The organism is Stenotrophomonas sp. GSD10 (assembly GCF_056172695.1).
Genome location: NZ_JAOCMC010000002.1, coordinates 1031530 through 1088810 on the forward strand (window position 1 = coordinate 1031530; position 57281 = coordinate 1088810).

Annotated in this window: 41 protein-coding genes, 3 tRNA genes and 7 pseudogenes (2 of these 51 only partly in view); 20 read left to right on the plus strand and 31 right to left on the minus strand. The window is 68.0% G+C overall.

The genetic code is table 11. The annotated features are described in order from the left end of the window. The 13 genes and pseudogenes from N4G47_RS04935 to N4G47_RS04995 form a co-directional block, all read right to left on the minus strand. On the minus strand, positions 1 to 164 hold the beginning of the coding sequence (locus N4G47_RS04935; RefSeq protein WP_107230330.1) for a phosphatidate cytidylyltransferase. Its footprint begins 673 nt before the window's first position; only the first 164 of its 837 coding nucleotides appear in the window; the start codon lies at positions 162 to 164; the stop codon falls past the left edge of the window. Beyond that, complete coding sequence (uppS, locus tag N4G47_RS04940) at positions 161 to 928, minus strand: polyprenyl diphosphate synthase (protein ID WP_249844585.1); 768 nt, start codon at positions 926 to 928, stop codon at positions 161 to 163. Before uppS ends, N4G47_RS04935 begins: the two co-directional genes overlap by 4 nt. A gap of 5 nt (positions 929 to 933) precedes the next feature. Next, entirely contained in the window at positions 934 to 1488 is a 555-nt protein-coding gene (frr, locus tag N4G47_RS04945) for a ribosome recycling factor (protein WP_049427358.1), read from the minus strand. A 96-nt stretch (positions 1489 to 1584) separates the two neighbouring features. Next, entirely contained in the window at positions 1585 to 2313 is a 729-nt protein-coding gene (gene pyrH, locus N4G47_RS04950; RefSeq protein WP_010486325.1) for a UMP kinase, read from the minus strand. Between the two features lie 183 nt (positions 2314 to 2496). Continuing rightward, positions 2497 to 3972, minus strand: a pseudogene (locus N4G47_RS04955) (HDOD domain-containing protein); the annotation flags it as partial. 213 nt (positions 3973 to 4185) lie between these two features. After that, on the minus strand, positions 4186 to 5061 hold the full coding sequence (gene tsf / locus N4G47_RS04960; RefSeq protein ID WP_107230333.1) for a translation elongation factor Ts: 876 nt from the start codon (positions 5059 to 5061) through the stop codon (positions 4186 to 4188). 126 nt (positions 5062 to 5187) lie between these two features. Beyond that, positions 5188 to 5994: a 30S ribosomal protein S2 gene (gene rpsB / locus N4G47_RS04965; protein WP_057497695.1), complete on the minus strand. Its 807-nt coding sequence runs from the start codon at positions 5992 to 5994 to the stop codon at positions 5188 to 5190. Positions 5995 to 6214: 220 nt separating this feature from the next. Continuing rightward, positions 6215 to 6913 (minus strand): fimbrial biogenesis chaperone, encoded by a 699-nt coding sequence (locus tag N4G47_RS04970; protein WP_475285594.1) that lies wholly within the window; start codon positions 6911 to 6913, stop codon positions 6215 to 6217. Beyond that, complete coding sequence (locus tag N4G47_RS04975) at positions 6913 to 7257, minus strand: hypothetical protein (RefSeq protein WP_475285596.1); 345 nt, start codon at positions 7255 to 7257, stop codon at positions 6913 to 6915. Before N4G47_RS04975 ends, N4G47_RS04970 begins: the two co-directional genes overlap by 1 nt. A gap of 61 nt (positions 7258 to 7318) precedes the next feature. Further along, positions 7319 to 8353, minus strand: coding sequence for a Csu type fimbrial protein (locus N4G47_RS04980; RefSeq protein ID WP_475285598.1), 1035 nt, complete (start codon positions 8351 to 8353; stop codon positions 7319 to 7321). Continuing rightward, positions 8350 to 10727 (minus strand): annotated as a pseudogene (locus N4G47_RS04985) (fimbria/pilus outer membrane usher protein). Before N4G47_RS04985 ends, N4G47_RS04980 begins: the two are co-directional and overlap by 4 nt. A 7-nt stretch (positions 10728 to 10734) precedes the next feature. Next, on the minus strand, positions 10735 to 11484 hold the full coding sequence (locus tag N4G47_RS04990) for a fimbrial biogenesis chaperone (protein WP_107230338.1): 750 nt from the start codon (positions 11482 to 11484) through the stop codon (positions 10735 to 10737). Then, a complete protein-coding gene (locus N4G47_RS04995) occupies positions 11484 to 12014 on the minus strand; it encodes a Csu type fimbrial protein (RefSeq protein WP_107230339.1) in 531 nt (176 codons plus the stop codon). The genes N4G47_RS04990 and N4G47_RS04995 overlap by 1 nt, the downstream gene beginning before the upstream one ends. Positions 12015 to 12253: 239 nt before the next feature. On the opposite strand from N4G47_RS04995, the pseudogene map reads away from it, so the two are divergent. From map to dapE, 6 genes and pseudogenes are all read left to right on the plus strand, one after another. Beyond that, positions 12254 to 13029: pseudogene (map, locus tag N4G47_RS05000) on the plus strand (type I methionyl aminopeptidase). Between the two features lie 2 nt (positions 13030 to 13031). Then, a pseudogene (locus tag N4G47_RS05005) lies at positions 13032 to 15658 on the plus strand ([protein-PII] uridylyltransferase). After that, entirely contained in the window at positions 15658 to 16719 is a 1062-nt protein-coding gene (dapD, locus tag N4G47_RS05010; protein WP_475285601.1) for a 2,3,4,5-tetrahydropyridine-2,6-dicarboxylate N-succinyltransferase, read from the plus strand. Before N4G47_RS05005 ends, dapD begins: the two are co-directional and overlap by 1 nt. 2 nt (positions 16720 to 16721) lie before the next feature. Next, the gene (locus N4G47_RS05015; protein ID WP_475285603.1) at positions 16722 to 17588 is read left to right on the plus strand and encodes a hypothetical protein; all 867 of its coding nucleotides are present in this window, start codon (positions 16722 to 16724) and stop codon (positions 17586 to 17588) included. A gap of 31 nt (positions 17589 to 17619) precedes the next feature. Further along, positions 17620 to 17991: an arsenate reductase gene (locus tag N4G47_RS05020; RefSeq protein WP_475285605.1), complete on the plus strand. Its 372-nt coding sequence runs from the start codon at positions 17620 to 17622 to the stop codon at positions 17989 to 17991. Then, positions 17988 to 19115, plus strand: a complete 1128-nt coding sequence (gene dapE, locus N4G47_RS05025; protein WP_475285607.1) for a succinyl-diaminopimelate desuccinylase — start codon at positions 17988 to 17990, stop codon at positions 19113 to 19115. The genes N4G47_RS05020 and dapE overlap by 4 nt, the downstream gene beginning before the upstream one ends. A 102-nt stretch (positions 19116 to 19217) precedes the next feature. Here the strand turns inward: dapE and N4G47_RS05030 are convergent, their stop codons facing one another. Further along, the gene (locus N4G47_RS05030) at positions 19218 to 20096 is read right to left on the minus strand and encodes a tetratricopeptide repeat protein (protein ID WP_475285609.1); all 879 of its coding nucleotides are present in this window, start codon (positions 20094 to 20096) and stop codon (positions 19218 to 19220) included. Between the two features lie 343 nt (positions 20097 to 20439). Here N4G47_RS05030 and asnB point away from each other — a divergent pair, with 343 nt between their 5' ends. Both asnB and N4G47_RS05040 read left to right on the plus strand, forming a co-directional pair. Further along, positions 20440 to 22131, plus strand: coding sequence for an asparagine synthase B (gene asnB, locus N4G47_RS05035; protein ID WP_475285610.1), 1692 nt, complete (start codon positions 20440 to 20442; stop codon positions 22129 to 22131). A 131-nt stretch (positions 22132 to 22262) separates the two neighbouring features. After that, positions 22263 to 23654: a cation:proton antiporter domain-containing protein gene (locus N4G47_RS05040; protein WP_475285612.1), complete on the plus strand. Its 1392-nt coding sequence runs from the start codon at positions 22263 to 22265 to the stop codon at positions 23652 to 23654. Between the two features lie 93 nt (positions 23655 to 23747). On the opposite strand, the gene N4G47_RS05045 is transcribed toward N4G47_RS05040, so the two are convergent. Then, positions 23748 to 26075, minus strand: coding sequence for a penicillin acylase family protein (locus tag N4G47_RS05045; RefSeq protein WP_475285614.1), 2328 nt, complete (start codon positions 26073 to 26075; stop codon positions 23748 to 23750). A gap of 123 nt (positions 26076 to 26198) precedes the next feature. Here N4G47_RS05045 and bfr point away from each other — a divergent pair, with 123 nt between their 5' ends. Further along, entirely contained in the window at positions 26199 to 26687 is a 489-nt protein-coding gene (bfr, locus tag N4G47_RS05050) for a bacterioferritin (RefSeq protein ID WP_107230348.1), read from the plus strand. Positions 26688 to 27041: 354 nt separating this feature from the next. Here bfr and parC read toward each other — a convergent pair whose 3' ends face one another. Together parC and N4G47_RS05060 are read right to left on the minus strand one after the other, a co-directional pair. Continuing rightward, entirely contained in the window at positions 27042 to 29285 is a 2244-nt protein-coding gene (gene parC, locus N4G47_RS05055) for a DNA topoisomerase IV subunit A (protein WP_475285616.1), read from the minus strand. Between the two features lie 60 nt (positions 29286 to 29345). Beyond that, positions 29346 to 30226, minus strand: a pseudogene (locus N4G47_RS05060) (helix-turn-helix domain-containing protein). A gap of 170 nt (positions 30227 to 30396) precedes the next feature. Here N4G47_RS05060 and emrR point away from each other — a divergent pair. Genes emrR through emrB form a run of 4 tightly spaced genes read left to right on the plus strand, consistent with a single transcriptional unit; the run spans position 30397 to position 35108 of the window. Further along, entirely contained in the window at positions 30397 to 30840 is a 444-nt protein-coding gene (gene emrR / locus N4G47_RS05065) for a multidrug efflux system transcriptional regulator EmrR (protein ID WP_005408766.1), read from the plus strand. After that, the gene (emrC, locus tag N4G47_RS05070; RefSeq protein ID WP_249844567.1) at positions 30837 to 32330 is read left to right on the plus strand and encodes a multidrug efflux transporter outer membrane subunit EmrC; all 1494 of its coding nucleotides are present in this window, start codon (positions 30837 to 30839) and stop codon (positions 32328 to 32330) included. Before emrR ends, emrC begins: the two co-directional genes overlap by 4 nt. 11 nt (positions 32331 to 32341) lie before the next feature. Continuing rightward, positions 32342 to 33523 (plus strand): multidrug efflux MFS transporter periplasmic adaptor subunit EmrA, encoded by a 1182-nt coding sequence (gene emrA, locus N4G47_RS05075; RefSeq protein ID WP_475285619.1) that lies wholly within the window; start codon positions 32342 to 32344, stop codon positions 33521 to 33523. A 7-nt stretch (positions 33524 to 33530) separates the two neighbouring features. Next, positions 33531 to 35108, plus strand: a complete 1578-nt coding sequence (gene emrB / locus N4G47_RS05080) for a multidrug efflux MFS transporter permease subunit EmrB (protein ID WP_475285621.1) — start codon at positions 33531 to 33533, stop codon at positions 35106 to 35108. A gap of 152 nt (positions 35109 to 35260) precedes the next feature. Here the strand turns inward: emrB and N4G47_RS05085 are convergent. Next, positions 35261 to 35345: transfer RNA gene (locus N4G47_RS05085), tRNA-Leu, on the minus strand. Then, the gene (locus N4G47_RS05090) at positions 35302 to 36294 is read right to left on the minus strand and encodes a LysR family transcriptional regulator (protein ID WP_475289892.1); all 993 of its coding nucleotides are present in this window, start codon (positions 36292 to 36294) and stop codon (positions 35302 to 35304) included. The genes N4G47_RS05085 and N4G47_RS05090 overlap by 44 nt, the downstream gene beginning before the upstream one ends. 99 nt (positions 36295 to 36393) lie before the next feature. Here N4G47_RS05090 and N4G47_RS05095 point away from each other — a divergent pair, with 99 nt between their 5' ends. Beyond that, entirely contained in the window at positions 36394 to 37140 is a 747-nt protein-coding gene (locus N4G47_RS05095; protein WP_475289893.1) for a sulfite exporter TauE/SafE family protein, read from the plus strand. A 167-nt stretch (positions 37141 to 37307) separates the two neighbouring features. Here the strand turns inward: N4G47_RS05095 and N4G47_RS05100 are convergent. Further along, positions 37308 to 37392: transfer RNA gene (locus N4G47_RS05100), tRNA-Leu, on the minus strand. A 203-nt stretch (positions 37393 to 37595) separates the two neighbouring features. Then, a tRNA-Leu gene (locus tag N4G47_RS05105) sits at positions 37596 to 37680 on the minus strand. 128 nt (positions 37681 to 37808) lie between these two features. On the opposite strand from N4G47_RS05105, the pseudogene rnr reads away from it, so the two are divergent. From rnr to rlmB, 3 genes and pseudogenes are all read left to right on the plus strand, one after another. Next, positions 37809 to 40273, plus strand: a pseudogene (gene rnr, locus N4G47_RS05110) (ribonuclease R). Positions 40274 to 40391: 118 nt separating this feature from the next. Next, positions 40392 to 40874: a GFA family protein gene (locus N4G47_RS05115; RefSeq protein ID WP_475285623.1), complete on the plus strand. Its 483-nt coding sequence runs from the start codon at positions 40392 to 40394 to the stop codon at positions 40872 to 40874. Positions 40875 to 41027: 153 nt separating this feature from the next. Next, positions 41028 to 41771, plus strand: coding sequence for a 23S rRNA (guanosine(2251)-2'-O)-methyltransferase RlmB (gene rlmB / locus N4G47_RS05120; RefSeq protein WP_107230358.1), 744 nt, complete (start codon positions 41028 to 41030; stop codon positions 41769 to 41771). 120 nt (positions 41772 to 41891) lie between these two features. Here the strand turns inward: rlmB and N4G47_RS05125 are convergent, their stop codons facing one another. From N4G47_RS05125 to N4G47_RS05135, 3 genes are read right to left on the minus strand one after another with little or no spacing between them, the layout of a single operon-like run. Continuing rightward, positions 41892 to 43331, minus strand: coding sequence for an efflux transporter outer membrane subunit (locus N4G47_RS05125; protein WP_475285625.1), 1440 nt, complete (start codon positions 43329 to 43331; stop codon positions 41892 to 41894). Then, the gene (locus N4G47_RS05130; RefSeq protein ID WP_475285627.1) at positions 43328 to 45286 is read right to left on the minus strand and encodes a MacB family efflux pump subunit; all 1959 of its coding nucleotides are present in this window, start codon (positions 45284 to 45286) and stop codon (positions 43328 to 43330) included. Before N4G47_RS05130 ends, N4G47_RS05125 begins: the two co-directional genes overlap by 4 nt. Next, on the minus strand, positions 45283 to 46527 hold the full coding sequence (locus N4G47_RS05135; protein WP_475285629.1) for an efflux RND transporter periplasmic adaptor subunit: 1245 nt from the start codon (positions 46525 to 46527) through the stop codon (positions 45283 to 45285). The genes N4G47_RS05130 and N4G47_RS05135 overlap by 4 nt, the downstream gene beginning before the upstream one ends. Before the next feature lie 204 nt (positions 46528 to 46731). Here N4G47_RS05135 and N4G47_RS05140 point away from each other — a divergent pair, with 204 nt between their 5' ends. The 3 genes and pseudogenes from N4G47_RS05140 (at position 46732) to N4G47_RS05150 (ending at position 52084) form a co-directional block, all read left to right on the plus strand. Continuing rightward, a complete protein-coding gene (locus N4G47_RS05140; protein ID WP_057498358.1) occupies positions 46732 to 47460 on the plus strand; it encodes a response regulator in 729 nt (242 codons plus the stop codon). Between the two features lie 6 nt (positions 47461 to 47466). Then, positions 47467 to 48875 (plus strand): annotated as a pseudogene (locus tag N4G47_RS05145) (ATP-binding protein). Positions 48876 to 49051: 176 nt separating this feature from the next. Then, complete coding sequence (locus tag N4G47_RS05150; protein ID WP_475285632.1) at positions 49052 to 52084, plus strand: two-component regulator propeller domain-containing protein; 3033 nt, start codon at positions 49052 to 49054, stop codon at positions 52082 to 52084. Between the two features lie 335 nt (positions 52085 to 52419). On the opposite strand, the gene rnt is transcribed toward N4G47_RS05150, so the two are convergent. The 7 genes from rnt to pstB all read right to left on the minus strand — a co-directional run. Continuing rightward, a complete protein-coding gene (gene rnt, locus N4G47_RS05155) occupies positions 52420 to 53004 on the minus strand; it encodes a ribonuclease T (protein WP_107230365.1) in 585 nt (194 codons plus the stop codon). A 252-nt stretch (positions 53005 to 53256) separates the two neighbouring features. Further along, entirely contained in the window at positions 53257 to 53751 is a 495-nt protein-coding gene (locus N4G47_RS05160; protein WP_475285633.1) for an HvfX family Cu-binding RiPP maturation protein, read from the minus strand. A gap of 24 nt (positions 53752 to 53775) precedes the next feature. Next, positions 53776 to 54531: an HvfC family RiPP maturation protein gene (locus N4G47_RS05165; RefSeq protein WP_475285635.1), complete on the minus strand. Its 756-nt coding sequence runs from the start codon at positions 54529 to 54531 to the stop codon at positions 53776 to 53778. Then, a complete protein-coding gene (locus N4G47_RS05170) occupies positions 54524 to 55399 on the minus strand; it encodes an HvfB family MNIO-type RiPP peptide maturase (protein ID WP_475285637.1) in 876 nt (291 codons plus the stop codon). The genes N4G47_RS05165 and N4G47_RS05170 overlap by 8 nt, the downstream gene beginning before the upstream one ends. After that, positions 55386 to 55742 (minus strand): hypothetical protein, encoded by a 357-nt coding sequence (locus tag N4G47_RS05175; protein ID WP_107230369.1) that lies wholly within the window; start codon positions 55740 to 55742, stop codon positions 55386 to 55388. Before N4G47_RS05175 ends, N4G47_RS05170 begins: the two co-directional genes overlap by 14 nt. Positions 55743 to 55998: 256 nt before the next feature. After that, entirely contained in the window at positions 55999 to 56706 is a 708-nt protein-coding gene (phoU, locus tag N4G47_RS05180) for a phosphate signaling complex protein PhoU (protein ID WP_006428132.1), read from the minus strand. A 76-nt stretch (positions 56707 to 56782) separates the two neighbouring features. Continuing rightward, positions 56783 to 57281, minus strand: the 3' portion of a protein-coding gene (gene pstB / locus N4G47_RS05185) for a phosphate ABC transporter ATP-binding protein PstB (RefSeq protein WP_049411272.1). 332 nt of this gene lie beyond the right edge of the window; 499 of the gene's 831 nt are visible here — the last part of the coding sequence; its start codon lies off the right edge, out of view — the gene reads right to left on this strand; it ends in the stop codon at positions 56783 to 56785.

Here is a 57281-nt window from a genome sequence, read left to right on the forward strand (position 1 = left end):
CGCGCCAGGGTGTCTTCAATGCCGGACAGCTTCAGCCATTCCCACAGGCCGATCAGCAGCACGGCGGCGGCGGCGGCGGCCAGCCACTGCGTCGGCAGCAGCAGGATCGCGGCGATGGCCAGCGGCGCCATGATCAGCGCGGCGAGGACTCGGGTCTTGGTCATGGGCTGGAGGTCTCGGTGGCCAGGGCGGCGATCTGGGCGCTGGTCAGGCCGAATCGACGCTCGCGGCCGGCATAGGCATCAAGCGCCTGCTGCAGCTGGTCGGCATCGAAATCGGGCCACAGCGCCTCGGTGAACCACAGCTCGGTATAGGCCAGTTGCCACAGCAGGAAGTTGCTGATGCGGGTGTCGCCGCCGGTGCGGATGAACAGGTCTGGCGGCGGCAGGTCGGCCAGAGCGACCTGGCGGCCCAGCAGCGACTCGTCGATCTGCTCGGGCAGCAGGCGGCCGGCGGCGACTTCGGCGGCCAGGGCGCGCGCGGCACGGGCGATATCCTGGCGGCCGCCGTAGCTGGCAGCGATCGACAGGGTGAGCGCGGTGTTGTCGGCGGTGCGTTGCTCGGCCAGCTGCATGCGGCTGACCAGCCCGGCGCCGAAGCGCTCGCGTTCGCCGATGAAGCGCACGCGCACGCCGCGCCGATGCAGCTCGTCCACTTCGCGGTCGAGCGCACCGAGGAACAGCTTCATCAACGCATCGACTTCTTCCTGCGGCCGGCCCCAGTTCTCGCTGGAGAAGGCGAACAGGGTCAGCGCCGGGATGCCCAGTTCAAGGCAGCGCTCGATGGTGCGGTTGACGGCACGCGCGCCGGCACGGTGGCCGATCACGCGCGGGCGGCGACGCTGCTGCGCCCAGCGACCGTTGCCATCCATGATGATGGCAACGTGGCGGGGCAGGGCAGCCGGCAACGGGGGCGGGACTGAAGGCATCGACTTCAGACCGACAGCAGTTCTTTTTCCTTGTCGGCAACGACCTTGTCGACGTCCTTGATGTTGGCGTCGGTCAACTTCTGGATGTCGTCTTCGCCGCGCTTCTTCTCGTCTTCGCTGATCGCCTTGTCCTTGACCAGCTTGGCGATTTCCTTGTTCGCGTCCTGACGGATGTTGCGGATCGCGATCTTGGCGCCTTCGCCTTCCTTCTGCACCTGCTTGGCCAGCTCCTTGCGGCGCTCTTCGGTCGGCGGCGGCATGTTGATGCGGATCGCCGTACCCAGGGTGTTCGGGGTGAATTCGGCGTTGTACAGGCCCTTCTCGATCTCCTTGATCATGCCCTTGTCGAACGGGGTGACCAGCAGCGAGTGGGCGTCGGCGTTGGAGATCGAGGCAACCTGGTTCAGCGGGGTGCTGGCATTGCCGTAGGCATTGACCGTCACGCGGTCCAGCAGGGCCGGCGTGGCACGTCCGGTCCGGATGGAGGTAAGGGTGTGCTTCAGAGCGTCGATGCTCTTGGCCATGCGCGTCTGCGCGTTGTTCTTGATGTCGTTGAGCATCGCCCGGTCCTGGATGTATCTGGAATCGGGCGATTATAGGCGAATACGGGACGCTGCCGGGCCTGGATCGACCCGGCTGTCGCCGCCCGCTCAGGCTCAGGCCGGATCGCGGCCCTGGACCAGGGTGCCGATGTTCTCGCCGCTGAGGATCTTCAGCAGTTCGCCCGGCTGGCCCATGTCGAACACGCGCATCGGCAGATCGCTGTCGCGCGCCAGCGCGAAGGCGGCGGTATCCATCACTTCCAGGCCACGGCGGATCACTTCGTCGTAGCTCAGGCTGTCGAAACGGACCGCATCGCTGTGCTTGTTCGGGTCCTTGTCGTACACGCCATCGACCTTGGTGGCCTTCAGCAGCAGGTCGGCACCGATCTCGATCGCACGCAGGGCGGCGCCGGAGTCAGTGGTGAAGAACGGGCTGCCGACGCCGGCGGCGAAGATCACCAGGCGGCCCTTTTCCAGGTGGCGGATGGCGCGGCGGCGGATGTAGTCCTCGCACACGTCGTTGATCTTGATCGCGCTCATCACACGGGCCTTGGCGCCGAGCTTCTCCAGCGCGTCCTGCATGGCCAGGGCGTTGATGACGGTGGCCAGCATGCCCATCTGGTCGCCGGTGACGCGGTCCATGCCGCCGGCGGCCAGGCCGGCGCCGCGGAAGATATTGCCGCCGCCGATCACCAGCGCCACTTCGGCACCGGCCTGCTGGGCTTCGATGACCTCGCGGGCCAGGCGGTTGATGATCTTCGGGTCGATGCCGTAGTCCTCATCTCCCATCAGCGCCTCCCCGGACAGTTTCAGAAGGATGCGGCGATAGGCGAGCTTGGACATGGGGACCTCGGGTGCGTGGAAATCGCGGGCGATTCTACGCGCATGCGGCGTCGGGCCATAGTGTTTTGTGCACTGCGGCGCAAAATCCGGCGGTTCGCCCCGGCAATGCGGGGCTTCCCGTTCAGCCCAGTTCGGCGCCGGCCGTCGCCGACAGCTCGTCGTGGCCCAGTGCACCGGGGAGCGCGCGATCACCCGGTTGCGGCCCAGGTTCTTGGAGCGGTACAGCACGTCGTCGGCGGCGCGCAGCAGGTCCTGCACATCGGCGAAGCGCTCGTAACCGCCCTGGGTGGCCACGCCGGCGGAGAAGGTGACGAACAGCGGGCCACCTTCCAGCTCGGCCATTGGCGTGGCGACGATGTTGGCCAGGACCCGGCGGATCACGTCCAGGGCCACGGTTTCGCTGGTGTTGGGCAGCAGCGCGACGAACTCCTCACCGCCGAAACGGGCCACGGTGTCGCTGTTGCGCAGCTGGCCCTGCAGCTTGCCGGCGAAGGCGCGCAGCACTTCGTCGCCGGTCAGGTGACCGTGGGCATCGTTGATCTTCTTGAAATCGTCCAGGTCGATGAAGGCCACCGACAGCGGCCAGCCCTGGCGCCCGGCGCGCAGGAATTCCTGTTCCAGCACCGCCTCCAGCTGGCGGCGGTTGAGCACCCCGGTCAGGGCGTCGCGATGGGCCTGGTCGGCCAGGCGCTTGGCGCGGGCCTCGAATTCGTCGGCGCGGCGGCGCGCCTGGTCGGCATCCTGCAGTTCCCGCAGGTTGCGCAGGGTGGCCAGCTCCTGGGCGTGGTCGATCAGTTCGCGCACCCGCATCGGCGAGCTCAGGCCGGCCTCGAACAGGCTGGCGATGTCCGGCAGGGCGTCGCTGATGCGCACCAGCACCTGGTCGAAACGCGCGCTGTCCAGTTCCAGGCGATCGTGCACCTGCTGCAGGGCGCGCTCGCGCGCGGCATCGGCATCGTCATCGAGCCAGATGTCGGCCACGGCGCCAGACAGCTGTACGCAGGCCTGGAACGCCGAACCTGCGGCATCCTGGTCTTCGCTGTGGCTGATGCTCTCCACCAGATAGCGCGGCAGGCCCCACTGCTCGGCCACCCAGGCGCCCACGTCGGCATGGCTGCAGCCCAGCGCGTCACGCTCACGGGAGACCAGATCGATGTTGTCGCGCGCATCCCGCAGCAGGGGCAGATAGCGCTCCGATTCGGCCTGGGCCAGGCACAGCACGCCCAGGTCCTGCAGCAACCCCGCCAGCATCAGCTCCTCCAGCCGGCGCAGCCCACGCGCCTGGCCCAGCTGGCTGGCCGCCAGTGCACTGAGGATGCTGCGCTTCCACGCGCGCTGGCGCAGGTCGTGGTCGGCACCACTGCCGCCGGTCAGCCCCTGGGTGACGGTGAAGCCGAGGGCGAGGCTGATCGTGGCATTCAGGCCGAGCATGGTCAGCGCCTGGCCGAGGTTCTCGATCCGGCGGCGGCTGGCGTACAGCGGCGAATTGGCGATGCGCAGCATGCGAGCGCTCAGCGCCATGTCGATGGCGATGATGTCGGCGGCGGTGGCGATGTCCGCTTCCGGGTCCTGCGCCAGTTCGATGATGCGCAGGGCAATACCGGGCGGCGAAGGCAGGTTGCGGCAGAGCGCCAGGGCAGCTGTCAGCTCGGGAGGCATGTCGGGTCGTTCAATTCCATTAGGACAAGAATACCTAGGAATGCATCACAGTCCGCGATTTTCGTTCCTGCTAGGTGACTGTCGATTCCCTGCGCCGAGTATCGGCTTGATTGGTGCGTAACGCAAAGGTGCTGGTGGGGTGCAGCCACAGGTACAAAAAGAGCCGCGGTTTCCGCGGCTCCTTCTGGTTGCTTCACAGCCGGAGGGCTGGAATCAGACCTGCATCGCCTTGGCAACTTCGGCGGCGTAGTCTTCCACCACCTTCTCGATGCCTTCGCCGACGACCAGCAGCTTGAAGCCGGCCACGTCGGCGCCAGCGGCCTTGACCACCTGCTCGACGGTGGTGTCGCCCAGCACGTAGGTCTGGCCGTACAGGGTCACGTCGCTGACGATCTTGTTGATCTTGCCGCTGATGATCTTTTCCAGGATGTCGGCCGGCTTGGCCTTGTCCTTCTCGGACATCTTGGCCAGCTCGATTTCCTTTTCCTTCTCGACGAAGTCGGCCGGAACGTCCGCAGCCTTGTTGTGCGGCGGCTTCAGCGCGGCCACATGCATGGCCAGGCCACGGGCCAGCTCGACGTCGCCGCCGACCAGGTCGACCAGCACGCCGACCTTGCCGTTGGTGTGCACGTAGGCGCCGACGGTGTTGTTGCCGTCCACCTTCACCAGGCGACGGATCTGGATGTTCTCACCCAGGGTCTGCACGGCGGTGGCGCGGGCTTCTTCAACGGTGCGGCCATCGGCCAGCTTGGCGGCCTTCACGGCTTCGACGTCGTTGGCGTCCGTGGCCAGGGCAGCAGCGGCGACAGCGTTGACGAAGGACTTGAAGTTGTCATCGTTGGCGACGAAGTCGGTTTCCGAGTTGACTTCGACCAGCACGGCCTTGCCGCCGTCCTGGGCCAGGCCCAGACGGCCTTCGGCGGCCACGCGGTCAGCCTTCTTGTCGGCCTTGGCGGCGCCGGACTTGCGCATGGCTTCAGCAGCAGCGTTGATGTCGCCGTTGGCTTCAGTGAGCGCCTTCTTGCATTCCATCATGCCGGCGCCGGTGCGCTCGCGCAGTTCCTTGACCAGGGAAGCAGTGATTTCCACGGGATTACCTCACGAAAGAAAGGGGTTGGGCCGGCATGGTGGCCGGCCCGTGTGACACAGTCCTGTCACGCGCCAAGGGCGGCATGCAGGGAGGGTGGACGCCGGGCGTCCACCCCGGGGCCTGGATCAGGCCTGGGCGTCGTCGCCCTTCTTGGCAGCCTTCTTGGCCGGCGCGCGGCGGGCCGGCTTGTCTTCGCCTTCGGCGGCGGCTTCAGCGAACTCTTCTTCGCGCACCGAAGCGGCGTGCGGTGCAGCAGCCTTGCCTTCCAGCACGGCGTCGGCAGCGGCGCGGGCGTACAGCTGCACAGCGCGGATGGCGTCGTCGTTGCCCGGGATGGCGTAATCAACCAGTTCCGGGTTGTAGTTGGTGTCGACCACGGCGATGACCGGGATGCCCAGCTTCTTGGCTTCCTTGATCGCGATGTCTTCGTGGCCGATGTCGATCACGAAGATGGCGTCCGGCAGACGGTTCATGTCCTTGATGCCGCCCAGCGAGGCTTCCAGCTTGTCGCGCTCGCGACGCAGGCCCAGCACTTCGTGCTTGACCAGCTTCTCGAAGGTGCCGTCGGTTTCACCGGCTTCCAGTTCCTTCAGGCGGGCAACCGACTGCTTGACGGTACGGAAGTTGGTCAGGGTGCCGCCCAGCCAACGCTGGTTCATGAACGGCATGCCGCAACGCTCGGCTTCTTCACGGATGGTTTCGCGGGCGCTGCGCTTGGTGCCCAGGAACAGGACGGTGCCGCGCTTCTGGGCCACCGACGAGATGAAGTTCATCGCGTCGTTGAACAGCGGGACGGTCTTTTCCAGGTTGATGATGTGGATCTTGCCGCGGGCGCCGAAGATGTACGGAGCCATCTTGGGGTTCCAGTAGCGGGTCTGGTGGCCGAAGTGGACGCCGGCTTCCAGCATCTGACGCATGGTGACCTGGGGCATTGCAATACTCCTGATGGGGAACCTGCGCTTCCGCCCGCGGTAATAGGTATGCGGGACGCGTGGAAACGCGATGGGTTCCGGGGTTGGGCTTCCCTGTTGCCTCCGTGGCCGAACTCCTTGCGGAGCACCCCGGCACGGATGGGGGCAGCAGGTGTGGATTCACCGGTGACGTCCGGTGTGGACGGGGTCCCGCGCACGCTGGCGGCAGGAATCCGGTCGATTATAGCCCGCTTGGCGCGCCTGCTGCAATTGCGGGGTCCGGCGCGGTCAGCTCGACCTGGCGGCCATCCTGCAGATGGGCCTGGAAACGCCCGCCATGGTAGCCGTTCGCCCGGGGCGGCAGCGCCCAGCGGCGCTCGTGCCCGGCCAGCAGGTAGCCGGCCAGCCCCGGTAGCAGCAGGGTGCGCTGGCCGTCATCGGCAACGAACACCAGGTCATGCAGGCGGGCGTGCAGCGGCCCGGCATTGTTCAATCGCAGATAGGGCTGCGACGCGTCGGCGTCGAGCCGGGCCTGTACGCGGGGTTGCGCCTGCGGTGCGGCCTGGCCGCGGAACAGCGGGAGTGAGTAGCGGGGCAGGCCGGCCCGGCTGGGCTCCAGCACGATGCGATAGGCCTGTTCACCGGCCACGGGCTCGGGGCGGCCGGGCAGCAGCCAGACGCGCTGGCGGACGCCCGGGGCGAGATCGAGCTGGATCGGGCTGGCCAGGATCTGCCCGGTCGGGCGCAGCCGTTCGGCATCCACCTGTTGTTCCCAGGCCAGCACCCGCACCTGGCCCTGCCAGTGGCCGGGGCCGGGGTTGTACAGCCACAGCTCGGTGCGGCCACCTTCGACGGGCAGCTGCAGGGTAGTGGGGGACAGGTCCAGTGCAGCGGCGGGCATGGCCAGCAGCGACGCCAGCAGGATCAGTGCCGCACGCATCAGTAGATGACGGTCACGGCAGGCACCGGGTCTTCGTTGGCGGGCGGTGGTGCCAGATCGCGGACCTGGGTGGGCAGCTGCGGTGCGTCACTGCGTTGCTGCGGAACCGGGCAAAGGCGGTTGCCGGCCTCGCCGCTGCAGGCTTCCACCACGGTGAGCCGGATCTGCAGCGGCGTGGTGCCGGGTTCAGCCCATGCGGGTGTGCTGGCGAACAGTATCGCCCCGATCAGAAATACACGAACCACCCGCCAACCACCCTGCGTCAGGACTCGCTGCGCGGTATCGGCGGGATTGGCCGGAACTGTAGAGTCGAGCTTGCTCGACTGCGCCAGGCCAGCATCCATGCATGGCGTGGATCTACCAGGACCCGCCCCGGTAGGTGCCGACCGTTGGTCGGCACGCCCATCAATAGGTGATCGTCACCTGCACCAGGTCGTTGTAGGTGCCCGCCGGTGGCTGGCCGGTGACCGGCGGCACCCGGCCATAGATGGTCAACTGCTGCGCGCTGCCGGTTCCGGTGCCGCTGGCGGTATCGACGGTCAGCGTGTTGCCCCAGCGCTGGGTGCGGGTGGAATCGCGGTACAGCTCGTAGGTGAGGTAGTAGGTGCTGCCGCCGATGGTGGTGGCCATGCGCCGGGTGCCGGTGGCTGCGGGATTGTTCTGCCCGTTGTTGAGGCTGACCTGGTAGGCGGTGTTCTTCAGGCAGGTCAGGGTCAGCGTCGCGGTCTGGTCGATGTTGGCGGGAATGCCGCCGGTGACATTGCCGAAGTTCATGTTGGTGGTGACGTAGCTGCCGCACTGCGGCAGCACATTGGCGGTGGCGGTGAAGCTGAAGGCCGCGCTGGCACTGTTGGTGCCGGTGGCGCCGCCGTTGCAGGTGGCGGGCACGGTGGCGGTGCCGAGCAGTACCTCGTTCCAGGCCCAGGTCAGCACCACGTTCGCCCCGCTGAAGGTGCTGCTGTAGGCACCGGAAGCCAGCACCTGGTTGGCCGGGATCTGCGCGAACAGCTGGGTGGCCTGCGCGCCACTGCCGCCGGTCAGCAACGGCACGTTGTAGGTCATGGTCAGTTCCTGCGCCGGCGGCGTGCCGCGCGGGGCCAGCCCGGTCACCTGGCTGAAATTGGAGGTGTTGTAGAGCTGGAAGTTCATGCTGTCGCTGGCGCTGGTCTTCATCGTCCGCCAGGTGGAGCTGCTGCCGCCGCCGCTGCCGGCGCCGATGCCCACGCAGACCCGCACGCCGGTGGTGGCCAGCAGGCTCAGTGCGGCGGTGGTGCAGGTCACCGTGATGTTGAGCGTGCCGGTGGTCGCGCCAGGTGCATTGCTGTTGACGTTGCCGAACGGCAGCGTCGGGTCGGCGATGGCGGTGCACACGGCGGTGGCGCGCGCTGGCGCCGCCACCAGCAGGCCAGCGACCAGCAGCAGGCCCAGCAGCACCCTCATGGCGCCACCTCCGGGATGCACGCCAGCGGTGCTGGCTTCGGCCGCGCGCCGGACGCCACCACCTTGGGCAGGTCCGGTACCTTCACCCGGCATTGCCCGCCGCTGGTGGTGATGTACAGCACGCTGCCGGCGGCCACGTCTTCCAGGTACAACAGGCCGTCATAGCCCACCAGCGCCTGCCGCCCGTCGGGCAGCTGCACTTCGCTGCCCACCTCCAGCGGCTGCCCGTCCATGCTGTGCAGGGTCAGGCTCAGCGAGGGTCGCGAGCGCAGTTCGAAGGTCACCCGCGTGCCCGCGCGCTGGCGTGGGGTCACCCAGTCTTCGATGCGGTCGGCGCGCATGTCCTCAGGCAGGTCCAGGGTGTCGATCGAGACCCGGTTGCGCTGCCAGGACAGCAGTGGGCTGACCAGCAGCAGACCGCGGTCATCGGTCACGCCGATCAGCCGGTTCTCCAGCCGCACCGGCACGCCGCCCACGCCGTTGGTGCTGATCACCGCGAACGCATCGGAGACCTCGCGGGTTGCGAAGGCATGCCCGCCCATCCACACCAGGCTGCCGCTGGCGCTGGCGTAGGCATAGTTCAGGCCGCCCTGGCGCGAGGCGCCAAGCGAATAGCGGCCGACATCGTTGAGGATGCCGACTTCGGCCAGGCCGCCGTTGCCATCCTCGCCGTGGCGTACCTGTGCGCGCCAGCCGACGCCGCCGGCGCTGCCATCGCCGGGCACCGGCTGGGTGACATCGGCCACCCAGCTCTGGCTGTCGCCGTTGCGTTGGCTGGACAGGCTGGCCTGGCGGTTGTTGCCCAGGCTGGCGGTGACGGACAGATAGAGGCTGCGGTCATCGCTGTTGTCCAGGTTCTGGTTCACCGACAGGTAGGCCGACCAGCGCTGGCTCCAGCTGCGCGACCAGAACAGGCTGGCGTAACGGTTGTCCTCGCCGTCGGGGTAGCGCAGGCGCAGGTAGCTGGCGCTGAGCGTGCCCAGCCGCAGCAGGTCGATGCCGACCGTGGCCTGGTCGCTGATGTCCGGTGGCAGGTTGCCCTGCAGTGCGCCCAGGTCGCGATAGTCGCCGTGGCTGCGCACGCTGCGCAGGTTGAAATTGAAGCGGCGGTTGTTCCAGCTGTAGCCCAGTGCCCATTGCCCGCCCTGCAGGCCGTGGTAGTCGCTGCGCGCGTAGGCGGCATTGAACACCCCGCGCCGCCGAGCAGCCACCAGCCGCCGAGGCCGGCCTGGGCCAGGCCACCGCCACCTTCGGCATGCGCTTCGCCGGTAAAGGTATCGCTGACGCCGCCGCGCCAGCTGGCACTGGCCACGGTGCGATCGTCGTAGGCGAAGGAACGTTGGCCGAAATCCTCGCGCAGGCGGCCGACGCCGACCGACCAGTCCGACAGGCCCTTGGCCAGCAGCTGCTGGGTGCCGTAGAAGCTGAAATCCAGGGTCTGCATGCGGCCGAACGCGTCGGTCACCACCACCTGTGCGGTGCCGGTACCGCTGATGCCGGGCTGGGCGCCCAGCTGGAACGGGCCGACCGGCACCTGGCCGCTGTACTGGCGCAGGCCATCGACGTACAGCTCGACGGTGGACGGCACCACCGCCTGGCCGAGGAAGCTGGGCGTCGGTGTCAGCACGCGATAGGGCTGCAGGCCGTAGTTGCGGCCGATCTGCAGGCCGCCCAGGCGCACCGGTCGGGTCCAGTCGACAAAGCCGCTGTAGAAGTCGCCGACGTCCAGGCTCAGCGCCTGGTCGGGGAAATCCAGGCTCCAGCGGGTGTCCAGGCGCACGCTTTCGCCGCGCCAGCGACGATCACCGGGCTGCTGGTAGCGGCGGCTGACCGCGGTGTTCTCGAAGGTGCCGTTGCCGATGCCGAACAGGCGCAGTTCCGAGCTGAGGCTGAGATTGCCGAGCGTATCCACGCGGCTGCCATACACGTCGTAGTTGAGCAGCAGGCCCGGTGAGGCCGTGCCGGCCAGTGCACGGGTCTGTGGGCGGCTGAGCACGGTGGTCGGCAGGGTCAGCTGGTCCAGCGGCACGTCCAGTGCCAGCGTCTGCATGTGCGCGTCGTAACGCACCACCGCGCCGCTGATCTGGTCCAGGTAGACCGGGGCATCACCGCTGGCATTGAAGCCGAGCTGGCGCAGCACCTCGGGGCTGGCCTGCAGGCGGCCCCGGTTCTCGGTGAACGGCAGCAGGCCGCGCGGCGTGCTGTTGAGCGAAACATCCAGGTACAGCGTCTGGCTGGCGGTCAGCGGGGTTGGCGGTGGCAGGATTGCATCGGCTGACACGCCCGATACGTCTGCGGCCCCGGCGGCCGCGATACCGGGCACATCGGCGGCCTCGGTCGCCGCAGGAGCCAGGGCAGCCAACAGCGCGCCCATCAACGCCTCAGCGAGCCGGTGGTGGCGACAGTGGCGTCTGTTCCGACTCGCCATTGAGCTTGGCCGTGATCTGGTCGTTGTCGCGGTCGATCGCGGTGCGCTCGATCGGCCAGCGCATCACCTGTCCGGGCAGCACATAGCCCAGCAGCCCCGGGTGCACGATGCGCGGGCGCTGCGTGCTGCCCAGCGCGAGGTCGGCGATCTGCGCATAGCTGTTGCCGGTATTGGCCACTTCCACCCCGTTGCGGCCGTCCTCCAGCCGTACCAGGCGCGCGGCCAGCTGTGGCGCGAGCTTGCCGCCGGAGGGCTGCACGAATACCGGGATCGAATAGCGCAGCACGAACTGCATGCCGTTGGCGCGGGTCGCCAGGTCGGGTACTTCGTCGACGATCAGCCGGTAGTAGCGCTGGACCTCCGGCGGCTGGTTGACCGGACGCATCACCCGCACCAGCTGTTGCTGGCCGGCGGCCAGTTCCTGCATCGGCGGGGTGGCCAGCAGCTCATCGGTGGGCAGCAGCTGTTCCTGCCCATCCTGCTGTACCCAGCGGAACACGCGCACCTGCAGCCTGACCGGCGAGGTGCCGCTGTTGGTCAGCCACAGTTCGCCTGCGCGTTGGCGGGCTTCGAGCTGCAGGCTGGTGGGGGCGACCTGCAGGCTGGTGGCACCGGCGGCGGTGGCGAGCAGCAGGCTCAGGGCGAGCAGCGCCACGCCGGTGGCGCGCCACGGGCGGGGTCCGGCCATGCGGGCGTGCTCCATCAATAGGTGATCGTGGCGGTGACCGTATCCAGGTAGTTGCCGGTGGCCGGGTTGTTGGTGCTCAGGTTCAGGATCTGGCCGTAGACGATGTAGGGCACCGCCAGGCCGGTGCCGATGCCGGCCTGGGTATTGGTGCCGGTGGTGGCGCCCCAGACCAGGGTGTGCGCGGCGTCCTGGTAGAGCTGGTAGCCGACGAAATTGTTGGCGGTCACGGCCGCATTGGTGTTCTTCATGCGGCGGGTGGTGACGTCGTTGGCCGTGCTGGCGTTGGCGCCCGCGTTCAGCGAGATCGTGTACGGGGTCAGCGCCGAGCACTGCGCGGTCACCGTGCCCTGGCCCAGGGTGGGGGTGGCGGTGGTCGATGCGGCGGTGCCGAAGTCAACGTTGGTGGCTGCTGCGGCGGTGATGGTGCAGGCCTTGGTGACCACCAGGGTGACGTTGAAGGTGGTGGTGTCGGCCGCCAGCGCCGGACCGCTCAGCAGGAGCGCCCCCAGGGCCCAGGCAAGCGGGGAACGAAGCGGGGATCGCATGGACAACCTCCCTGACCCGAAGGTCCGTTGAACAAGGCGAAGGCGGCGTGTTGGGTGCCGCTTTGACGACGGTCGCCGCCAGCTTGTGCGGCTAAGTGTCTGTAATCCGTGATAAATAGGGATCCGAAAGGGCGAATCCCATCACGCTTTCACTTTCCTTGCCGGAACCGTGCACGGCCCGCAACGCCAGTTGGGTGGCGTTCGTTCAGATTGCGGCCGGATCGGCGATAATGGGCGCCATGAGCGTGAATCTGAAAACCCCGCAGGAAATCGAGATGATGCGCGTCGCCGGCCGACTGGCCAGCGAAGTGCTCGACATCGTCACCCCCACGTCAAGCCCGGTGTCACCACCGAGGAACTGGACCGCATCTGCCACGACCACATCGTGAACGTGCAGGGCGCCATTCCGGCCAACGTCGGCTACCGCGGCTTCCCCAAGACCGTGTGCACTTCGGTCAACAACGTCATCTGCCACGGCATTCCCAGCGAAGGGAAGGTGCTCAAGGATGGCGACATCATCAACATCGACGTCACCGTCATCAAGGATGGCTGGCACGGCGATACCAGCCGCATGTATTTCGTCGGTACGCCGTCGGTGATGGCCCGCCGCCTGGTGGAAGCCACCTATGAAGCCATGTGGCGCGGCATCCGTGCGGTGCGCCCGGGTGCGACCCTGGGCGACATCGGCCATGCCATCCAGAGCTATGCCGAAGGCGAACGTTTCAGCGTGGTGCGCGAGTACTGCGGCCACGGTATCGGCAAGGTCTACCACGACGAGCCGCAGGTGGTGCATTACGGCCGCCCGGGCCAGGGTCTGGTGCTGCAGCCGGGCATGACCTTCACCATCGAGCCGATGATCAACGAGGGCACCCGCTACAACAAGGTGCTGCCGGATGGCTGGACCGTGGTGACCAAGGACCGCAAGCTGTCGGCGCAGTGGGAGCACATGATCGCGGTCACCGAGACCGGCGTGGACGTGCTGACCCTGTCGCCGGGCGAATCGCAGGTCGCCTGACCATGCTGCCGGCGGGTTCACTGCTGGACGCGCCGGCCGATTCGCTTGACGATTCCGAATGGGCGTCTGCCGCACGGCAGGCGCTGCAACAGGCCGATGCGCGCCTGTACCGCCGTTTCGACCAGGGCGACAACATCGAGCGCCTGCTGGCGCTGCGCGCGCGTGCGGCCGACCATCTGATCCGCCTGGCCTGGCAGCGCTGCCTGCCGGCCGACAGTGGCCTGTCGCTGTTCGCGGTGGGCGGCTATGGCCGCGGCGAGCTGTTCCCGCGGTCGGACATCGACCTGCTGGTGTTCGGTGACGCGCAGGCACAGCTCGCTCATGAGCCCGCATTGGCACGCCTGTTCGCGCTGCTGTGGGACTGCGGGCTGGCGGTCAGCCATGCTGTGCGCTCGGCCGCGCAGTGCCGCCAGGCCGCTGCCGACCAGACCGTGCTGACCGCGCTGATCGAGGCGCGTCCGATCCTGGCCGACGATGCGGCGCGCCGCGCGTTGCGCGAAGCGATCGACGATCGCGAACTGTGGCCGGCGCGGACCTTTTTCCTGGCCAAGCTGGAAGAGCTGCGCAACCGCCACCAGCGTTTCGGTGATACCGCCGACAACCTGGAGCCGGACCTGAAGGACGGCCCGGGTGGCCTGCGTGACCTCAACACGCTGGGCTGGATGGCGCTGCGTGCGTTCGGCGTGCGCGATCTGGAGGCGCTGGTCGGGCTCGGCCACCTGGGCGCCGACGAAGCGGCTGCATTGAAGCGCGAGCGCGCGGTGCTGGCGCGGCTGCGCTTTGGCTTGCACCTGGTGGCGCGCCGCCCGGAAGAGCGCCTGCGCTTTGATTACCAGAAGACCCTGGCCGCGCGCCTGGGCTTCGAAGACGACGCCGAGAATCTGGGTGTCGAAAAAATGATGCAGGGCTTCTACCGCGCTGCATCGGTGGTGCGCCGGATCAGCGACCGCCTGCTGCAGCGCTTCGAGGAACAGTTCGATGGCGAGGCGCAGCCGGAACCGCTGACCGTGGGTTTTTCGCTGCGCCGTGGCTACCTGGCCGCGAACGAGGCCGATTGGCCACGCGCGGATATCGGCCAGGTGTTCGCGCTGTTCGCCAGCTGGGCCAACAACCCGCAGGTGCGTGGCCTGCATTCGCTGACCGCGCGCGCACTGGCCGAATCGCTGCCGCTGCTGCCGGCCTACGACCAAGCCGACACGGATGCGCGCGAGCAGTTCATGACCCTGCTGCGTGGCCAGCGCCCGGTCGATACGCTTTCGCGCATGGCGCGGCTGGGCGTGCTTGGCCAGTGGATACCGGCGTTCGCCCAGGTCAGCGGGCGCATGCAGTTCGACCTGTTCCATGTCTACACCGTGGATCAGCACACGCTGATGGTCCTGCGCAACATCGGGCAGTTCGCCAGCAGCCGCGCCGACGAGCGCTTCTCCATCGCCCATGAAGTATGGCCGCGCCTGCGCAAGCCGGAGCTGCTGCTGCTGGCCGGGCTGTTCCATGACATCGCCAAGGGCCGCGGCGGCGATCACTCCGAGCTGGGCGCGGTGGACGCGCGTGCGTTCTGCCAGGCGCATGCGTTGAGCGTGACCGACACCGAACTGGTGGCCTGGCTGGTCGAGCAGCATCTGCGCATGTCGGTGACCGCGCAGAAGCAGGACATCGCCGATCCGGTGGTGATCCACCGCTTCGCCACCCTGGTCGGCAGCCGTGACCGCCTGGACTACCTGTACCTGCTGACCTGCGCCGACATCGCCGGCACCAGCCCCAAGCTGTGGAATGCCTGGAAGGACCGGCTGCTGGCCGATCTGTACTTCGCGACGCGGCGCGCATTGCGCGAGGGACTGGAGCATCCGGTGCCGGCCGCCGAGCGCGTGGCCGAGGCGCGCGACAGCGTGCGCGCGCTGGTGCGCGAACAGGGCTACGACGACGCCACCATCGACCGCCAGTTCGCGGTGATGCCTGACGAAGGCTTCATCCGCCTGCGCCCGGAACAGCTGGCCTGGCAGGCTGCCGCACTGGTGCCGGTGAAGCAGGGCCAGGCCCTGGTGAAGGTGCGCAGGATCAGCGTCGACGACCCGGCGCTGGAAGTGTTCGTGCATTCGCCGGACCGCGACGGTCTGTTCGCCGCCATCGTGATGACCCTGGACCGCAAGGGCTACGGCATCCACCGCGCGCGCGTGCTCGACGGCCCGGCTGACACCATTTTCGATACGTTTGAAGTGAGCCCGGCCGACACGTTTGCCGATGGCAGCAGCGCCAATCTGGAAGCGGCACTGCGCGAAGCGCTCGGTGGCGATCTGGCCCGCCTGCGGCCGTCACGCCGGGTCGTGCCACGCCAGCTGCGCCACTTCCGTTTCGCCCCGCGCATCGAGTTCCGCGATGAACCCGGCGCGACCCGCTTTGCCCTGGTCGCTCCCGACCGTCCCGGCCTGCTGGCCGACGTGGCGTTCGTGCTGCGCAACCAGGGCCTGCGCGTGCACGACGCGCGCATTGCCACATTCGGCGAACGCGCCGAAGACACCTTCGTGATCAGTGACGAACACGACCTCCCCTGACTGAACCTGCCCGGCAGCAGCTGCATGACGCGATGCTGGCCTGCCTGGACCCTGATCGAAACGCCGGAGACCCTGCCTGATGGCCACCAAGCCTGTGAAGAAGACTGCTGCCACCACCAAGAGTGCAGCGGCCAAGAAATCTGCCGCCGTGCCGGCTGCGAAGAAGGCCGCTGCGCCGAAGAAAGCCGCAGCGGTGAAGGCCCCGGCGAAGAAGGTGGCGGCGCCGAAGAAAGCCCCGGTCAAGAGCGCCGAAGCCGCACGCGCCGAAACCATCGCCCGCAAGTCGCTGCGCAAGCCGCCGGTGCCGGGCGTGGAAGAACTGAAGTTCGGCATCGAGAGCGCCTTCGAGCGCCGCGCCACGCTGACCCTGCACGAGCTGGAAGGCTCCACCCGTCCGCTGGTGAATCGCGTGATCGATGGCCTGGAAACCGGTGAATTCCGTGTGGCCGAACCGGACGGCCACGGTGGCTGGAAGGTCAACGAGTGGCTGAAGAAGGCGGTGCTGCTGTACTTCCGCGTCAATGACATGGCGGTGGTTGACGCGCGTCCGGCGCCGTTCTGGGACAAGGTCGAATCGCGCTTTGCCGGCTATGACGAAGCGAAGTTCCGCCGCGCCGGTGTGCGCGTGGTGCCGGGGGCGATCGCCCGTCGCGGCACATACTTCGGCAAGGACGTGGTGCTGATGCCGAGCTTCACCAACATCGGCGCCTACGTCGGCGAAGGCACCATGGTCGATACCTGGGCCACCGTCGGTTCCTGCGCGCAGATCGGCCAGCACTGCCACCTGTCCGGCGGTGCCGGCATCGGCGGCGTGCTGGAGCCGCTGCAGGCCAGCCCGACCATCATCGAAGACCACTGCTTCATCGGTGCGCGTTCGGAAGTGGTGGAAGGCGTGGTGGTCGGTCACCACAGCGTGATCGGCATGGGCGTGTTCCTCAGCCAGAGCACCCGCATCTACAATCGCGCCACCGGCGAAATCACCTACGGCTACATCCCGCCGTACAGCGTGGTGGTGTCCGGCTCGCTGCCGAGCAAGGACGGTACCCACTCACTGTACTGCGCGGTGATCGTCAAGCAGGTTGATGCCAAGACCCGCAGCAAGACCAGCGTCAACGACCTGCTGCGCGGCCTGGCCGACTGAAGGTGACCGCGCCGCAGGACCTGGCGCAGTCTGCGATCTACCGGCACCCGTCCGACAGCCTGTTCGGGCGGGTGCTGCCGCGCCTGCTGCACGCGGTGCAATGGACCCGGCTGCGCCGCGCGCTGTCGCGGCGCTGGCCGATGCCGGCGCTGCTCAGCGACGTGCGCGACGTGGTCTACGTGAGCTGGTGGGTCGATGTGCGCCATGCACCGCCGCCACCGCCGGGCCATCACTACGTGGTGCATGAAGGGCGTACGCCGTACACCATCCTCAGCTACCGCCACGGTCATTTCGGGCCCGCACTGGCCGGCCCGCTGCGCGCATTGATGCCGTCGCCTCGGCAGAGCAACTGGCGCTGGTACCTGCGCCGTGACGATGATCCTGAAGGCACCCCGGTGGTGCTGTTTGATCGTAACGTGATGGACCAGCTGACCTTCGTCGCCGGCGCGCGCGCGTTCAGCGATGCCATGCAGCCCCACCTGTCCGCCCGCTTCGCGCATGTGCTCGACGCCGATGGCGCGGGTCACACATTGATCGAGAGCGGGCAGGGCAGTGCGCCGGCGCTGCATCTGCACTGGCAGTCTGCCGCAGGGTGGAGCGTGGCCGGGTGGTCGGCCGCCTTCGGTGGCGATGCTGCCCTGCTGCGTTTCCTGACCTGCCAGGACGAGGCCATCGCCCGCACCTGCGACCACTGCTGGGCCAGTACCCGCATTGCCCTGCCGGTGGCCGTCGACACCTTGCAGCCGCTGCGCCTGTCGGGCGAACTGCAGTGCCCGCGCCTGCAGGCGATGGGCGTGGCGCTTGAATCGGGCCTGGCCTTCCGTTTGCCAAGGGTGCCGTTCCGGGTCGTGTCCGAGCGCCTGTTGTGAGATTCTGGCCCTCTGTTTTCCAGCATCACAGATGGCCATGAGCACCACTGTCTACGGTTTGAAGAACTGCGATACCTGCAAGAAGGCGACCAAGTGGCTGGACCGCTTCGGCGTGCCGTACACCTTCGTCGATTACCGCGACAACAAACCCAGCCCGGAAACCCTGTTGGCGTGGGCAGCGCAGCTGGGTGGCCTGGCGGCGATGGTCAACAAGTCCTCCACCACCTGGCGGCAGCTGCCGGACAACCGCAAGGCGGCCGAGTCCGATGCCGAATGGAAGCTGCTGCTGCGCGAGTACCCGCAGTTGATCAAGCGCCCGCTGGTGGTCACCGCCGATGGCATGGTCAGCCAGGGCTTCAGTGACAACGGCTTCAAGGCACGCTTCGGCGTGGGCGGCGCATGAGTGCCGTTCTTGACCTGACCTGCGAGCTGATCGCGCGGCCCTCGGTGACGCCCGATGATGCCGGCTGCCAGGCGCTGCTGGCCGCACGCCTGAAGCAGGCCGGGTTCCACTGCGATCATCTGCGCCTGGGCGAGGTCGACAACCTGTGGGCGACCCACGGCAGCGGGGCGCCGGTACTGGTCCTGCTCGGCCACACCGACGTGGTGCCCACCGGACCGCGCGAGGCCTGGACCAGCGACCCGTTCACGCCGACGATCCGTGACGGCGTGCTGTATGGCCGCGGCACGGCCGACATGAAGGGCAGCGTGGCTGCGTTCGTGGTTGCCGCAGAGCAGTTCGTTGCCGCGCATCCCGATCACTCCGGCACGCTGGCGGTGCTGCTGACCAGTGACGAAGAGGGCGATGCCATCGACGGCGTGCGCCATGTCGCGCGCCTGTTTGCCGAACGCGGCCAGCGCATCGACTGGTGCATCACCGGCGAGCCGTCGTCGACCGCGACGCTGGGCGACCTGCTGCGGGTCGGCCGCCGTGGCAGCCTGTCGGCCAAGCTGCGCGTGCAGGGCGTACAGGGCCATGTGGCCTACCCGGAAAAGGCGCGCAACCCGATCCACCAGGCGGCGCCGGCACTGGCCGAACTGAGCGCACGGCGCTGGGACGACGGCTACGAAAGTTTCCCGCCAACCAGCCTGCAGATCTCCAACATCCACGCTGGCACCGGCGCCAACAACGTGATTCCCGGCGAGCTCGAGGTGGATTTCAACATCCGCTACAACCCGCACTGGGATGCGCCGAAGCTGGAGGCGGAGATCACCGCACTGCTGGACCGCCACGGCCTGCAGTACACGCTGAAGTGGCATCGCAGCGGCGAGCCGTTCTACACCCCGGAAGGCACCCTGCGCGCCACGGCACGCGCCGTGCTGGCCGAGCACATCGGCCGTGCGCCGGAAGAAAGCACCGGCGGCGGTACCTCCGATGCGCGCTTCATCGCGCCGTTGGGTGCGCAGTGCATCGAAGTAGGTCCGGTCAACGCCAGCATCCACCAGGTGGACGAGCACGTGCGCGTGGATGATCTGGAAGCCCTGCCGGGCCTGTACCAGCGGCTGGTGGAACGGCTGCTGGTGTGAGGAGGGTGGGTGCCGACCGTTGGTCGGCACGCCTTCCTGTAGAGCCGAGCCGCGCTCGGCTGCTTATATCGGGAAAAATCAGCCGAGCACGGCTCGGCTCTACTATTCCGAGAAAATGAAGAACGGCGGCTTGATCGCCTTTTCCCAGTAACTCGGCGCCGCCATGTAGAAACGCTGCGCCTCGGCCCGGGCGAACCAGCGCGCCGCCGCGTCGGTGTCCTTCGCCACGCCCGGCGCACTCCGTCCCAGCAGCAGCCCGGCGAAGTACTGGCCAAACACGTTGCCCTGATCGCCGGCGCGCTGGTACAGCTGCAACGCACGTGCCGGGTCGCTCGGCACGCCCACGCCGCGCTCCAGCAATGCCCCCAGATCCACCTGCGCCTCGGCGTCGCCGCGCTCCGCACGCCGTTGGAGGCGGGCGATCAGCGGGTGCACCGCATTGCCTTGCGGCGCCACGGCATCCGGCAATCGCGAGGAGCGGCTCGGATAGCGCTGGTAGATCATCGCGCGCAGGTCCCAACGCAGTGCCTGCTGCGCGTCGCCCTGCTGCCGATAGGCCGCAGCCAGTTCCTGGAATGCGTAGGGATTGCCGTGGTTGGCCGCAGCCAGATAGGCGCGCTCGCCGCGTCGCCACGAAGCGCGCAGCACCGGTGCAGGATCGATTTGCGGACTGTCGGCATGCCGCAGCGCGCCGGAGGTCCAGATCCGGCCCAGTGCTTCTTCTGCCTTGGTGTTGTGGAAGGTCCAGGGCGTGACCGCTGCGGCGCGCTCGTAGTAGGCGACCGCACGCGGATCGTTGAAGCGTTCGAGGGTCTGTGCGGTCTCCCAGGCCCCCTCGAAACTGCCGTCGCTGCCGCGGCGTTCCAGCGCCTGCAGCTGGGCCGCTGGCAGGCGCGAAGGCGCGGGCAGGGTCTGGCAGGCGCTCAGGCCCAGGCCGAGCAGGACGGCCAGTACGGCGGTGCATCCAGTGCGGTGTTGCATTCCAGTTACACATTGCGGGGCGGGCCATTATGCGCTGCCGACCGGTCCCGCTGGTTGCCAACGCAACTGTTGCGCCGCGCCCGAAACCGGGGTAGGGTCGATCCCATGTCGATCCGCCTGGCCACCGCCGTCAACAACAACAACCGCAATAATCTGCGCGCGAATAATCGTGCGCGGCCGATGCGGGACTGCGCCCTGGGTAGATAGACAGCAATACACGCCCGGACACCAGAAAACCCGCATCGGCCGATGCGGGTTTTTTGTGCCCGGGCGCAGCCTTCCCGGGCCTGGATGGCCGGTCGAACACCCTCCCTTCATGAAATCCCCCAACAGGAGCTCTGCCATGTGTTCGATCTTCGGAATCTTCGGCCTGCAGGCCGGTGACGATCTTCCCGCCCTGCGCCGCCACGCGCTGGAACTGTCGCAGCGCCAGCGCCACCGGGGCCCGGACTGGAGCGGTGTATACCTCGACGAAGGCGCACTGCTGGTCCACGAGCGGCTGGCCATCGTCGATCCGGCCGGCGGCTCGCAACCGCTGCTGTCGGCCGACGGCCAGCTGGCGCTGGCGGTGAACGGCGAGATCTACAACCACCAGGCGTTGAAGGCCGCGCTGACCACCGCCTACGACTTCCAGACCGGCTCGGACTGCGAAGTGATCAACGCGCTGTACCGCCAGGGCGGGGCGCCGGCGCAGTGGCTGGAGCAGCTCAACGGCATCTTCGCCTTCGCATTGTGGGACCGCGACAGTGGCCGCGTGCTGGTGGCACGCGATCCGGTCGGCGTGGTGCCGCTGTACTGGGGCCACGATGCGCAGGGGCGCCTGCGGGTGGCCTCGGAAATGAAGGCGCTGGTCGATTCCTGCGCCGATGTCGCGCAGTTCCCGCCGGGCCACTATTTCGACAGCGCCAGCGGCGAGCTGGTGCGCTACTACCAGCAGCCGTGGCGTGAGTATGCGGATGTGCAGGGCCGCCAGGCCGACCTCGCCGAACTGCGGCAGGCCTTCGAGCACGCGGTCGAGCGCCAGTTGATGAGCGACGTGCCGTATGGCGTGCTGCTGTCCGGTGGCCTGGATTCATCGCTGGTGGCCGCCGTGGCCGCACGCTACGCACGCCGTCGCATCGAGGACGGCGGGCAGACCGAAGCCTGGTGGCCGCGCCTGCACTCGTTCGCGATCGGGCTGAAGGGTTCGCCCGACCTGGCCGCTGCCGCAGTTGCCGCCGAAGCGCTGGGCACCGTGCACCACGGCTTCGAATACACCTTCGAAGAAGGCCTGGACGTGCTGCCGGAAGTGATCCGGCACATCGAAACCTACGACGTCACCACCATCCGCGCATCGACGCCGATGTTCCTGCTGGCGCGGCGGATCAAGGCGATGGGGGTGAAGATGGTGCTTTCCGGCGAGGGCAGTGACGAGATCTTCGGCGGCTACCTGTATTTCCACAAGGCGCCGGATGCGCGCGAATTCCACGACGAGCTGGTGCGCAAGCTTGATGCCCTGCACAACTACGATTGCCTGCGTGCCAACAAGTCGATGATGGCCTGGGGCGTGGAGCCGCGCGTCCCGTTCCTGGACCGTGAATTCCTCGACGTGGCGATGCGTTTCGATGCCGCGCACAAGATGGTCGGTGCCGGGTTCGGTGGCCGTCGCATCGAGAAGGCGGTGCTGCGCGAGGCGTTCGATGGCTATCTGCCGGACAGCATCCTGTGGCGGCAGAAGGAGCAGTTCAGCGATGGCGTCGGCTACGGCTGGATCGACGGGCTGAAGGCGCATGCCGAAGCGCAGGTGAGCGACCGTGTGCTGGCGGCGGCCGACAAGCGCTTCCCGCACAACCCGCCGCAGACCAAGGAGGCGTACTACTACCGCCACCTGTTCGAGCAGTTCTTCCCGAGTCGTGCGGCTGCCGAGACGGTGCCGGGTGGCAAGTCGATCGCCTGTTCCTCGCCGGCGGCGATTGCCTGGGATGCCAGCTTCGCGGCGGCGGCAGACCCCTCCGGCCGCGCGATTGCCGGCGTGCACGAACAAGCCCTGGCGTAATGCTTCCGCCGGGCATGGCCCGGCGCTACCGAGCGATGGTAGCGCCGGGCCATGCCCGGCGAGCACAAGAAGGACTCAATCCCCTCCGTCCCCTTTTTGCGACGTATCATCGGCGCCCTGCACATTGGGGAATGTTCATGGACGTACCGCGCGGGAGCCAGGCGCCGCCGATGAAATGGGGCTGGCGCTATCTGGCCTGGGCCGGCGTGCCACTGCTGGCCGGCGTGCTGCTGGCCCGCTATGCCGGGCCCGATACGCCGCAGGCGGTGGCCCGTGCCACCGCCGCCACCGAAGGCGGCTGGGCACAGCATCTGGCCTCACCGCTGGGCCTGTTCCTGCTGCAGCTGCTGGTGCTGCTGCTGGTGGCCAAGGGCGCCGGCGCGCTGCTCAAGCGCCTGGGTCAGCCGGCGGTGATCGGCGAGATGGCGGCCGGCCTGATGATGGGCCCGCTGGTGCTGGGCAGCGTGTTGCCGCAGCTGCACGGGGCGCTGTTTCCGGCCAGTTCGCTGGGTCCATTGAGCATGCTCAGCCAGCTGGGCGTGCTGATGTTCCTGCTGGTGGCCGGTGCCGAGCTGGATCTGGCCGCGCTGCGCGGACGCCGCCGTTTTGCCTTCACGGTCAGCCATGCCGGCATCGCGGTGCCGTTCGTGCTTGGCGTCGCGCTGGCGATCTGGCTGTACCCGCAACATGGCCCGCAGGCAGTGGGCTTCACCGCATTCGCGCTGTTTGTCGGCATCTCGATGAGCATCACCGCGTTCCCGGTGCTGCTGCGCATCCTCGCCGACCGCGGCATCACCCAGACACCGCTGGGCCAGACCGCCATCGCCTGCGCCGCGCTGGGTGATGCCACCGCCTGGTGCCTGCTGGCGTTGATCGTCGCCGCCGCCCAGGCCAGCGGCTGGTTGCCGGCCAGCCTCAACCTGCTGTGCGTGGTGGCGTTCGTTGCGTTGATGCTGGGGCTGGTGAAGCCGTGGTTCGCCCGCCAGCAGATCGCCGCGGGCCGCGAAGGGCGCTGGCTGCTGGGCATCCTGCTGCTGTCGCTGGCCAGCGCGCTGGTTACCGAAATGCTCGGCATCCACGCCTTGTTCGGTGCGTTCGCCGCCGGCATCGCGGTCTCGTCCAACACGCAGCTGCGCGAGCTGCTGATGGCCCGCGTCGAACCGTTCGCGGTAACGCTGCTGCTGCCGCTGTTCTTCGCCATGACCGGCCTGCGCATGCGTGCCGATGCTCTGCAGGCCAGCGATGTCGTGCTGTGCGTGGTGGTGATCGTGGTGGCCACGGCCGGCAAGCTGCTGGGCACCTTCAGTGCGGCGCGCAGTGCCGGCATGCCAACGCGTGAAGCCTGGCGGTTGGGTGCATTGATGAACACCCGTGGCCTGATGGAGCTGATCGTGCTCAATCTGGGCTACGAGCTGGGGCTGCTCGGCGACCGCCTGTTTGCGGTGCTGGTGATCATGGCGCTGGTGACCACCGCGATGACCGGCCCGCTGTTGAGCCTGATTGAGCGGCGCTATCGTCGGTGATGGGATCTGACCCCGTTTCTGGTAGTGCCGGCCGCTGGCCGGCATCCAGAAAGGCGTGTGCAGCATGATGGGGTTGCCGGCCAGCGGCCGGCACTACCGTGCCGGCACCAGCGTCATCGTGTGCTCGGCCTTGCCGGGCAGGAACGGGCTCGGGCGGCCGTGCACCCAGTCCTCGTGGCCGGCGCCCCAGTACGGCGACAACGGATGCCCGCTCTGGCCGCCGGGCATGTGCACGATGCCGTCGGCCTCGTGGCCGGGCGATACCACCATGCGCTGGGAGGCGCCGAAGTTCGGCGTCTGCACGCGCGGCATGTCGCGGTCGCCGGGCAGGCGGTCGGCCGGCATGCACAGCCAGCGCTTGGCGAACCCGGGCATCGCCCGTGCGATCGGGTGGCAGATGGCCGCGGTATTGCGCTCGCCCCAGGTACGTTGGGCCAGCGGTCCCTGCTGTGACAGCTCAGCTTCGGTACGCCGGGCAGCATCGAGCAGCAGCGCGTCCCAGCTGTCGTATGCCGGTGGCAGCAGGTTGGCCGGGCGCTGTTGCAGCATCGGCCAGGCCACGCCCTCCAGCTGCGCCAGGCGCGGCTCCAGGAAGTCCTCGCCGAGCTGCGCATGGGCAGGCGCCAGCAGCGCCGCAGACAGCGTGTCCATCACCTTGGAGCGGAATTCGCGCACCACCCGGTAGCTCACCGCGTCGGCCGAGGCGCGGCCGCCCCATGGGTGGCTGGCCGCCTTCAACCGCTTCAGTGCCGGATCGTCGCTGCGCTCGATGACGTCGTGCAGCAGCGCCCACCAGCGCTGCAGGAACACCGCACGGTCATCGAGCTGGATCGCCAGCAGATCGTGTTCGTCGAAACGCTCCTGCACTGCCAGCAGATCGCGGATCTGGCGCGCACGTGCGCCGAGGTCGTAGCCACCATCACCGACAATGGCCAACGCCTCACCGTCGAGCACGCGACCGTTGGCCGTCCACAGGCGATGGCCGGGCGGGTCGATCAACGCCGGTGCGGCGTCGCTGCGCAGTGGCCATGGCGCGCACTGTTGGTTGCTGGCGGCGGTGAAGCCGGCGGGTGCGCAGCCGGGCCCGCGATCCGGACGCGCACCGATCAGGCGCCAGGCGATGCGGCCGCTGCGGTCGGCGATCACCAGGTTCTGCGCGGGGATACCGGCGTGGTCGGCGAAGTGCAGGGCGCCATCGAGATCACCGGCGCGGGCCAGATCGCTGAAATCCAGGCGTACCGCACCGGGCAGATGGGCCACCCAGCGCAGGGCATCGCCACTGCCATCGGCGTGGGTGTGCAGGAGCGGTCCCCAGGCCGTCTCGCGCACCGGAAACACCACGTCGGCCTGGCCCGCCACGGCGATGCGCTCCTGATGCACGGTAACGGCGGCGTTGGCCGGTTCCGTACGGTAATCGGCGGTGTCGATGTAGCTGTTGGTGAAGCCCCAGGCGATGTGGCCGTTGCTACCGACGATCACCGCCGGCAGGCCGGGCAGCGAGAAGCCGCTGACATCGACCTGGCCGCCGGCAGCCTGCGGGTCGGGATAGCGCAGCCGCACCCGGAACCACAGGCCCGGTGCGCGCAGGCCCAGATGCATGTCGTCGGCGACGATCGCACGGCCGTCGGCGGTGAGCGCACCGGCCACGGCAAAGTTGTTGCTGCCAACGGCGTCGGCCTCGCCCTGCGCGGTGCCCGGCGTTGCCTTCAGGCTGCGCAGATCGAGCTGGCTGGCGTCGGGCAGGGCGGCGTTGCCGGTCGGTTCTCCGAACAGCGGGGCATCCCATTCGGTGCCATCGTGGGCAAGCAGGGCGTACAGCGGCGGCGGCACCACCGCACGGATGCGCTGCATCGCCAGCTCGGTACGGTTGTCCGGGTCCTGCAGGTCGGCATACATGGCCAGCCCGGCCAGCACGCTGTCGCTGGCCTGCCACGGTTGCGGTGCCTGCCGCAGCAGCAGGTAGGCCCAGGGGCGTACGGAGAGATCGGCCAGGCCCTCATTGACCCCACCGACATAGGCGCTCACGGCTTCGATGTTGTCGCCCAGCGCAGCCTGCGTGTTCGCCTCGGTGCGTGCGCGCAGCCGATGCACGCGCATGCGTTTGTCGGCGTCGATGGCCTTTGGCCCGAACAGGGCCGACAGCTCACCGGCGGCACTGCGCCGCATCAGGTCCATCTCGAAATAACGTTCCTGCGCATGCACGCGACCCAGTGCACGCATGGCATCGGCCTGGCTGCCGGCGGTGATGGTGACCACGCCCAGCGCATCGCGCTCGACGGTGACCGGCTTGGCCAGGCCGGGCACGGGGCGCTCGCCATCCAGGTCGGCCAGGCTGCCGCGCAGCAGCAGCCACAGGACCAGGACGGTGGCCAGCACGATGGCGATCAACACGCCCAGCATCCAACGCCATGTACGTCGCATCGCACGTCCTTTCCGAACTCGTGGGTCGATTGTAGCCGCAGGCGCAACTGCGACTGATTCCGATTAGATCACCGTATTTTGAAATGCGGCACCCTATGTCACATCGATTCACAGGAGCCCCCCATGAAAGGCAACCCGGACGTCATCGCCTGCCTGAAGGAACTGCTGCGCGGCGAACTCGCCGCCCGCGACCAGTACTTCATCCATTCCCGCCGCTACGAGGACCAGGGCCTGTTCGCGCTGTACGAACGCCTGAACCACGAGATGGAAGAGGAAACCCAGCACGCCGACGCGCTGCTGCGCCGGATCCTGTTCCTGGGCGGCGACCCGGATATGCGCCCGCATGCCACCGAGCCGGGCAGGACCGTGGAGGAGATGCTGCAGAAGGACCTGGATACTGAATACGCCGTTCGGAACAATCTGGCCGCCGGCATGAAGCTGTGCGAGGAGAACGGTGACTATGTGAGCCGCGACATCCTGCTGGCGCAGCTGAAGGACACCGAGGAAGACCACGCCTGGTGGCTGGAGCAGCAGCTGGGCCTGATCAAGCGCATCGGCCTGGAGCTGTACCAGCTGAGCAAGATCGACGGCAACGGCGCCCCGGCGCATTGAGCACGTCTGGGTAGCGTCGAGCTTGCTCGACGGCTTTTCGGTAGAGCCGACCGCTGGTCGGCTGCATTTCGTTAGAGCAGCCGACTGACAGTCGGCTCTACCAGGAGCAAAGAGCAGCCGACTGACAGTCGGCTCTACCAGGAGCAAAAGAGCAGCCGACTTACAGTCGGCTCTATAAAAAGCACAAGGTTCTGTCGCCCGCCAGCACCGGAGCACCGCCAGCCAGCCTTCGCCAGCCCGCCGCTCCACCGCCCGCCAGCCGACAACGAAAAAGCCGGGGAATGCCCCGGCTTTTTCGTGTCTGACGTCCGGGGAGCGTGCCAACCAAGGTTGGCACCTACCGGAGGCGGTGCCTCACTCCACCGACAGGCCTTCCACCTTCTGCCAGCCGCGCGGCAGCAGGTGGCCGCGGGTGGCACGGGCGCCGAGGTAGGCGTCGAGCTCGTTGAACTTCAGCCCCATGGTGCGCTGGCCACTGCGCACCTGCAGGGTCTGGCCCGGGCTGATCGCCACGATGGCGACCACGCGTTCGGTGGCGAGCTTGGCCTTGGGGATCTCGATGATCTTGTTGCCCTTGCCCTTGTCCAGTTCCGGCAGGTCGTTGGCGGCAATCGCCAGCAGGTTGCCCGAACTGGTCACCGCGACGATGCGGTCGGTGGCCACGTCCGCCACCACCGACGGGGTCAGCACCGACGAGCCGGACGACAGGTTCAGCATCGCCTTGCCAGCCTTGTTGCGGCCGATCAGGTTCTCGAAGCGGGTGACGAAGCCGTAGCCGTGGCTGGAGGCAAGCACGAAGCGGGTGTCCGGTTCGGCGCTGGCCAGGGTCACGAAGCTGGTGCCCGGGGCCGGCGAGAAGCGGCCGGTCAGTGGCTCGCCGTTGCCGCGCGCCGAGGGCAGGGTGTGCACCGGCGTCGAATAGGCGCGGCCTTCGCTGTCGAGGAACGCGACCTGCTGGGTGCTGCGTGCGCGCACCGCGCCCTGCAGCGCGTCGCCATCGCGGTAGGACAGCGCAGACGCATCGACGTCGTGACCCTTGGCAGCACGGATCCAGCCCTTCTCCGACAGCACCACGGTCATCGGCTCGCTCGGCACCAGCTCGGTCTCGTCGATGGCCTGCGCGGCCTGGCGCTGCACCAGCGGCGAGCGGCGGGCGTCGCCGAACTTCTTGGCATCGGCGGTCAGTTCGTCGCGGATCAGCTTCTTCAGCTTGGCCTTGCTGTCGAGGATGCCGAGGATCTTCTCGCGTTCCTTGGCCAGCTCGTCCTGCTCGCCACGGATCTTCATCTCTTCCAGGCGGGCCAGCTGCTTCAGCTTGGTTTCCAGGATGTACTCGGCCTGTTCCTCGGACAGTTCGAAGCGCGCGATCAGCGCCGCCTTCGGTTCGTCCTCGGTACGGATGATGTGGATCACCTCGTCCAGGTTGAGGAAGGCGACCAGCAGGCCTTCCAACAGGTGCAGGCGGCGCTCGACCTTCTGCAGGCGGTGCTGCAGGCGGCGGGTGACGGTGTTGCTGCGGAAGGTCAGCCATTCGCTGAGCAGCATCTTCAGGTTCTTCACCTGCGGACGGCCGTCCAGCCCGATCACGTTGAGGTTGACGCGGTAGCTGCGCTCCAGATCCGTGGTCGCAAACAGGTGGCCCATCAGCTGCTCGGCGTCGACGCGGTTCGAGCGCGGCACCAGCACCACGCGCACCGGGTTGGCGTGGTCGGACTCATCGCGGATGTCCTCCAGCCACGGCAGCTTCTTGGCGCGCATCTGGGCGGCGATCTGCTCGATCACCTTCGAAGGCGACACCTGGAACGGCAGCGCCGTCACCACGATGTTGTTGGCTTCCTTGGCGAAGGTCGCACGCGCACGCACGCTGCCGTTGCCGGTCTCGTACATGTTCCGCAGGTCGTTGGCGGCGGTGATGATTTCTGCGCTGGACGGGTAGTCCGGCCCCTGCACGTGCTCGCACAGGTCGCGCACGGTGGCTTCGGGGTTGTCCAGCAGGTGCAGCAGCGCGCTGACGATCTCGTTGAGATTGTGCGGCGGCACGTCGGTGGCCATGCCCACGGCGATGCCGGTGGTGCCGTTGAGCAGCAGGTGCGGCAGTCGCGCCGGCATCCAGGTCGGTTCCTGCAGGGTGCCGTCGAAGTTCGGCGCCCAGTCGGTGGTGCCCTGGCCCAGCTCGCCCAGCAGCACTTCGGCGATCGGGGTCAGCTTGGATTCGGTGTAACGCATCGCCGCGAACGACTTCGGGTCGTCGCTGGAGCCGAAGTTGCCCTGGCCCTCGATCAGCGGGTAGCGGTACGAGAACGGCTGTGCCATCAGCACCAGCGCTTCGTAGCACGCGCTGTCGCCGTGCGGGTGGTACTTACCGATGACGTCACCGACGGTGCGCGCGGACTTCTTCGGCTTGGACGCGGCATTCAGGCCCAGCTCGCTCATCGAATAGATGATGCGGCGCTGCACCGGCTTCAGGCCGTCGCCGAGGAACGGCAGGGCGCGGTCCAGGACCACGTACATCGAGTAGTCGAGGTAGGCGCGTTCGGCGTACTCGCGCAACGGCAGTTGTTCGAATCCGTGGAACGCGGGGCGGGCAAGTTCGGTCATGCGGCGTTGTTACCTGTTGTCGGGCGGCGGCGACGGCGGTCGCCGCTCGCAATCCTGTGATTATCCGGATGCGGCCGGGGATGCCAAGCCACGCGCCGGGTCCAGTCCGGTTTCCAGCCCGTGCCCGGCCCGCGCCAGGTAGCGCCCGGGCGGCAGCCCGAAGTGGCGGCGGAACACGGTAACGAAGGCGCTGGCGCTGCTGAAGCCCAGCGCGTGGGCGATGTCGGCCACGCTGCGGCCATCGGTCAGCTGGCGCAGGGCCTCGGCCAGGCGCGCCTGCTGCCGCCACTGGGCGAAGCTGAGCGTGGTCTCGTCGCGGAAGTGGCGGGTCAGGCTGCGCGGCGACAGCCCGGCCCAGTGCGCCCATTCGGCCAGGCTGCGCTCGTCGGACGGGTCGGCCAGCAACTGCGAGGCGATCTTCAGCAGGCGCCGGTCGTGCGGCATCGGCAGGTGCATGCGCTGGCGCGGCGCGGTGCGGATCTCGTCCAGCAGCACCTCGATGATGTGCTGGCGCTCGGGCGTGGTGTCGTAGCCCAGCGGCCAGTCGCAGATGCGGTCGGCCAAGGCCTGGGCCAGCTTGGACAGGCCCAGCACGCAGGGATCGGAGGGCAGGGTGGCGCAGGCCGGCGCGGCCAGTGCCATGCCCCAGCCGCGCAGCGGGCCGTCGAGGGTGACCGTGTGTGGCTCCAGCGGCGGCATCCAGCCGGCCGAGCCCGGCGCCAGCGACCAGGTGCCGTGCGAGGTCCGGGTCGTCAGCAGGCCGCGTTCGACACAGATCAACTGGGCGCGCTGGTGGTGGTGCCAGTCCACCTCGCGCACCAGCCCCTGCGGGCTGTCAAAGCGGAAACCGACCACCGGCGGGCCATCGTTGCGCTCGAACCAGTCCAGCGCGTCGTCCCGCAGCAGCCGCTTGGGAGGGGGATTTCTGCCTTGTTCATCATGTCCGCTGGCGGAAAAGTGTCATCCATTGGCTGAATTGTACTACCGGGCCACCTGAGCAGATCATTAAGGTAGGCGCCTTCACCGATCCAGCCCACTGCTGCAACACAGCATTCGATGCCAGATCGAATATTTCCATTGAGAAATATTTTTTTGGAAGAGAATGCTCCCCATGATCTGTCCTGCAACCACTCCCCCCAGCTTCGGCCTGCTGCTGCGCCAGGTGCGCGACGGCCTGGTCCGGCAACTCGACGCATCCATGGCTGAAGAAGATCTCGGTATCGGCTTCACCCACTACATCGGGCTGAAGGTGCTTTCGCACATGGCCCCGTGCACCGCCAACGAGCTGGCCCAGGCCATCGACCAGGTGCCCAGCGCGGTGACCCGCCTGCTGGACAAGCTGGAGGCGCTGGGCTGTGTCCGCCGCGAACCGCACGCCCAGGACCGTCGTGCGCTGCAGATCGTGCTGACCGATGAAGGCCGTGCGCTGTGGGCGCGGCTGAAGCTGCGCGGTGACGCGGTGATGGATTACGCCCTGCGTGATCTTTCCGCCGACGAGCGCACGCTGCTGCTGTCCCTCCTCACCCGAATCCGCGATTCCCTGACGACCCCATGAACCCGATCCCGCATTCTCCTCTCCGCCGGTCCGGGCGCGCGCTGCTGGTGTCAGCGCTGGCCCTGGCCCTGGCCGCCTGCGCCAGCAGCCGTGGCCTCACCCCGCAGGGCCACGTGCTCGACGTGGACAGCCTGCACAGCGAACGCACCCTGGCCGATACCGACCTGAGCGCCACCGGCTTCCCAGCGCAGGACTGGTGGAAGGCGTTGGGTGATGCCCAGCTGGACGCGCTGGTCGCCGAAGGCCTGGCCGGTCATCCGAGCCTGGATGCTGCCGATGCGCGCCTGCGCCAGGCCCAGGCCCAGGTCGGTACCGCGCGCGCCGACGAACTGCCGAGTCTGTCGGTATCCGGTGGCTACACCGGCCTGCGCCTGCCCGAGTCGATGGTCGGCAGCGAGATGGGCGGCCGCTACGGCGGCAGCAGCCAGGTCGCCTTCGATTTCAGCTATGGCGTGGACCTGTGGGGCGGCAAGCGCGCCGCCTGGGAAGCGGCGGTGGATGGCGCGCACGCGGCCACGGTCGAAGCGCAGGCGGCCCGCCTGAACCTGTCCACCGGCATCACCCAGGCCTATACCGACCTGGCCTACGCCTGGCAGCTCAATGATGTGGCCGAGGAAGAGCTGACCCGTTCGCAGAAATCGCTGGAACTGACCCGCCAGCGCCGCCGCGCCGGCATCGACAGCGACCTGCAGGTGCGCCAGGCCGAAGCCCGCGTGCCGGCCGCGCAGCAGCAGGTGCAGGCCGCGCAGCAGCGCATCGACGCGGCCCGCACCGCACTGGCGGCACTGGTCGGCAAGGGCCCGGATCGTGGCCTGTCGATCCAGCGCCCGCAGCCGTTGAACCCGATGGCGCTGCAGCTGCCGGGCGTGCTGCCCAGCGAACTGCTCGGCCGTCGCCCCGACATCGTCGCCGCGCGCTGGCGCGTGGAAGCGGCCGACAAGCAGATCAAGGTTGCGAAGACCAAGTTCTACCCGAGCTTCAACCTGACCGCGCTGGCCGGCGTGGTCGCGCCGAACGTGGGCGACCTGCTGAAGAGCAGCTCCACCTTCGCCTACATCGGCCCGGCACTGAGCCTGCCGATCTTCGAAGGCGGCAAGCTGCGCGCCAACCTGGCCAACACCGATGCGCAGTACGACCTGGCCGTGGCCAACTACAACCAGGCCGTGCTCGACGCACTGCGCGATGTGGCCGATCAGGTCAATGCGGTGCGTTCGCTGGCGCAGCAGGCGCACTCGCAGCAGCAGGCCGTGGACACCGCACGCTCGGCCTTCGACCTGGCCCAGCAGCGCTACCGCGCCGGCATCGGCAGCTACCTGGATGTGCTCACCGCGCAATCCACGCTGTTGCAGTCGCAGCAGCAACTGGCCGGCCTGCAGTCGCAGCAGGTGCAGTCCTCGGTGCGCCTGAGCAAGGCACTGGGCGGTGGTTTCCAGCCCGCTGACGCCGACCGCGCACCGATCGCCTCCCATTCCGATTCCTCGCATTCCTGAAGACCCCTGCCATGAGCCAGACCCAAGACACCGCGGCCCCGGCCGCCCCCAACCGCCGCGGCAACCTGCTGCGCGGCCTGTTCGTGATCGTCGTGCTGCTGCTGGCCGCACTGGCGCTGTGGTACTTCATGTTCGGCCGTTGGTTCGAAGAAACCGACGATGCCTACGTGCAGGGCAACCAGGTGCAGATCACCCCGCTGGTGGCCGGCACCGTGGTCGCCATCAACGCCGATGACGGCATGCGCGTGGAGCGCGGCCAGCTGCTGGTGCAGCTGGACCCGTCCGACACGTCGGTGGCGCTGCAGCAGGCCGAAGCCAACCTGGCCAAGACCGTGCGCCAGACCCGCGGCCTGTACCGCAGCGTGGAAGGCGCGCAGGCGGACTTGAATGCGCGCCAGGTGACCCTGAAGCGCGTGCGTGATGACTTCGCCCGCCGCAAGGGCCTGGCCGCCACCGGCGCCATCTCCAACGAAGAACTGGCCCATGCCCGTGATGAGCTGGCGGCGGCCGAAGCGGCCGTGGCCGGTTCGCGCGAGACCGTCGAGCGCAACCGCGCGTTGGTCGATGACACCGTGATCGCCACCCAGCCGGACGTGCAGGCGGCCGCCGCGCAGCTGCGCCAGGCCTTCCTCAACAACGCCCGCGCCGGCATCGTCGCGCCGGTCACCGGCTACGTCGCCCGTCGTTCGGTGCAGGTTGGCCAGCGCGTGCAGCCGGGCAATGCGCTGATGGCCGTGGTGCCGACCGAGCAGATGTGGGTCGAGGCCAACTTCAAGGAAACCCAGCTGCGCCACATGCGCCTGGGCCAGGAAGTGGAGCTGAAGTCGGACCTGTACGCCGGTGACGTGAAGTACAAGGGTCGCATCCAGAGCCTGGGCCTGGGCACCGGTTCGGCGTTCTCGCTGCTGCCGGCGCAGAACGCCAGCGGCAACTGGATCAAGATCGTGCAGCGCGTGCCGGTGCGCATCGCCATCGATGCCAAGCAGCTGGCCGAACACCCGCTGCGCATCGGCCTGTCGATGAAGGCCGAAGTGAGCCTGCGTGACCAGAAGGGTGAAGTGCTGCCGACCGCTGCCGCCAAGGGCACCGTGTTCGACACCGATGTGTATGCCAAGCAGCTGCATGATGCCGACGAGGTGATCCACACGATCATCCAGGGCAACCTGCCGCAGCAGCAGGCGAAGGTGGGCTGAGGTCGCCATGTCCGCACAAGCTCCAGCCGCGCCCGGCGCACCGGCGGCGCCGGGTGCGGCCTCCGGGTTCCTGCCGCCCAGCGTCGCCCTGTGCACCGTTGGCCTGGCGATGGCGTCGTTCATGCAGGTGCTCGACACCACCATCGCCAACGTCTCGCTGCCGACCATCGCCGGTAACCTCGGCGCCAGTTCGCAGCAGGCGACCTGGGTCATCACCTCGTTCGCGGTCAGCACGGCCATCGCGCTGCCGCTGACCGGCTGGCTCAGCCGCCGCTTCGGCGAACGCAAGCTGTTCGTCTGGGCCACGCTGGCCTTCGTCATCACCTCGCTGCTGTGCGGCCTGGCGCAGAGCATGGGCATGCTGGTGCTGTCGCGTGCGCTGCAGGGTTTCGTCGCCGGCCCGATGTACCCGATCACGCAGTCGCTGCTGGTCTCGATCTATCCCCGCGAGAAACGCGGGCAGGCGCTGGCGCTGCTGGCGATGATCACCGTGGTGGCGCCGATCTGCGGCCCGATCCTGGGCGGCTGGATCACCGACAACTACAGCTGGGAATGGATCTTCCTGATCAACGTGCCGCTGGGCATCTTTGCCGCGCTGGTGGTGGGCAACCAGTTGAAGGGGCGCCCGGAGCAGATCGAGAAGCCGAAGATGGACTACGTCGGCCTGGTCACCCTGGTGATCGGCGTCGGCGCGCTGCAGCTGGTGCTCGATCTGGGCAACGATGAGGACTGGTTCTCGTCGATGAAGATCGTGGTGCTGGCCTGCGTGGCGGTGGTAGCCCTGACCGTGTTCCTGATCTGGGAACTGACCGACAAGGACCCGATCGTCGACCTGAAGCTGTTCCGGCACCGCAACTTCCGCGCCGGTACGCTGGCGATGGTGGTGGCCTATGCGGCGTTCTTCAGCGTGGCCCTGCTGATTCCGCAGTGGCTGCAGCGCGACATGGGTTACACCGCGATCTGGGCCGGCCTGGCGACCGCACCGATCGGCATCCTGCCGGTGATCATGACGCCGTTCGTAGGCAAGTACGCCTCGCGTTTCGACATGCGCATGCTGGCCACGATCGCGTTCGTGGTGCTGTCGATGACCAGCTTCCTGCGTTCGGGCTTCAACCTGCAGGTGGACTTCCAGCACGTGGCCGGCGTGCAGCTGATCATGGGTATTGGTGTGGCGCTGTTCTTCATGCCGGTGTTGCAGATCCTGCTGTCGGACCTGGATGGGCGCGAGATCGCGGCAGGCTCCGGCCTGGCCACGTTCCTGCGTACGCTGGGCGGCAGCTTCGCGGCATCGCTGACGACCTGGCTGTGGGCGCGTCGTACCCAGGTGCACCATGCCGACCTGACCGAACACATCTCGGCCTATCAGCCGGGCATGCAGGACCAGGTGACGGCGATGGGGCAGGGCGACCTGCAGCATGGCGCAGCGGTGTTGAACAACATGATCAACCACCAGGCATCGCAGATGGGCTTCAACGACATCTTCTTCCTGCTGGGCTGGATCTTCCTGGCGATCATCGCGTTCCTGTGGCTGGCCAAGCCGCCGTTCGGCGCCGGTGCCGGTGCGGCGTCTGCCGGCGGCCATTGATCGATCATTGCCGTTGAAACGCAAAACCCCGCCGCAAGGCGGGGTTTTGTCTGGGGCGCATCCCCGCATGGCGTGGATCTACTGCCGGTGCGTCATTTCCGAACGCCGGAAACGAAAAAACCCGCTTTCGCGGGTTTGATCATCTTGAGTCGTGGTGCCCAGGAGAGGACTCGAACCTCCACGGTTTTACCCGCTAGTACCTGAAACTAGTGCGTCTACCAATTCCGCCACCTGGGCGACTCAGGAGATGAATTGTGCGGTACGGCAGAGAGTGTGTCAACAAGATTTCACAGTTTTTCTGTGGCTGCACGCCCAGGTGTTGCAGCAGGCTGCGCATTGCCGGTGACAGCTGCGTCCACTCGGCAAAACAGGCGCATAGACGGCGTTGTGCCCACGCATCGGCAAGTGGCACCGCTACGGTGTGCGTGCTGCGCCGATGCAGGCGGGCAACGGTGCGCGGCACGATGCCGACACCAATACCGTGGCCGACCATGATGCACACGCCTTCGAAGGTTTTCATGCGGATGCGCATGTCCAGGCGGTGGCCGATATCGCGGGCCTGGTCTTCGATGTAGGTCTGCAATGCGTTGCCATCGGCCAAGGCAACGAAGGTCTCGCCGGCAACGTCGGTGAAGGACACGCTGCGGTGCGAAGCGAAACGATGACCGGCCGGGAGCAGCATCACCAGCGGGTCTTCGGCGACCACATACCGCTGCAGGCCCGCAGCGTCGATCGCGTCGCTGATGATGCCAGCCTCGGCCTGGCCGGCGTTGATCGCGCGCACGACCTCCGGGCTGGTGCGTTCCAGCAGCTCCACATGCAGGCGCGGGCGCTCGGCCAGCCACGGTGCGAGGCGTACGGGCAGGTAGTGGGTCAGTGCGGCGGTGTTGGCATACAGGTGCAGGGTGCCGCGCGCGCCGTGCGCGAATGCCTGCAGTTCGCCGCGCAGCTGCGCCTGCTGCTGCAGGATCAGGCGCGCATGGTGGGCGAGGGCGGCGCCGGCTTCGGTCAGGCTGACGCCGCGCGGGTGGCGGTTCAACAGTGCGGTGCCGGCATCGGTCTCGATCATGCGCAGGCGTTCGCTGGCCGAGGCCAGTGCCAGGTTCGCCTGCGCCGCGCCGGCCGTGATGCTGCCGGCCTCGGCAATCGCCAGGAACAGGCGCAGGTCGGCGATATCCATCCGCATGGGGTGCCCTCATCGCAACGCCGGCGCCTTCGGATCAACCGAAGGCAGAGGCGGGAAGACCGCATTGTGCGCCGATGGTCCCCCCGATCCAATGAGGGCATGAACGAGACAACGTATTTCTACGTGCTGTTGGTGGTGGTGTTTGTGCTGGCCGGTGTGGTCAAGGGCGTGACCGGCATGGGCCTGCCGACGGTGGCGATGGGCCTGCTGGGCGGTGCGCTGTCGCCGGTGGCGGCAGCCTCGATGCTGTTCATTCCCACCTTCGTCACCAATGCGTGGCAGCTGTTGTCCGGCCCGTCGCTGGCCCACATCGTGCGGCGTCTGTGGCCGATGATGCTGGCGGTGGTGGTGGTGACGCTCGGCTCCGCCGCGCTGCTGGTGCGGGTGGACCGTACCTGGTCGCGTGCAGCGCTGGGCATGGCGCTGGTGGTGTATGCGCTGTACGCGCTGATCGCGCCGGTGTTCCGTGTGCCGCAGCGGCGCGAGCGCTGGCTGGGGCCGCTGGTCGGCGCGTTGTCCGGTGTGGTCACCGGCGCGACCGGTGTGTTCGTGATGCCGGCGGTCCCGTATCTGCAATCGCTGGGGCTGCAGCGCGAGGAGCTGGTGCAGGCACTCGGGCTGGCGTTCACCGTGTCGACGATCTCGCTGACCGCCGGGCTGGTGCTGCACGGTGCGTTCGGCATCCAGCAGCTGGGCCTGAGCGCAGCGGCGGTGGTGCCGGCGCTGTTGGGCATGTGGCTGGGGCAGGTGATCCGGCAGCGCATCAGTGCGCGGGTGTTCCGCGCCTGTTTCCTTGGTTTCCTGCTGTTGCTGGGTCTGGAGCTGGTGCTGCGGCCGTTGTTCTGAGTCCCGGATGAGTAGAGTCGAGCTTGCTCGACTTGTTGTTGCAGCAGTCGAGCAAGCTCGACTCTACGGATCGGTGCAGCCGAGCAGGCTCGACGCTACGGATCGGCGTGGCCCGGATTGCGGGCATGAAAAAACCCGCTTTCGCGGGTCTTTTTCATGTCTCGACGTGGTGCCCAGGAGAGGACTCGAACCTCCACGGTTTTACCCGCTAGTACCTGAAACTAGTGCGTCTACCAATTCCGCCACCTGGGCGTCGAGGAGCGAGATTATGGGGTGTTGTTACGGGGGTGTCAACACCTTTCGCAGCCCCGGGTGTCGGATCCCGCTTCGCTTGCGAAAGGGGCTCTGACCCCAGGGCCAGATGTCGCGGTCCGAGTCCTTTCCATTGGAAAGAGATCCGCCCCCAGGCCGGATTGCAGGCAAAAAAACCCCGCCGAAGCGAGGAGTTTTTTCGTTGGTGCCCAGGAGAGGACTCGAACCTCCACGGTTTTACCCGCTAGTACCTGAAACTAGTGCGTCTACCAATTCCGCCACCTGGGCGTTCCAGAGGCGCAATTGTGAAGATGAATCCGGGGGCTGTCAACGACTTCCTGAAATTATTTCATCCAACGCCTTCAGGGGGCCCCCTGACCCGTTCTGCACGCCATCACCGGCTACCATGTAGGGCGATGACTACCAAAAAACCAAGCAAGGGCGGGAGCAAGTCCCGCAGCCAGGCCCCGAAGAAGGGCGCCAAGGCGGGCGCAGCCCGCACCACCAAGCCGGGCAAGCCGCTGCCGGGCTGGTTCCCCGAATTGAATGAAGGCGGTGCACCGCCACGCGGCCGCAAGGTCCGCAGCGCAGAGGCCAGTGCACCGGGCCCGGCCCCGGGCCGCAAGCTGCCGCCTACCGGCAAGGTGATCAACGATCCCTATGCCGCCCGCGAAGCCGAGAAGTACGAACAGCCCATCGCCAGCCGAGAGGCCATCCTGGCCCTGCTGGAGCGTTGCGAAGGGCCGCAGACGGCCGAAGAACTGGGCGCGCGCCTGGGCCTGACCGCTCCGGACCGGGCCGAGGCGCTGTCGCGCCGGCTCGGCGCGATGGTCCGCGATGGCCAACTGGTGCAGAACCGCCGCGGCGGCTTCGCCCCGATCCAGACCTTGAACCTGGTGACCGGCGTGGTGATCGCCAACCCGGAAGGGTTCGGTTTCCTGCGCCCGGTCGAGGGCGGCGATGACCTGTTCCTGCCGCCGTATGAAATGCGCAAGGTGATGCACGGCGACAAGGTGCTCGCCCGCGTCACCGGCATCGACCATCGCGGCCGTCGCGAAGGCAGCATCGCCCGTGTGCTCGAGCGCGGCATGACCCGCCTGATCGGTCGCTTCAGCGTCGAGATGGGCATCAATTACGTGGTGCCCGACGACAAGCGCATCCAGCGCAACGTGCAGGTGCCCCCGGACCAGACCGGGGCGCGCGCGATGGCCAGCTGGTGGTCTGCGAACTGACCCAGGCCCCGGACAGCCGCCGCCCGCCGATCGGCCGCATCATCGCCGTGCTCGGCGACAAGCTGACCGCCTCGCTGGTGGTGGAAACGGCCATCCACGGCCATGAACTGCCGTTCGAGTTCCCGCAGGAGGTGCTGGACGAAGCCGCTTCGGTGCCGCTGGTGGTGGAGCCGGCGATGATCGGCAACCGCGTCGACCTGCGCAGCACGCCGCTGGTCACCATCGATGGCGAGGACGCCAAGGACTTCGACGACGCGGTGTACTGCGAGCCGAACGCTGACGGCTTCCGCCTGGTGGTGGCCATCGCCGATGTCTCCAACTATGTTCGCCCCGGCACGCCGCTGGACGAGGAGGCACAGAAGCGCGCCACCTCGGTGTATTTCCCGGGCTTCGTGGTGCCGATGCTGCCGGAGACGTTGTCCAACGGCATCTGTTCGCTGATGCCCAAGGTTGACCGCATGTGCTTCGTCTGCGACATGCAGATCGACCGTGACGGCGTGGTCAGCCACTCGCGCTTCTACGAAGCAGTAATGAACTCGCATGCGCGCCTGACCTACACCCAGGTCTGGCAGGCGGTGGGTGAGGATGACGCCGGGGCCAAGGCCGTCATTGGCGATCTGCTGCCGCAGGTGCAGCGCCTGCACCAGCTGTACAAGGTGCTGGCGAAGGCACGCGCCAAGCGTGGTGCCATCGAATTTGAAAGCAGCGAAGTGCGCTTCGTGCTGGACAACCGCGGTGAAGTGACCCAGGCCGGCATGCTGGTGCGCAACGATGCGCACAAGCTGATCGAAGAATGCATGATCGCCGCCAACGTGGAGGCGGCCAAGTACCTGCTGTCGCGCCACGTACCGGCGCCGTACCGCATCCACGAGAAGCCGCCGGAAACCAAGTACGCCGACCTGCTCGAATTCCTCAAGGAGTTCAAGCTGAGCCTGCCGGCGTGGTCGAAGGTACGCCCGGGCGACTACACCAAGCTGCTGAAGAAGATCCGCGACCGTCCCGATGCCACGCTGCTGGAATCGGTGCTGCTGCGCAGCCAGAGCCTGGCCATCTACAGCCCGGACAACCAGGGCCACTTCGGTCTGGCGCTGGAAGCCTACGCGCACTTCACCTCGCCGATCCGTCGCTATCCGGACCTGCTGGTGCACCGCGCGATCAAGCACGCGTTGTCCGGCAAGCCGCTGGACACGTTCACCTACAACGCGCGCGAAATGGCTGCGCTGGCGCTGCAGTGTTCCGAGCGAGAGCGTCGTGCCGACGAGGCCGAGCGCGAGGTCGACGAGCGCTACCGCGCGGCGTGGATGGAAAAGCACGTGGGCGGCCAGTTCGACGGCGTGATCAGTGGCGTGACCAGCTTCGGCCTGTTCGTGGAGCTGGATGAATCCAAGGTGCAGGGCCTGGTGCATGTCACCCAGTTGCCGCAGGACTATTACAAGTTCGACGCGACCCGCAAGACGCTGACCGGCGAACGCCGCGGCAGCAGCTACCGGCTCGGCGACCGCGTGCGCATTCTGGTGCTGAAGGCCAGCATGGAAGAGCGCAAGATCGACTTCCGCCTGGTCGAGCACAAGGGAGAGGACGAAGGCGATGGCCTGCCGCCGCTGCCCGAGCGCGGCAAGCCGGCCAAGCGCGCCAAGAAGCAGTATTGAAAGGTGTGCCGACCAACGGTCGGCACCCACCTCTCCGGGATGTGCCAACCTTGGTTGGCACATCCCGCACCCGGTAGGTGCCAACCTTGGTTGGCACGCCGTTACGGAGGAACCCACCATGCAGGACCAACCCGAGTACAGCGGCGGCTGCCAGTGCGGCGCGATCCGCTTCCAGGCGCGCGGTGAGCTGACCGACAGTTCGATCTGCCACTGCCGGATGTGCCAGAAGGCGTTCGGCGCCTACTACGCACCGCTGGTCTCGGTGCGCGGCGTGCAGTTCAGCTGGACCCGAGGCCAGCCGCGCTATTTCCAGTCGTCCAACGTGGTGCGGCGCGGCTTCTGCGCCGACTGCGGCACGCCGTTGACCTACGAGGCGCCAGACGGCGTGGCAGTGGCGGCAGGGGCCTTCGACCAGCCTGAACGCCTGCCGCCCACCCTCCAGTACGGGGTGGAGCGCAAGCTGCCGTTCGTCGACACCCTGGCCAGCCTGCCGGCCAGGCGCACCGAGGACGACGTCGCTGCCCTCGCGTTCCTGGCCGCGGTCGTGTCCCACCAGCACCCCGACCACGACACCCCGCACTGGCCGCCGCGCAGCCGGTGACACTCTGTAGAGCCGAGCCCGCGCTCGGCTGGCGGGTCGCCGCAGCCTGAACTCAGGGCAGCCGAGCGCTGGCTCGGTTCTACGGAGGCCCCGCCGCAGCGCCCGGCCCGCCGATGCTCTACCATAGCCACCCCCTTTCCGGTCCCCGCCCGCATGAGCAAGAACAGCCAGTGGATCGTCGGCGTCAACGCCGTCGCCTCCTCCATCGAGAACGACGCCGACAACGTCCGCGAAGTGCTGGTCGAGGCCGGTGCGAAGAACCCGCGCCTGACCGAAATCGAAGAGAACGCCCGCCGCAAGGGCATCGACGTGCGCAAGGTCAACAGCCAGGCGCTGGACGGCGTGGGCGGTTCGGTGCGCCACCAGGGCGTGGCCGCGCGCTACGCCGCTGCCCGCACCTACAGTGAAAACGAACTGGAAGGGCTGGTGACCGCTGCAGAGGGCAAGGCCCTGCTGCTGGTGCTGGACGAGGTGCAGGACCCGCACAACCTGGGCGCCTGCCTGCGTTCGGCGGCAGCGTCCGGTGCCACTGCGGTGATCATTCCCAAGGACAAGTCGGCCACGGTGAACGCCACCGTGCGCAAGACCTCGGCCGGCGCCGCCGACCGCATTCCGGTGGTGGCCGTGACCAACCTGTCGCGCTGCCTGAAGGACCTGCAGAAGCAGGGCGTGTGGATCTACGGCCTGGCCGGCGAGGCGACCGCCTCGCTGTACGACCTGGACCTGAAGGGCAACATCGCGCTGGTGCTGGGCGGTGAGGCCGACGGCCTGCGCCGCCTGACCCGCGAGAACTGCGATGGCCTGGTCAAGATTCCGATGCCGGGCGAGATCGAAAGCCTGAACGTCTCTGTCGCCGCCGGCGTCAGCCTGTTCGAAGCCGTGCGCCAGCGCGGTTGAGCGCGGGTCGGATCCCTTTTCCAGAGGAAAAGGGATCTGCCCCCATTGTTTGATGCGCCGTGTCGACCAAGGTCGACACCTACCGGTAGCCGCCAACCTGGGTTGGCGCCCCCGACCCCATTACCCCGCGCTGCCGCCCAGCGCCTTGAACAGGGTCACGTCGTTGTTCAACTGGCCCTGGCGCACGCGCGCCAGCGACAGCTCGGCATCGCGCCGGGTCTGCTGTGCTTCCAGCCAGGTGCGCAGATCGGTGGCGCCCACCCGGTAGCGCACTTCCTGCGCGCGCTCCACTTCCACCGCTTCGTCGTACGAGGCCTGCGAGGCCGCCACCTGGCGTGCCAGCTGTTCGCGCGCGGACAGCGCGTTGTCCACTTCCGAGAGCGCGGTGTACAGCGTCTTGCGGAAGTTGGTCGCCGTGATCTGGTAACTGGTGCCTGCGACATCGGTGTCCAGCTGCGCGCGCTGCAGGTTGAGGAACGGCAGCGACAGGCCGGCGCCCAGCGTGGCCACCGGATTGCGCAGCACGTCGCCCAGCGAGGTCGCGCTGGAGCCGAGGCTGCCGGTCAGGCTCAGCGCCGGGTAGTACTGGGTCGCGGTGACCTTGATGGTCTTCAGGCTGTTGCGCAGGCGCAGTTCGGCCGCGCGCAGGTCCGGGCGGCGGCCCAGCAGGTCGGTCGGCAGGCCCTCCGCGATCTGCGGGCTGCGCGCGCCCAGCAGGTCCTGCGGTTCGTCCTGCTGCGGCCACGGCGTGCCGTCCAGCAGTACGGTCAGGGCATTGCGCACCTCCACCCGCTGCTGTTCCAGCGCGCTCTGCGAGGAGCGTTGCGACTGCAGGTTCTGCAATGCCTGGCGCACTTCCAGCCGTGACACCGCACCGGCATCGAAGCGCGCCTGCACCAGTTCGCGGGTGCGTTCGAGCCGCTCCAGGTTGGCCTGGCCGGTGGCGATCGACTGGTTGAGATAGGCCAGGTTCCAGTACTGGGTGATGGTGTCGCTGATCACCAGCAGCGCGGTGTTCTGCCGGTCTTCTTCGCTGGCCTCGGCTTCCCAGCGGGCGATGTCGCGCTGCGTGCGCAGGCGGCCCCACAGGTCCACTTCCCAGCTCAGCGAAACCCCCGTGGAATAGCTGCGGCGCCAGTCGTCGGCCTGGTCGGTGGCACGGCTGGCGCTGCCGCTCACGCCGGACGACGAAGGCTGCGGCCACAGTGCGTTGCTGGCCAGCCCGGCCTGCAGGCGCGAGCGCTGCACGGCCAGGCCGGCGGCGGCAAGGTCGCTGTTGGCGGCAAGCGCGCGGGCGACCAGGCGGTCCAGGCGTTCATCGCCGAAGCCGGTCCACCAGGTGTCCTGGCGGATGTCACGGCCGGGGGTATCCAGGCTGCTGCGCGGGTCGTCGGCCGGTGCATTGAGCGTGGCATCGCCACGCCCGTAGGTCGCCGCCACGTCGGGGTCCTGTACCGGATAGCGGCCCACCGAGGCGCAGCCGGACAGGGCAAGCAGTACGGCGCCGGCCAGCAGCAGGCGCGAAGGAGCGGGGAGGGTCAGTCGGGTCATCATCGTCATTCGCGGGCCAGGGCCTCGACCGGGTCGAGCTGCGCGGCGTTGCGCGCGGGCAGGAAGCCGAACGCCACGCCGATCAGCGTCGAGCAGGCGAACGCGGCAACAATCGAGGCGGTGGAGAACAGCACCTGGAAGTCACTGGCGAAGCGGCCGATCATCGAGCCCAGCAGCAGCGCCAGGCCGATGCCGAGCACGCCACCGAGCAGGCACACCAGTACCGCTTCGATCAGGAACTGCTGGCGGATATCACTCTGGCGGGCACCGACGGCCATGCGCACGCCGATCTCGCGGGTGCGTTCGGTCACCGACACCAGCATGATGTTCATCACGCCGATGCCGCCGACCAGCAGCGCGATGGCGGCGATGGCACCGATCAGCAGCGTCATCGTGCGCGTGGTCTGCTCGATGGTGTCGCGGATCTCGGCGCTGTTGCTGAGGAAGAAGTCCTCGGTGCCGTGGCGCAGGGTCAGCAGGCGGGTGATGGCTTCCTGCGCGGCGTCCATCGGCGTGCTGTCATCCACGCGCACGGTGATGCTGGAGACATGGCTCTGGCCGAGCATGCGCGACATCACCGTGGTGTACGGCACCCACACACTGAGGCTGGTACTGCCGCCGAAGCCGAAGCTCTGCCGCTTGGCCACGCCGACCACGCGGGCCGGCACGTTGCCGAGCAGGATCACCTGGCCGATCGGATCGACATCGGGGAAGAACTGGGTCTGGGTGTTCTCATCGATCACCGCCACCTGGCCCAGGCCCTTCACCGCATCGGCATCGAAGAAACTGCCGCTGAGCAGGGTCACGCCCTTGACCCGGAAGAACTGCTCGCCGACGCCGCTGACCTGGGCAGTGGAGGACTGGTTGCGGTAGCGCGCGGTCACCGAACTGGACACGCTGGGCGTGGCGCTGTCCACATAACTCTGCCGGGACAGGGCATCGGCATCGCTGGCCTTGAGCGTCTGCACGCGTGCCGAACGCATGTCGCCGAAACCACGGCCGGGATAGACGTCGATGGTGTTGGTGCCCAGCGCGCTGATGTTCTGCAGGATCTGCTGCTGCGAGCCGTTGCCCAATGCCACCACCGACACCACCGAGGCGATGCCGATGATGATGCCGAGCATGGTCAGGAAGGTGCGCAGCCGATGCGCGTTCATCGCCAGCAGGGCCATGCGGAACGCTTCGGTGAAGCGGTCGCGGGCGGCGCGCCAGCTGTTGCCATGGGCGACGCCGGTGCTGGCTTCGCGCTGGGCGCGGTAGCTCGGCGCATCCGGGTTGGCGCGGTCGGCGATGATCTCGCCGTCGCGGATCTCGATGATGCGCTGCGCGTGCTGGGCCACGCTCATGTCGTGGGTGACGATGATGATGGTGTGGCCTTCGGCATGCAGCTCGCCGAGGATGGCCATCACTTCTTCGCCGGATTTCGTGTCCAGCGCGCCGGTCGGCTCGTCGGCCAGGATCACCTCGCCGCCGTTCATCAGTGCGCGCGCGATCGATACACGCTGCTGCTGGCCGCCGGACAGCTGGCCCGGCTTGTGGTGCATGCGGTCGCCCAGGCCCAGCCGTTGCAGCAGCTGCTCGGCGCGCGCGTTGCGCACCGGGCCGGGGCTGCCGGCATACACTGCGGGGACTTCCACGTTGCCACGTGCATCCAGGTCGCCGAGCAGGTGGTAGCGCTGGAAGATGAAGCCGAAATGCTCGCGGCGCAGTTCGGCCAGCTCGTCCGGTTCCATCTGGCCAGTCTCGCGGCCGGCCACCTGGTAGCTGCCGCGGGAGGGACGGTCGAGGCAGCCGAGGATGTTCATCAGCGTCGACTTGCCCGAGCCGGACTGGCCGACGATGGCCACCATCTCGCCGGCGTGGATGTCCACGTTGACGTCGCGGAGTACGGCGATGACATCATCACCGGCCGGGAATTCGCGTCGCAGGTCGCGCAGGCGCAGCAGCGGCGCCGTCGTGCTCATCGGCGCGGGCCCATGCCCGGGCCGCCGACCCGCATCTGCATGCCACCACGGCTGCCACCGCCGCCGCCGGCTGCGGCGGCACTGGCTTCACCCACCACCACGCGCTCGCCTTCCTGCAGCCCGGACAGGATCTCGGCCGAAGCGCCATTGTTGATGCCGACCTTCACCTTGCGCGGCTGCGGCTGGCCCTTGTCATCCAGCACCCGCACCATGCGCTCATCGCCCCGGCGCTTGGGCCCCAGCGCCACCGCCGGCACCATCAGCACGTTCTTGGCCTGCTTCAACAGCACCGAAACCTGCGCGGTCATGTCGATGCGCAGCGTGCCGTCCGGATTTTCCACATCGAACAGCGCGTTGTAGTAGACCGCGCTGCTGGAGCTGGAACTGGACGAACTGCTGGAACTGGAGGAGTTCTCGTTGGCGATCGAGGCCGGCGCCGGATTGATCTGGCGCAGCGTGGCGTGGTACTTGCGGTCCGGGTCACCCAGGGTGGTGAAGTACACCGGCATGCCGGCCTTGATCTTGACCACGTCGGCCTCGGAGATCTCGGCATTGACGGTGACCACGTCCAGCCGCGCCAGCATCACGATGGTCGGTGCGGTCTGGTTGGCGTTCACGGTGCGGCCTTCCTCGGCCACCACCGCCACCACGGTGCCATCCATCGGCGCGGTGATGCGGGTGTAGGCCAGGTTGGCGCGGGCGGTGCCCAGTTCGGTTTCGCGGCCCTTGATCTGCGCCTCGTAGGACTGCAGCTGGGCGCGGGCGGTCTTCAGCTGGGCCTCGGCGGCATCGTATTCCTGGCGCGAGGTGGCCTCTGCGGCCAGCATCTGCTGCTGGCGCGCGAATTCCAGTTCGGCCTGGCGCAGGGTGGCCTGCTGCACGGCGCGCTGGGCGGTGACCTGGTCCAGCGAGGCCTGCGCGTTGAGCACCTGGTTCTGCTGGGTGGTGGCGTCGATCTCGGCGATCAGGTCGCCTTCCTTCACCGTATCGCCCAGCTGCACCTTCAGCGACTTGATCTGGCCCGAAGCCTGGGCACCGACGCTGACCAGCTTGTAGGCGTCGATCACGCCGGTGGCGTCCACCGTCTGCTCGATGTCGCCGCGGCTGACCGCGGTGGTCGCCACGGCCGGGCCGGCGGGCTTGCGCAGCAGCCACCAGGCGGCCACGGCAACGATCAGGGCAAGCAGGGCGATCAGTATCAGGCGACCCCGGCGGGTCGCAGGCAGCAGGCGGAACGTCACGTCGTGGCTTCACTCTCGGGGCCGCGCGGGCGGCGTTGGTGGGCATTGTGAAGACCGGGCAGCGGGCCACTCAATCCTCGGGGTATGTCTGTATGTAACACTGTCGGTGAATACGCGTAACCACAGGTATCGCCCCCTCCGGCAGATACACTGGTACGCATTGCCCCGGATGCGGTTCAGCTGCCGACACGGGATGATCGCGCCATGGAGACCGAAAACCCGATGCACCGACTGCTGATCGTCGATGACGACAACGACATCCGCACGCTGCTGGCCGAACAGCTCGGCCGCGCCGGCTACCAGGTGAGCACCGCCGCCGATGGCACCGCCATGCGCCAGCTGCTGGACCGTGAGCATGTGGACCTGATCGTGCTCGACCTCAATCTGCCGCGCGAGGACGGCCTGACCCTGTGCCGCGACCTGCGCGCGCGCTCGAACACGCCGGTGATCATGCTGACCGCGCGCGCCGAGCCGATCGACCGCGTGCTGGGCCTGGAAATGGGCGCCGACGACTACCTGGCCAAGCCGTTCGAGCCGCGCGAGCTGCTGGCGCGCATCCGCAACGTGCTGCGCCGGACCGAAGCGCTGCCGGCCAACCTGGAACCGCTGGCGGTGCGCCGCGCGCGCTTCTCGCGCTGGGTGTTCGACCTGGAGCATCGCCACCTGGTCGATCCGGATGACCGCGTGGTGGTGCTGTCCGGTGCCGAATTCCGCCTGCTGCGGGTGTTCATCGCCCACGCCAACAAGGTGCTGTCGCGCGAGCAGCTGGTCGCGCTCAGCAGTGGCCGCAACTACGAGGCGCAGGACCGGGCGATCGACCTGCAGGTCAGCCGGCTGCGCAACAAGCTCGGTGACGATGGCGGCCCGGACGGCCTGATCAAGACCGTGCGCAACGAAGGCTACGTGCTGGCTTCGTCGGTGAACCTGGAATAAGCCACGATGAATCGCCTGCGCCATTTCCTGTCCTCGATGGTCGGGCGGTTGTTCGTGATCCTGCTGCTGGGCATGAGCGTGGCCGCGATCGGCGCGACCATGCTGGCGACGTCCAAGCGCCAGCAGGAGTTCGAGCGGCAGAATCTGAACCGCATTGCCGACCGCCTGCAGGGCTACGTCAACCTGCTCGATGGCAACCCCGAGCTGCGCGAGCGCCTGCTCGAGGTCGGCGGGCCGAGCGTGCGCGCGCTGCAGCCGGGCGCGCGGCTGGGGCGTGCCGACACCGCGTTGATGGAAGTGCTGGAGGACCGGCCCGGCCCGGTGTCGCGTGCGCATGTGCACTTCGCCTCGTTCCGGTCCTGCATTCCCAAGCTGCAGGACCTGTTGCCGCCGCCCAAACCCGGCCATCGCAAGCCACCGCGCGAGCGCGATCCTGCCTTCATCCCGCCCAAGTGCCGCGCAGTTGACGTGACGCTCAACGATGGCACGCTGCTGAAGCTGGCGCTGGATTCGCCGGCGGTGGCGCACAACGGCATCCTCGCCGTCGACCCGTGGTTCCTGACCCTGCTGGTGCTGGCGATCGCCGTGCTGGCCTACATCGTGGCGCGCATCGCCAGTGCGCCGCTGCAGGAACTGGCCGCCGCCGCTGAAGACCTGGGCGATGACCTGCAGCGCGACCCGCTGCCATTGCGTGGGCCGCGCGAAGTGCAGCGTGCGGCCGAAGCCTTCAACGCCATGCAGCATCGCCTGCAGCGCCATCTGGCCGAACGCACGCAGATGCTGGCGGCGATCACCCACGATCTGCAGACGCCGCTGACCCGGCTGCGCCTGCGCCTGGAGAATGTGACCGACGAGGCCCTGCGCGAGCGCCTGATCGGCGATCTTGCCGCGATGCAGGCGCTGGTGCGCGAAGGCCTGGAACTGGCACGCAGCGCCGAGAGTTCCGAGCAGCGCGCCGCGCTGGACCTGGATTCGCTGCTGGAAAGCATTGTCGAAGATACCGCCGAGGGCGGTGCCGACGTGGTGTTCGAAGGCGGCAGCGGCTCGGTGCTGATGCTGCGCCCGCTGGCCATGCACCGGCTGTTCTCCAATCTGGTGGACAACGCGGTGATGTATGCGCAGCGGGCGCGGGTGCGCGTGGAGCGCAGCGGCGGTGCGATCACGGTGGTGGTGGCCGACGATGGCCCCGGCCTGGCCGATGAGCAGCTGGAGGCCGTGTTTGATCCGTTCGTGCGGGTGGAAACCTCGCGTTCGCGCGAGACCGGCGGCGCCGGCCTGGGCCTGACCATTGCCCGCGCCCTGGCCGAGAAGGACGGGGCGCGACTGTGGCTGCGCAACCGCGCCGAGGGGGCCTGGAGGCCGTCGTGCAGTGGCCGGCCAGTGCCCAGGTGGTGGCACCCGGGCGCGCTGGCTGAGCCGGGCGAGCGGGCAACGGTGACGCCGGGGCCTGGCTTTGCCCTATCATCTGCGTATCTCCCCAGCCTCCCCCGATGAGCCAGCCCGTTCCCGCCGGCATGCCGCCCCGCGCTGTCCGGCTGTTCCCGCACGCTGCCGTGTCCTGCAGCCGCACCTGGCCACCGCTACTGCGGTGATGGGCGGTCAAGGGGACAACGGGCGCTGGGTGGAGCGCCGCGTAACGGCCGTCAGGCAGGCCCTGCGCCGCGGCCTGTTGTGGCTGCTGCTGGCCATGCTGCTGCCGCTGACGGTGACCGCGCAGGAAGGCGCGCCGCCGCTGCGAGACTACGCCATCGACGTATGGACCTCGCGCAACGGCCTGCCGCACAACTCGCTGCGCGACATCGCGCAGACGCCGGAAGGCCACCTCTGGTTCGCCACCTGGGAAGGGCTGGTCCGTTACAACGGCCTGGATTTCACCGTGTTCGACCGCAGCACGCGTCCGGGCCTGCGCGACAACGGCATCGGCGCGCTGTTCGTCGATCGCCAGGGCGGGCTGTGGATCAGCGATTCGCGCGGCAATGTCAGCCATCGTGGCAGCGACGGCCAGTGGCGGGTCTGGGAACACCAGGCCGATACACCGCAGGTGCTGATCCAGTCGATGCAGATGGACAGCCAGGGCCGTCTGTGGCTGCTGTATGAAGGCAAGGGCATCGGTTACCTGCTTCCCGACCGCGGCATGGTCTACCAGGCGCCAGCGGCCGATCTGCCGATGGCGATGAGCTTCACCAAACTGGTGGTCGATGCGCAGGACCGGGTCTGGATCGGCACCCTCGACGGCCTGGTGCTGCGCGACAACGATGGCGTGCTCAAGCGCGCGCCGGCGGCGTGGGGGCTGGGTGCCGGCAGTGGCCTGTCGTGGCCGTACCGGGCGCCGGATGGGGCGCTGTGGATCGTCGCCGGCGAGCGCCTGTACCGGGTGGAGGATGACCGGCTGGTGCTGGTGCATCGCCTGCCGGGCCAGCTGCACATGACCGCGATGCTGCAGGATCGCCACGGCGATCTGTGGCTGGGCACCGAGAACCAGGGCCTGCTGCGCATTTCCGCGCACGGGCTGGAACGGCTGCCGGCCGGCCTGAACCTGCCGGGCGGGCGGGTGGTGAGCCTGCGCGAAGATGCCGAGGGCAGCATCTGGGTAGGCGCCAACGGTGGCCTGTACCGCCTTCGCGAAACGCTGTTCAGCAGCTATACCGAGCGCGATGGGCTCAGCGGCGACTATGTGCGCACGGTGTTCGAGGACCGCGACCGCCAGCTGTGGGTCGGCAGTGCCAGTGGCCTTGACCGGCAGACCGCCGACGGTCGTTTCCAGGCGATGCCGCTGCACAACCGCGGTGGCAAGGCGCCCTCGGTGCTGAGCCTGGCGCAGGGGCCGAATGGCGACCTCTGGGTCGGTACCTTTGGTGATGGCGTCTACCGGCTTGGCCGCGATGGCAGCCTGCGCCACAACTACGCCGCCGCCGACGGCATGCCCGGTGGCAACATCCGCGCAATCAGCGTGGATCCGCAGGGCGTGGTCTGGGCCGGCACGCAGAAGGGCGTGGTACGCATCGATGGCGACCGGGTGCAGGTCTCCAACGTGCCGGGCATGCCGGGCGGCCTGATCACGGCGCTGGAGCACGACCACCAGGGCAACCTGTGGATCGGCACCATCGAAGGCATCCGCGTACTGCGCGGCGACCGCGTGCAATCGATCAACCTGGCCCCGCTGGGCGGCGGCCGCAGCGTGTTCGGCTTCCACCAGCTGGGCGATGCGATGTGGATCAGCAGCGACCGTGGTCTGTACCGCTGGCAGAACGGGACGCTGGCACGGGTCGGCCTGGAACAGGGCATGCCGGTGGACGCGGTATTCCAGCTGGTGCCGGACCGGCTCGGCAATGTGTGGATCAGCAGCAACCGCGGCGTGCTGCGCACCGACATGGCCACGCTCAATGCGGTGGCCGATGGACGCACGCCGCGGGTGGTGGTGGAGCGCTACAACGAGATCGACGGCATGGCCAACGCGCAGGCCAATGGCAGCTCCGGGCCGTCGGCGATCCTGCGCCAGGACGGCACGTTCTGGGTGGTCACCGCCGGCGGCCTGAGCACGGTCGACCCGCAGCGCCTGCAGCGTTTCCGCGAGCGCCCCTCACCACCGGCGGCGATCGAGAGCGTGCAGGTGGACGGCGCGCCGGTGCACTGGGAAGGCCCCGAACGCAACCACATTCCGGGCGGGCGCCGGTTGGCGGTCAGCTACGTCGGCCTGAGCTACCTGATGTCCGACCGGATCCGCTACCGCACGCGGCTCGATGGCCTGGACAGCGGCTGGGTCGAGCGCGGCCCGCAGCGCAGCGTCGAGTTCGTCGGCCTGCCGCCGGGCGACTACACGCTGCATGTGGCGGCGGCACATCCGGCGGGCAGCTGGGGCCAGCAGGAAGCGGTGTGGAGCTTCAGCGTCGAGCCGTTCTGGTGGCAGCGGCGCAGCGTGCAGGCGTTGGGCGGGCTGTTGCTGCTGGCCGGCCTGGTGGCGCTGTACCGGCTGCTGCTGCAGCAGCTGAAGGCCAGCAACCTGCGCCTGGCCCGGCGGGTGGACGAGGCGACCTTCGATCTGCAGGCCAAGACCGTGCACCTGCAGGCCCTGAACCAGGAAAAGACCGAGCTGGCCGAGCGCCTGGCGCGGCAGGCCGAAGCGTTCGAGCGCCAGGCCCGCGAGGACGCCCTGACCGGGCTGGCCAACCGCCGTGGCTTCGACGAAACGCTGGCCCGCGACTTCGCCCGTTCGCAGCGCAGTGGCCACTCGTTGTGCCTGGTGGTGCTGGACATCGACCACTTCAAGGACGTCAACGACCGGCACAGCCACAGCATCGGTGACGCGGTGCTGGTGCAGGTGGCGGCGGTGATCGGCGCGGCCTGCCGCGCATCGGATCTGCCGGCCCGTACCGGTGGCGAAGAGTTCGCGCTGCTGCTCAACGACACCCGGCTGGAAGAGGCCGCACAGCTGTGCGCGCGCCTGCGCGGGTTGTTCCACGATCACCCGGACTGGGCCGGCGTGCCGGGCCTGCGGGTGACCTTCAGCGCTGGCCTGGTGGAACTGGATGCCGACGATCGCACGCCGGCCCTGCTGTACCAGCGTGCCGACCGCGCGCTGTACCGCGCCAAGAGCGACGGGCGGGATCGCACCTGCATCGGGTGAATGCATCCACGCATGGCGTGGATCTATTGGTGTTGCCGTACCAACCGGCGGTGCCGACCAACGGTCGGCAGCTACCACAGCATCGACTCACCACCGAGGTCGGCGACAGCGCCCATCGAGCGCAGCGATCCGCTGTTGCTCCCGCTTTTCTGATCTTCCCGTGGCGCCCCGCAACCTGTCGAAGGCCGGGCAGGGTGGGTTCGCGGAGGTATCCGCGCCATGGATGGCGCGGCTAAGCCCCCAGGGACGGGTTCACGGCGTCCCCCGCGAACCCACCTTGTCCGGCCCAACCGATGATTCGCTTCACGCCACGAGGGGCTCCGCCGTTGGCCGCTTCACCGCGGCCAGGCGTTGGCGATGGTGCAGAACAGCCGCGCGGTCTGCTCGGTGTCATACACCGCGCTGTGTGCCTCGTTGGCGTCCCAGCCCAGCCCGGCGGCATGGGCCGCGCGCGCCAGCACGGTCTGCCCGTAGGCGATGCCGGCCAGGGTGACCGTGTCGAACACGCTGAACGGATGGAACGGATTGCGCTTGTGGCCGGTGCGTGCCACCGCCGCATTGACGAAGCCCAGGTCGAAATGGGCGTTGTGGCCGACCAGGATCGCGCGCTGGCAGCCGTACTTCTTCATCGCCGCACGTACCGGGGTGAAGATGTGGTCCAGCGCCGCCTTCTCTTCCTTGGCCAGCCGGAACGGATGGTCGAGGATGATGCCGGTCACTTCCAGTGATTTCGGGTCGATCTCCAGGCCCTCGGCCGGCACCACATGGGCACTGGCGGTCTGGCCGGGGTAGAGCAGGCCGTTCTCGTCCATCTCGATCGGCACCGCGGCGATTTCCAGCAGGGCGTTGCGCTGGCTGTCGAAGCCGCCGGTTTCCACGTCCACCACCACCGGAAGGAAGCCGCGGAAGCGCTGGGACATCGCGCGCTGTGCCGGGGATGTTGCGGAATCGGGGGCGGCGGCAGGTGCGGGGGTGGGGTCAGTCATGGGTGAATTCTAGCAGAGCGGCCCTGAGTGCCCGGCCACGCTCAAGCGCCCCGCGCCGACCAAGGCCGGCCTCGAGCCCGGTAGGTGCCAACCTTGGTTGGCACAACCCCCGCCGACCAAGGTCGGCCTCGAACCCGGTAGGTGCCAACCTTGGTTGGCACAACTCCCGCCGACCAAGGCCGGCATCTACCGAAGCGCAGGCCGTGCCAGCACGGCGTCCACGCTCAGCTTGCCGGCGCCGGTGAACAGCAACGGCAGCAGCATGGCCATGAACAGCACCGGCAGCTTGAAATTGCCGAAGCCCTGGTCGCTGATCGTGTAGCCCATCGCCAGTTCGCCCAGCGAGTCCCATTGCATCGGCCAGTGCACCGCATAGGTGGCCACCACGGTCAGCACCAGCAGGCTGGCCGCAGCCAAACGCGTGCCGAAACCGAACAGCAGGCAGGCCGCGCCGACCAGTTCGAACCAGGTCGCCAGCTGCCAGTTCAGTGCCGCAGGTACCTGATCGAAGGGGAACGGGAAGGCGTCCTGGAGGTCGGCGAACCAGTTCTGGCCCTGCAGCTTCTCGCGGCCGGATTCGAAGTATTCCCAGGCCAGCAGCAGGCGCAGGCCGAGCGGGGCCAACCAGGGGGCGAGACGGTCCAGCTGGCTGCGCGTGGCAGCCAGGATCGGCAGGTTCATCGGTGGATCTCCGTGGAAGGGGCGTCAGCGCGGTGGGGCGAGCGGGCCGATCACGCCGGCGCGCAGGAACTGCTGCAGCAACGCGGCACCGGGTTCGGCCAGTGCATCGGCGGCGAGCCCATGGTCGGTGGCGAGCTGCTGGAGGTAGCGATGGCCATCCAGGCCAGGCTGTTCGCCGATCCGGGACAGCAGGTGCACCGCCAGCGGGCTGAGCGCAGCGAACCGCACTTCACCGTCGGGGTCGCGGCGCACCAGCAGGCCGGTCGGTTCGGACGGCAACGCACGTGGCGCATCCTCGGCACCGAGGCGATGTACCGGCCACTGGTACAGCAGTGGCCAGGCCAGTGGCGAGCGCTGCAGCGGCACCCGCAGCGGATCGACGTCGCCAGGCGCGGGCAGGGGTTCGGCGGACAACTGGTACAGCGCGGTTTCCACCCACTCGTAGTGGGCCAGTTCGGCCAGCGCCGGATGCGGCAGCGTGGGCTGCGCCTGCAGCCACTGCACGAACTCGGCGGCCAGTTCGGTGAACAACGGTGCCTGGCAGCGGTGCGTGGCGAAGTAGTGGCGCACCAGCGTGGTCCAGGCCGGTTCGCCGAGCAGGCGCATGCAGACCGGGAATCCAGTGCTCAACAGGCCGAGCAGGTTGTTGAACAGCAGGCGCTGATACACCGCCACCCGTCGCGGGTCCAGCCCGGCCGGCGCGGCCACCGCCTGCGGGTCGCGCAGATGCGCGGTGAAGGCGTGCTGCTGTGCGCGCAGCGTGGCGGGAGCTTCAGCCATGTGCCACTCCCGCGTGCATGGCCTGCAGGCGGCGGATGGTCTGCAGCTCGCCCTGCAGTTCGGCGTAGGGCGGGAAATTGAAATCGCGTTCGAGCAGGGTGGGGCGCGGCCCGATGCGCGCATAGGTGCGCGCCAGCAGTGCCCAGACCGGGTCGATCACCGCGCTGCCATGGGTATCGATCTTCAGGTCCGGCGCTTCGTCCAGGTGCCCGGCAACGTGCAGGCAGACGATGCGATCGGCGGGCAGGCCAGCAATGAAGGCATCGGCATCGTAACCGTGGTTGCAGGCGTTGACGTAGACATTGTTGACGTCCAGCAGCAGGTCGCAGTCGGCTTCGGCGAGCACGGCCGTGGTGAATGCCAGCTCATCCATCGCCGGTTCCGGCGCCAGGTAGTACGACACATTCTCCACAGCGATGCGGCGACCGAGCAGTTCCTGCACGCGGGCAATGCGCGCGGCGGTGTGGCGCACGGCTTCGTCGGTGAACGGAATCGGCAGCAGGTCGTACAGATGACCCTCGTCGCTGCAGTAGCTCAGGTGTTCGCTGTACAGCGGCACGCGGTGTTTTTCCAGGAACTGGCCGACCTGTTCCAGCAGCTGCGTATCCAGCGCTGCGGTGCCGCCCAGTGACAGCGACAGCCCATGGCAGCTCAGTGGATGGCGCTGTGCCAGTTCGGCCAGCGCATCACCGGCCGGGCCGCCAACGTGGATCCAGTTCTCCGGTGCACATTCGAGGAAATCGAAGTCGCCGGCCGGTGCATCGCGCAGGTCCTGCAGCAGCGCCCGGCGCAGGCCCAACCCCGCGGCCGCCGCGCGAAGCGGCGACCGTGGGTGGACGACGCCGGCGCGGACGTCAGTGCTTGCCACCGCACTTGCCTTCGCCGCACTTGCCTTCGGCCGACTTCTTGTCGCCGGTCTTGGCCTTGGCACCGGCGGCCGCACCGGCAGCCTTGCCCTTGTCGGCGCCGCACTTGCCTTCGGCGGTCTTGCCGTCGGCGCCACATTTGCCTTCGGCGTGCTTGCTGGCGTCGGCGGCCATCTTGGTGTCGGCGGCCTTGGCGTCGGTGCTGGCCTTGGCCGCCTGACCGGCCACCAGGTAGCCCTGGGCCAGGTCGCTCATGCTCAGGGCCGAGGCACTGGCGGTCATGCCCAGGCCGGCGGCCAGGGCGGTAGCCGTCAGCAGGGACAGGGTCTTGTTGGAACTGCTCATCGGTCGTGCTCCTGGGTGGTGTGGGCAGATGCCCGGGTGGCCGGCAGGAATGCCGGTGGAAACGATGGTGCAGCGATCCTACTCAACGAATCCTCGCCAAGAGCTCAAATTTTCGTGAGGTTTGTTACAGAAGCATCCGGAAGGTCCGCACCGGGCACGCCCGGCGCCCACAATGCGGGGGAAATACCCCAAAAGAAGGCCGCTGTCACCAGGACAGCGGCCACCTTGGAGTCAACTCCGGTGCTGCAGTGCAGCGTCAGATCTGGCCGGTGCTGGAGGTCTCGTCGCGCTTTTCACGCGGCGGCAGCGGCTGCTCGCCGTGCACCAGGAACCACACGTTCTCGGCGATGTTGGTGGCGTGGTCGCCCACGCGCTCCAGGTTCTTGGCCATGAACAGCAGGTGGGTGCACGGGGTGATGTTACGCGGGTCTTCCATCATGTAGGTCAGCAGCTCGCGGAACAGCGCGGTGTACTGCGCGTCCAGGCGGGCGTCGTCTTCGCGCAGCGCCAGCGCGGCATCGGCGTCGTTGTCGCGGTAGGCGGCGATGGCACGGCGCACCTGCTGTGCGGCCAGGCGGCCCAGCGCGCGCAGGCCCTGGATCTGCGGCAGCGGCGGCACCTTGCCCAGCGCGATCGAACGCTTGGCGACGTTGGCGGCGTAGTCGCCGATACGCTCGATATCAGCCGGAATACGCAGGCCGGCGAGGATCTCGCGCAGGTCGCGCGCCATCGGGCCACGCAGCGCCAGGCGCATCACGTCGTGGCTGATCTGCTGCTCAAGCGCATCGATCGCTTCGTCGTTGGCGATGATGCGATGGGCGGCGTTCTCGTCGCGCTTCTCGATCACGTCCATCGCCGCTTCCAGCTGGGCGACGGCCATCTCGCCCATGCGGACGATCTCGGCCACCAGACGCTGCTGCTCTTCGTCGTAGCTCTTGACGATGTGGTCGTTGGGAAGATTCATGGTTGTTCCACTCTGTAGAGTCGAGCCATGCTCGACTGCCGTTGTCTGTAGAGTCGAGCCACGCTCGACTGCCGTTTCAGCCGAAGCGACCGGTGATGTAGTCCTCGGTCTGCCGCTGCGACGGCTGCGAGAAGATCACCTCGGTACGGTCGTGCTCGATCAGGTCGCCCAGGTACATGAAGGCGGTGTAGTCGGACACGCGCGCGGCCTGCTGCATGTTGTGGGTGACGATGACGATGGTGTACTCGTGCTTGAGCTCTTCGACCAGCTGCTCGATGCGGCTGGTCGAGATCGGGTCCAGCGCCGAGGTCGGCTCGTCCAGCAGCAGCACCGACGGGCGCAGGGCCACGGCACGGGCGATGCACAGGCGCTGCTGCTGGCCACCGGACAGGCCCAGTGCGCTCTGCCCCAGCTTGTCCTTCACTTCGTCCCACAGCGCGCCCTGGCGCAGCGCCTGCTCGACGCGGTCGGCCATGTCGGCCTTGCTCAGCTTCTCGTGGTGGCGGATGCCGTAGGCCACGTTCTCGAAGATGGTCATCGGGAACGGCACCGGCTTCTGGAACACCATGCCGACC

Excerpts from the sequence above, each read along its gene's own strand:
- uppS (WP_249844585.1), bottom strand. The coding sequence starts at position 928 with ATGCCTTCAGTCCCGCCCCCGTTGCCGGCTGCCCTGCCCCGCCACGTT.
- frr (WP_049427358.1), bottom strand. The coding sequence starts at position 1,488 with ATGCTCAACGACATCAAGAACAACGCGCAGACGCGCATGGCCAAGAGC.
- pyrH (WP_010486325.1), bottom strand. The coding sequence starts at position 2,313 with ATGTCCAAGCTCGCCTATCGCCGCATCCTTCTGAAACTGTCCGGGGAG.
- rpsB (WP_057497695.1), bottom strand. The coding sequence starts at position 5,994 with ATGCCCCAGGTCACCATGCGTCAGATGCTGGAAGCCGGCGTCCACTTC.
- N4G47_RS04970 (WP_475285594.1), bottom strand. The coding sequence starts at position 6,913 with ATGCGTGCGGCACTGATCCTGCTGGCGTCGCTGCTGGCCATGCCCGCC.
- N4G47_RS04975 (WP_475285596.1), bottom strand. The coding sequence starts at position 7,257 with ATGGATGCTGGCCTGGCGCAGTCGAGCAAGCTCGACTCTACAGTTCCG.
- N4G47_RS04980 (WP_475285598.1), bottom strand. The coding sequence starts at position 8,353 with ATGAGGGTGCTGCTGGGCCTGCTGCTGGTCGCTGGCCTGCTGGTGGCG.
- N4G47_RS04990 (WP_107230338.1), bottom strand. The coding sequence starts at position 11,484 with ATGGAGCACGCCCGCATGGCCGGACCCCGCCCGTGGCGCGCCACCGGC.
- N4G47_RS04995 (WP_107230339.1), bottom strand. The coding sequence starts at position 12,014 with ATGCGATCCCCGCTTCGTTCCCCGCTTGCCTGGGCCCTGGGGGCGCTC.
- dapD (WP_475285601.1), top strand. The coding sequence starts at position 15,658 with ATGGCCACCAAGCCTGTGAAGAAGACTGCTGCCACCACCAAGAGTGCA.
- N4G47_RS05020 (WP_475285605.1), top strand. The coding sequence starts at position 17,620 with ATGGCCATGAGCACCACTGTCTACGGTTTGAAGAACTGCGATACCTGC.
- dapE (WP_475285607.1), top strand. The coding sequence starts at position 17,988 with ATGAGTGCCGTTCTTGACCTGACCTGCGAGCTGATCGCGCGGCCCTCG.
- N4G47_RS05030 (WP_475285609.1), bottom strand. The coding sequence starts at position 20,096 with ATGCAACACCGCACTGGATGCACCGCCGTACTGGCCGTCCTGCTCGGC.
- asnB (WP_475285610.1), top strand. The coding sequence starts at position 20,440 with ATGTGTTCGATCTTCGGAATCTTCGGCCTGCAGGCCGGTGACGATCTT.
- N4G47_RS05040 (WP_475285612.1), top strand. The coding sequence starts at position 22,263 with ATGTTCATGGACGTACCGCGCGGGAGCCAGGCGCCGCCGATGAAATGG.
- N4G47_RS05045 (WP_475285614.1), bottom strand. The coding sequence starts at position 26,075 with ATGCGACGTACATGGCGTTGGATGCTGGGCGTGTTGATCGCCATCGTG.
- bfr (WP_107230348.1), top strand. The coding sequence starts at position 26,199 with ATGAAAGGCAACCCGGACGTCATCGCCTGCCTGAAGGAACTGCTGCGC.
- parC (WP_475285616.1), bottom strand. The coding sequence starts at position 29,285 with ATGACCGAACTTGCCCGCCCCGCGTTCCACGGATTCGAACAACTGCCG.
- emrR (WP_005408766.1), top strand. The coding sequence starts at position 30,397 with ATGATCTGTCCTGCAACCACTCCCCCCAGCTTCGGCCTGCTGCTGCGC.
- emrC (WP_249844567.1), top strand. The coding sequence starts at position 30,837 with ATGAACCCGATCCCGCATTCTCCTCTCCGCCGGTCCGGGCGCGCGCTG.
- emrA (WP_475285619.1), top strand. The coding sequence starts at position 32,342 with ATGAGCCAGACCCAAGACACCGCGGCCCCGGCCGCCCCCAACCGCCGC.
- emrB (WP_475285621.1), top strand. The coding sequence starts at position 33,531 with ATGTCCGCACAAGCTCCAGCCGCGCCCGGCGCACCGGCGGCGCCGGGT.
- N4G47_RS05090 (WP_475289892.1), bottom strand. The coding sequence starts at position 36,294 with ATGCGGATGGATATCGCCGACCTGCGCCTGTTCCTGGCGATTGCCGAG.
- N4G47_RS05095 (WP_475289893.1), top strand. The coding sequence starts at position 36,394 with ATGAACGAGACAACGTATTTCTACGTGCTGTTGGTGGTGGTGTTTGTG.
- N4G47_RS05115 (WP_475285623.1), top strand. The coding sequence starts at position 40,392 with ATGCAGGACCAACCCGAGTACAGCGGCGGCTGCCAGTGCGGCGCGATC.
- rlmB (WP_107230358.1), top strand. The coding sequence starts at position 41,028 with ATGAGCAAGAACAGCCAGTGGATCGTCGGCGTCAACGCCGTCGCCTCC.
- N4G47_RS05125 (WP_475285625.1), bottom strand. The coding sequence starts at position 43,331 with ATGACGATGATGACCCGACTGACCCTCCCCGCTCCTTCGCGCCTGCTG.
- N4G47_RS05130 (WP_475285627.1), bottom strand. The coding sequence starts at position 45,286 with ATGAGCACGACGGCGCCGCTGCTGCGCCTGCGCGACCTGCGACGCGAA.
- N4G47_RS05140 (WP_057498358.1), top strand. The coding sequence starts at position 46,732 with ATGGAGACCGAAAACCCGATGCACCGACTGCTGATCGTCGATGACGAC.
- N4G47_RS05150 (WP_475285632.1), top strand. The coding sequence starts at position 49,052 with ATGGGCGGTCAAGGGGACAACGGGCGCTGGGTGGAGCGCCGCGTAACG.
- rnt (WP_107230365.1), bottom strand. The coding sequence starts at position 53,004 with ATGTCCCAGCGCTTCCGCGGCTTCCTTCCGGTGGTGGTGGACGTGGAA.
- N4G47_RS05160 (WP_475285633.1), bottom strand. The coding sequence starts at position 53,751 with ATGAACCTGCCGATCCTGGCTGCCACGCGCAGCCAGCTGGACCGTCTC.
- N4G47_RS05165 (WP_475285635.1), bottom strand. The coding sequence starts at position 54,531 with ATGGCTGAAGCTCCCGCCACGCTGCGCGCACAGCAGCACGCCTTCACC.
- N4G47_RS05175 (WP_107230369.1), bottom strand. The coding sequence starts at position 55,742 with ATGAGCAGTTCCAACAAGACCCTGTCCCTGCTGACGGCTACCGCCCTG.
- phoU (WP_006428132.1), bottom strand. The coding sequence starts at position 56,706 with ATGAATCTTCCCAACGACCACATCGTCAAGAGCTACGACGAAGAGCAG.